General features: G+C 73.4%; 52 protein-coding genes (2 of these 52 running past the window's edge). 25 read left to right on the top strand and 27 right to left on the bottom strand.

The genetic code is table 11. The features are described 5' to 3' along the window. Together ITX44_RS22695 and ITX44_RS22690 are read left to right on the top strand one after the other, a co-directional pair. Positions 1-423, top strand: the 3' portion of a protein-coding gene (locus ITX44_RS22695) for an ABC transporter ATP-binding protein (RefSeq protein ID WP_205359157.1). It extends 483 nt beyond the left edge of the window; 423 of the gene's 906 nt are visible here — the last part of the coding sequence; its start codon lies off the left edge, out of view; its stop codon occupies positions 421-423. Beyond that, on the top strand, positions 420-2,003 hold the full coding sequence (locus ITX44_RS22690) for an efflux permease Rv1217c-related protein (protein ID WP_205359156.1): 1,584 nt from the start codon (positions 420-422) through the stop codon (positions 2,001-2,003). The genes ITX44_RS22695 and ITX44_RS22690 overlap by 4 nt, the downstream gene beginning before the upstream one ends. 141 nt (positions 2,004-2,144) lie before the next feature. Here ITX44_RS22690 and ITX44_RS22685 read toward each other — a convergent pair whose 3' ends face one another. Together ITX44_RS22685 and ITX44_RS22680 are read right to left on the bottom strand one after the other, a co-directional pair. Beyond that, on the bottom strand, positions 2,145-3,476 hold the full coding sequence (locus tag ITX44_RS22685; protein ID WP_205359155.1) for an acyl-CoA dehydrogenase family protein: 1,332 nt from the start codon (positions 3,474-3,476) through the stop codon (positions 2,145-2,147). Positions 3,477-3,495: 19 nt separating this feature from the next. Next, positions 3,496-4,731: an acyl-CoA dehydrogenase family protein gene (locus tag ITX44_RS22680; RefSeq protein WP_205359154.1), complete on the bottom strand. Its 1,236-nt coding sequence runs from the start codon at positions 4,729-4,731 to the stop codon at positions 3,496-3,498. 375 nt (positions 4,732-5,106) lie between these two features. Between ITX44_RS22680 and ITX44_RS22675 the strand changes: the two genes are divergently transcribed. The 10 genes from ITX44_RS22675 to ITX44_RS22630 all read left to right on the top strand — a co-directional run bounded on the left by ITX44_RS22675 (position 5,107) and on the right by ITX44_RS22630 (position 15,171). Then, on the top strand, positions 5,107-6,261 hold the full coding sequence (locus tag ITX44_RS22675) for a hydroxymethylglutaryl-CoA lyase-like TIM-barrel protein (protein ID WP_205359153.1): 1,155 nt from the start codon (positions 5,107-5,109) through the stop codon (positions 6,259-6,261). Positions 6,262-6,327: 66 nt separating this feature from the next. Continuing rightward, positions 6,328-6,513, top strand: coding sequence for a lysine biosynthesis protein LysW (locus tag ITX44_RS22670; protein ID WP_205359152.1), 186 nt, complete (start codon positions 6,328-6,330; stop codon positions 6,511-6,513). A gap of 1 nt (position 6,514) precedes the next feature. After that, positions 6,515-7,375 (top strand): ATP-grasp domain-containing protein, encoded by an 861-nt coding sequence (locus tag ITX44_RS22665; RefSeq protein ID WP_205359151.1) that lies wholly within the window; start codon positions 6,515-6,517, stop codon positions 7,373-7,375. Then, a complete protein-coding gene (argC, locus tag ITX44_RS22660) occupies positions 7,372-8,427 on the top strand; it encodes an N-acetyl-gamma-glutamyl-phosphate reductase (protein ID WP_205359150.1) in 1,056 nt (351 codons plus the stop codon). Before ITX44_RS22665 ends, argC begins: the two co-directional genes overlap by 4 nt. Then, entirely contained in the window at positions 8,424-9,266 is an 843-nt protein-coding gene (locus ITX44_RS22655) for an amino acid kinase family protein (RefSeq protein ID WP_205359149.1), read from the top strand. The genes argC and ITX44_RS22655 overlap by 4 nt, the downstream gene beginning before the upstream one ends. A 10-nt stretch (positions 9,267-9,276) precedes the next feature. Further along, positions 9,277-9,840: a type 1 glutamine amidotransferase gene (locus ITX44_RS22650; protein ID WP_205359148.1), complete on the top strand. Its 564-nt coding sequence runs from the start codon at positions 9,277-9,279 to the stop codon at positions 9,838-9,840. A gap of 48 nt (positions 9,841-9,888) precedes the next feature. Beyond that, positions 9,889-11,007 (top strand): Glu/Leu/Phe/Val dehydrogenase dimerization domain-containing protein, encoded by a 1,119-nt coding sequence (locus ITX44_RS22645; protein ID WP_205359147.1) that lies wholly within the window; start codon positions 9,889-9,891, stop codon positions 11,005-11,007. Further along, the gene (locus tag ITX44_RS22640; protein ID WP_205359146.1) at positions 11,004-12,689 is read left to right on the top strand and encodes an AMP-binding protein; all 1,686 of its coding nucleotides are present in this window, start codon (positions 11,004-11,006) and stop codon (positions 12,687-12,689) included. Before ITX44_RS22645 ends, ITX44_RS22640 begins: the two co-directional genes overlap by 4 nt. A 163-nt stretch (positions 12,690-12,852) precedes the next feature. Further along, positions 12,853-14,121, top strand: coding sequence for a pyridoxal phosphate-dependent aminotransferase (locus tag ITX44_RS22635; RefSeq protein WP_205359145.1), 1,269 nt, complete (start codon positions 12,853-12,855; stop codon positions 14,119-14,121). A gap of 123 nt (positions 14,122-14,244) precedes the next feature. Beyond that, complete coding sequence (locus tag ITX44_RS22630; protein ID WP_205359144.1) at positions 14,245-15,171, top strand: fumarylacetoacetate (FAA) hydrolase; 927 nt, start codon at positions 14,245-14,247, stop codon at positions 15,169-15,171. A gap of 84 nt (positions 15,172-15,255) precedes the next feature. On the opposite strand, the gene ITX44_RS22625 is transcribed toward ITX44_RS22630, so the two are convergent. Next, complete coding sequence (locus tag ITX44_RS22625) at positions 15,256-15,660, bottom strand: MerR family transcriptional regulator (RefSeq protein WP_205359143.1); 405 nt, start codon at positions 15,658-15,660, stop codon at positions 15,256-15,258. A 64-nt stretch (positions 15,661-15,724) separates the two neighbouring features. Between ITX44_RS22625 and ITX44_RS22620 the strand changes: the two genes are divergently transcribed. Then, entirely contained in the window at positions 15,725-16,933 is a 1,209-nt protein-coding gene (locus ITX44_RS22620; RefSeq protein ID WP_205359142.1) for an MFS transporter, read from the top strand. Positions 16,934-16,994: 61 nt separating this feature from the next. On the opposite strand, the gene ITX44_RS22615 is transcribed toward ITX44_RS22620, so the two are convergent. Together ITX44_RS22615 and ITX44_RS22610 are read right to left on the bottom strand one after the other, a co-directional pair. After that, entirely contained in the window at positions 16,995-17,690 is a 696-nt protein-coding gene (locus ITX44_RS22615) for a response regulator transcription factor (protein ID WP_236061304.1), read from the bottom strand. A 284-nt stretch (positions 17,691-17,974) separates the two neighbouring features. After that, positions 17,975-18,667 carry a ScbR family autoregulator-binding transcription factor gene (locus ITX44_RS22610; RefSeq protein WP_205359140.1) on the bottom strand — a complete coding sequence of 231 codons (693 nt, stop codon included), beginning with the start codon at positions 18,665-18,667 and terminating at the stop codon, positions 17,975-17,977. Between the two features lie 520 nt (positions 18,668-19,187). Between ITX44_RS22610 and ITX44_RS22605 the strand changes: the two genes are divergently transcribed. Continuing rightward, positions 19,188-20,195, top strand: coding sequence for a ScbA/BarX family gamma-butyrolactone biosynthesis protein (locus ITX44_RS22605; protein WP_205359139.1), 1,008 nt, complete (start codon positions 19,188-19,190; stop codon positions 20,193-20,195). A gap of 21 nt (positions 20,196-20,216) precedes the next feature. Here the strand turns inward: ITX44_RS22605 and ITX44_RS22600 are convergent, their stop codons facing one another. Beyond that, entirely contained in the window at positions 20,217-21,086 is an 870-nt protein-coding gene (locus ITX44_RS22600) for an NAD(P)H-binding protein (RefSeq protein WP_205359138.1), read from the bottom strand. A gap of 136 nt (positions 21,087-21,222) precedes the next feature. Here ITX44_RS22600 and ITX44_RS22595 point away from each other — a divergent pair, with 136 nt between their 5' ends. After that, the gene (locus tag ITX44_RS22595) at positions 21,223-21,897 is read left to right on the top strand and encodes a ScbR family autoregulator-binding transcription factor (protein ID WP_307795435.1); all 675 of its coding nucleotides are present in this window, start codon (positions 21,223-21,225) and stop codon (positions 21,895-21,897) included. Here the strand turns inward: ITX44_RS22595 and ITX44_RS22590 are convergent. From ITX44_RS22590 to ITX44_RS22575, 4 genes are all read right to left on the bottom strand, one after another. Then, the gene (locus tag ITX44_RS22590) at positions 21,875-23,512 is read right to left on the bottom strand and encodes an FAD-dependent monooxygenase (RefSeq protein WP_236061301.1); all 1,638 of its coding nucleotides are present in this window, start codon (positions 23,510-23,512) and stop codon (positions 21,875-21,877) included. The genes ITX44_RS22595 and ITX44_RS22590 overlap by 23 nt on opposite strands. Before the next feature lie 125 nt (positions 23,513-23,637). Then, positions 23,638-24,633 (bottom strand): NADPH:quinone oxidoreductase family protein, encoded by a 996-nt coding sequence (locus tag ITX44_RS22585; RefSeq protein WP_236061299.1) that lies wholly within the window; start codon positions 24,631-24,633, stop codon positions 23,638-23,640. A gap of 101 nt (positions 24,634-24,734) precedes the next feature. Then, the gene (locus tag ITX44_RS22580; RefSeq protein WP_205359136.1) at positions 24,735-26,063 is read right to left on the bottom strand and encodes a class I SAM-dependent RNA methyltransferase; all 1,329 of its coding nucleotides are present in this window, start codon (positions 26,061-26,063) and stop codon (positions 24,735-24,737) included. Between the two features lie 76 nt (positions 26,064-26,139). Next, entirely contained in the window at positions 26,140-28,290 is a 2,151-nt protein-coding gene (locus ITX44_RS22575; protein ID WP_205359135.1) for an APC family permease, read from the bottom strand. Between the two features lie 225 nt (positions 28,291-28,515). Between ITX44_RS22575 and ITX44_RS22570 the strand changes: the two genes are divergently transcribed. Both ITX44_RS22570 and ITX44_RS22565 read left to right on the top strand, forming a co-directional pair. After that, positions 28,516-29,184 carry a potassium channel family protein gene (locus ITX44_RS22570; protein WP_205359134.1) on the top strand — a complete coding sequence of 223 codons (669 nt, stop codon included), beginning with the start codon at positions 28,516-28,518 and terminating at the stop codon, positions 29,182-29,184. Further along, entirely contained in the window at positions 29,181-29,885 is a 705-nt protein-coding gene (locus ITX44_RS22565) for a potassium channel family protein (RefSeq protein ID WP_205359133.1), read from the top strand. The genes ITX44_RS22570 and ITX44_RS22565 overlap by 4 nt, the downstream gene beginning before the upstream one ends. A 65-nt stretch (positions 29,886-29,950) precedes the next feature. Here ITX44_RS22565 and ITX44_RS22560 read toward each other — a convergent pair whose 3' ends face one another. The 8 genes from ITX44_RS22560 to ITX44_RS22525 form a co-directional block, all read right to left on the bottom strand. Continuing rightward, positions 29,951-30,688 carry a DUF3159 domain-containing protein gene (locus tag ITX44_RS22560; protein ID WP_205359132.1) on the bottom strand — a complete coding sequence of 246 codons (738 nt, stop codon included), beginning with the start codon at positions 30,686-30,688 and terminating at the stop codon, positions 29,951-29,953. A gap of 3 nt (positions 30,689-30,691) precedes the next feature. Continuing rightward, on the bottom strand, positions 30,692-31,090 hold the full coding sequence (locus ITX44_RS22555) for an OB-fold nucleic acid binding domain-containing protein (protein WP_205359131.1): 399 nt from the start codon (positions 31,088-31,090) through the stop codon (positions 30,692-30,694). Positions 31,091-31,233: 143 nt separating this feature from the next. Continuing rightward, positions 31,234-31,917, bottom strand: a complete 684-nt coding sequence (locus ITX44_RS22550; protein WP_205359257.1) for a response regulator — start codon at positions 31,915-31,917, stop codon at positions 31,234-31,236. Positions 31,918-32,032: 115 nt separating this feature from the next. Next, the gene (locus ITX44_RS22545; RefSeq protein ID WP_205359130.1) at positions 32,033-34,570 is read right to left on the bottom strand and encodes a DUF4118 domain-containing protein; all 2,538 of its coding nucleotides are present in this window, start codon (positions 34,568-34,570) and stop codon (positions 32,033-32,035) included. A 56-nt stretch (positions 34,571-34,626) separates the two neighbouring features. Then, a complete protein-coding gene (locus ITX44_RS22540) occupies positions 34,627-35,400 on the bottom strand; it encodes an ABC transporter ATP-binding protein (RefSeq protein WP_205359256.1) in 774 nt (257 codons plus the stop codon). Between the two features lie 154 nt (positions 35,401-35,554). Beyond that, positions 35,555-36,319: a DUF3710 domain-containing protein gene (locus tag ITX44_RS22535; protein ID WP_205359129.1), complete on the bottom strand. Its 765-nt coding sequence runs from the start codon at positions 36,317-36,319 to the stop codon at positions 35,555-35,557. 1 nt (position 36,320) lies between these two features. After that, the gene (gene dut, locus ITX44_RS22530) at positions 36,321-36,851 is read right to left on the bottom strand and encodes a dUTP diphosphatase (RefSeq protein WP_205359128.1); all 531 of its coding nucleotides are present in this window, start codon (positions 36,849-36,851) and stop codon (positions 36,321-36,323) included. 22 nt (positions 36,852-36,873) lie between these two features. Next, complete coding sequence (locus ITX44_RS22525) at positions 36,874-37,464, bottom strand: PaaI family thioesterase (protein WP_205359255.1); 591 nt, start codon at positions 37,462-37,464, stop codon at positions 36,874-36,876. Between the two features lie 357 nt (positions 37,465-37,821). On the opposite strand from ITX44_RS22525, the gene ITX44_RS22520 reads away from it, so the two are divergent. After that, positions 37,822-38,328: a DUF3093 domain-containing protein gene (locus ITX44_RS22520; RefSeq protein ID WP_265934281.1), complete on the top strand. Its 507-nt coding sequence runs from the start codon at positions 37,822-37,824 to the stop codon at positions 38,326-38,328. Positions 38,329-38,377: 49 nt separating this feature from the next. Here the strand turns inward: ITX44_RS22520 and ITX44_RS22515 are convergent, their stop codons facing one another. From ITX44_RS22515 to ITX44_RS22500, 4 genes are all read right to left on the bottom strand, one after another. Next, positions 38,378-39,094 (bottom strand): hypothetical protein, encoded by a 717-nt coding sequence (locus ITX44_RS22515; RefSeq protein WP_307795434.1) that lies wholly within the window; start codon positions 39,092-39,094, stop codon positions 38,378-38,380. Positions 39,095-39,171: 77 nt separating this feature from the next. Beyond that, positions 39,172-39,471, bottom strand: coding sequence for a DUF4193 domain-containing protein (locus ITX44_RS22510; RefSeq protein ID WP_205359126.1), 300 nt, complete (start codon positions 39,469-39,471; stop codon positions 39,172-39,174). Positions 39,472-39,988: 517 nt separating this feature from the next. Then, on the bottom strand, positions 39,989-41,263 hold the full coding sequence (locus ITX44_RS22505) for a sensor histidine kinase (RefSeq protein WP_205359253.1): 1,275 nt from the start codon (positions 41,261-41,263) through the stop codon (positions 39,989-39,991). Between the two features lie 161 nt (positions 41,264-41,424). Next, complete coding sequence (locus ITX44_RS22500) at positions 41,425-42,078, bottom strand: response regulator transcription factor (protein WP_205359125.1); 654 nt, start codon at positions 42,076-42,078, stop codon at positions 41,425-41,427. Positions 42,079-42,437: 359 nt separating this feature from the next. Between ITX44_RS22500 and ITX44_RS22495 the strand changes: the two genes are divergently transcribed. Next, positions 42,438-42,611, top strand: coding sequence for a hypothetical protein (locus ITX44_RS22495; protein WP_205359124.1), 174 nt, complete (start codon positions 42,438-42,440; stop codon positions 42,609-42,611). A 215-nt stretch (positions 42,612-42,826) separates the two neighbouring features. On the opposite strand, the gene ITX44_RS22490 is transcribed toward ITX44_RS22495, so the two are convergent. Then, positions 42,827-43,660 carry an inositol monophosphatase family protein gene (locus tag ITX44_RS22490; protein WP_205359123.1) on the bottom strand — a complete coding sequence of 278 codons (834 nt, stop codon included), beginning with the start codon at positions 43,658-43,660 and terminating at the stop codon, positions 42,827-42,829. Between the two features lie 14 nt (positions 43,661-43,674). After that, the gene (locus ITX44_RS22485; protein ID WP_205359122.1) at positions 43,675-44,847 is read right to left on the bottom strand and encodes a ferrochelatase; all 1,173 of its coding nucleotides are present in this window, start codon (positions 44,845-44,847) and stop codon (positions 43,675-43,677) included. A gap of 163 nt (positions 44,848-45,010) precedes the next feature. Here ITX44_RS22485 and ITX44_RS22480 point away from each other — a divergent pair, with 163 nt between their 5' ends. The 3 genes from ITX44_RS22480 (at position 45,011) to sepH (ending at position 48,965) form a co-directional block, all read left to right on the top strand. After that, positions 45,011-46,264, top strand: a complete 1,254-nt coding sequence (locus tag ITX44_RS22480) for an MFS transporter (RefSeq protein WP_205359121.1) — start codon at positions 45,011-45,013, stop codon at positions 46,262-46,264. Then, positions 46,209-47,543 carry a D-arabinono-1,4-lactone oxidase gene (locus tag ITX44_RS22475; RefSeq protein WP_205359120.1) on the top strand — a complete coding sequence of 445 codons (1,335 nt, stop codon included), beginning with the start codon at positions 46,209-46,211 and terminating at the stop codon, positions 47,541-47,543. The genes ITX44_RS22480 and ITX44_RS22475 overlap by 56 nt, the downstream gene beginning before the upstream one ends. A gap of 351 nt (positions 47,544-47,894) precedes the next feature. After that, positions 47,895-48,965: a septation protein SepH gene (gene sepH / locus ITX44_RS22470; protein WP_205359119.1), complete on the top strand. Its 1,071-nt coding sequence runs from the start codon at positions 47,895-47,897 to the stop codon at positions 48,963-48,965. Positions 48,966-49,264: 299 nt separating this feature from the next. Here the strand turns inward: sepH and ITX44_RS22465 are convergent, their stop codons facing one another. Continuing rightward, complete coding sequence (locus ITX44_RS22465) at positions 49,265-50,080, bottom strand: sulfurtransferase (protein ID WP_205359118.1); 816 nt, start codon at positions 50,078-50,080, stop codon at positions 49,265-49,267. A gap of 248 nt (positions 50,081-50,328) precedes the next feature. Here ITX44_RS22465 and ITX44_RS22460 point away from each other — a divergent pair, with 248 nt between their 5' ends. Further along, positions 50,329-51,114, top strand: coding sequence for a VOC family protein (locus ITX44_RS22460; RefSeq protein WP_205359117.1), 786 nt, complete (start codon positions 50,329-50,331; stop codon positions 51,112-51,114). A 308-nt stretch (positions 51,115-51,422) separates the two neighbouring features. Here the strand turns inward: ITX44_RS22460 and ITX44_RS22455 are convergent, their stop codons facing one another. Further along, positions 51,423-52,610 (bottom strand): ROK family transcriptional regulator, encoded by a 1,188-nt coding sequence (locus ITX44_RS22455; protein ID WP_205359116.1) that lies wholly within the window; start codon positions 52,608-52,610, stop codon positions 51,423-51,425. Positions 52,611-52,831: 221 nt separating this feature from the next. On the opposite strand from ITX44_RS22455, the gene ITX44_RS22450 reads away from it, so the two are divergent. Then, complete coding sequence (locus ITX44_RS22450; protein WP_205359252.1) at positions 52,832-53,986, top strand: Gfo/Idh/MocA family protein; 1,155 nt, start codon at positions 52,832-52,834, stop codon at positions 53,984-53,986. An 80-nt stretch (positions 53,987-54,066) separates the two neighbouring features. Further along, positions 54,067-55,074, top strand: a complete 1,008-nt coding sequence (locus tag ITX44_RS22445; RefSeq protein WP_205359115.1) for a sugar phosphate isomerase/epimerase family protein — start codon at positions 54,067-54,069, stop codon at positions 55,072-55,074. A gap of 85 nt (positions 55,075-55,159) precedes the next feature. Here ITX44_RS22445 and ITX44_RS22440 read toward each other — a convergent pair whose 3' ends face one another. Continuing rightward, positions 55,160-56,567 carry the final stretch of a glycoside hydrolase family 2 protein gene (locus tag ITX44_RS22440; RefSeq protein ID WP_205359114.1) on the bottom strand. It continues 2,603 nt past the right edge of the window, so only the last 1,408 of its 4,011 coding nucleotides appear in the window; the start codon falls outside the window, past its right edge; it ends in the stop codon at positions 55,160-55,162.

Raw genomic sequence — 56,567 nt, 5'->3', positions numbered from 1 at the left:
CTCGACCCGCTGATGGAGGAGCTCTTCCAGAGCTGCGTGCGGGAAGCCGCCGCCGCGGGGCGCACCGTCCTGCTGTCGAGTCACATCCTCGCCGAGGTCGAGGAGTTGTGCGAGTCGGTGACCATCATCAAGGACGGCCGGCTCGTGGAGTCGGGGCGGCTGGCCGACATGCGGCACCTCGCCGCGTCCGCGGTCACCGCCAGGCTCTCGCAGGAGCAGGCCGCGGTCGTCGCGGACCGGCTGCGCCCGCTGGGCCTGGCCGGCCCCGGCCCGGTCGGCCCGGACCTGCGGCTGAGCGTGCCCCGCGAGCGGATCCCGGCCGTCCTGGGCCTGCTGGCCGAGGTGGACGCGCGGGACATCACGTGCACGCCGGCGAAGCTCGAGGACCTGTTTCTGCGCCACTACCAGGTCGCGGCCCGATGAACCTGACGCGCCTGCTCCTGCGCAGGTACCGCGTGCTCATCGGTGCCTGGACGGTGCTCGTGATCGCGCTGAGCGGCGCCACGGTCTCCGGCTATCAGACGACGTACCGGACGGCCGAGCAGCGCCGCACCGCCGTCGAACTGGCCCGGCACAATCCCGCGAGCACCTTCCTGTACGGCCGCCTGACCGGCCCGGGCACCCCTGCCTCGATGTTCACCTGGGAGATCGGCGCCATCGTCACGGTCCTGGCCGCCGTCGCCGCCGTCCTCGTCGCGATCGCCGTGACCCGCGCGGAGGAGGACGACGGCATGCTCGAACTCCTGCGGTCCTGCGGGCTCGGCGGCGCGGCGCCGCTGCGCGGCGCCCTCGCGGTGCTGGTGCTGACGGCGGCGCTCTGGACGCTCGGCTGCACGGCCGCCGTCGGTGTGTGGACCGGGCACACCGACGGCGTCACCTGGTCCGGGGCGGTGGCCTTCGGCGCCGTCGTCGGCCTGACCTTCCTGGTGGTCGCCGTGCTCGCCGTGGCCCTCGCGCAGGTGGCGCCCAGCGCGGCGGGCGCGCGGGTGCTGGGGTTCACCACGGTCGGGGTCGCGTTCGCGATCCGGGCCGTCGCCGACACCCGGGGGGCCGGGCGGCTGAACTGGCTGACGCCGCTGGGCCTGCGCGCGACGGTGCGGCCGTTCGCCGAGAACCGCTGGTGGGTCCTGGCGGTGTACGGCGCGGTGGCCCTGGCACTGGCCGGACTGGCCGTCGCGCTGTCGGGCCGGCGCGAGTACGGCGCCGGGCTGGTCCGCCGACGCGACCGGCGCGACACGCGTCTGATCATCAGATCGGGTTTCGGTCTGGCCGAACGGCTCGCCCGGCGCTCGGTGATCGTCTGGACCGTCGCCGTGGCCTGCGTCGGCACCATGTTCGCGGCCATGGGCTCGGCGGTCGTCCAGCAGAGCCGGGACGGTGACCTCGGCGGTTTCCTGGCGTCACAGCTCGGCACCGGCGATCCGACCGCGGCGTACTTCGCCACCTCCGGGACGGTCATCGGCCTCACCGTCTCGACCTTCGCCGTCCTGTGCGTCCTCAGGAACACACAGGAGGAGACCGCCGGCCTGACCGCTCAGGTGCTCGCCGCCGGAACGCGCCGCTGGGCGCCCCTGGCCTGGCAAGTGGTGGTGACCGCCCTCGGCAGCGCGGTCGTCCTCGTCGCGACCGGCGCCCTCACGGCCCTGGTCGCCCCCACGGCCATCGACGGACCGCACGTGGCCGTACGGGCCTTCGGCTACGCCGTCGGACAGTGGCCGGCCGCGACGGCACTCGCGGGCTGGACCGCCCTCCTCGCGGGGCTTCGGCCGCGGCTGACCTGGCTGGCCTGGATCCCCCTCATCGGCAGCGGGGTCCTGGCGCTGCTCGGCCCCCTGCTCGGCGTCCCGGCGCGCGTCCGCGACCTCGGCGTCTTCCAGCACGTCCCCGACGCCGCCGCGGCCCACCCGGACCTGTGGCCGCTCCTGGTCCTCCTGGCCCTCGCCGCTGCCGCCGCCGTGCTCGGCGTCGCGGCCACCACCCGGCGCGACCTCACCACCGGCTGAATCCGGGGGCGGCCCCGTGCCACCGCCACCGGAGAGGCCGGGACGCCGGGACGCCGGGGACGCCGCAAAGGGCCGTCCCCGGCGCGTCGGCCCGTCGGCCCCGACTGCGCGCCTGTTGAAGCTGCTTACGGGCGCCCCGGGTCAGTCGTGCACGGGCTCCACCGGGCGGGGGAAGCCGTCGAGGCCGGGTGGGAGAGCGGTCAGGCCGGCCGGGGCGAGCCAGTCGAAGGGGGCGTAGACGGGGGCGCCGGCGCCGAGGTTCTCCGCGACCTGTTCGCGCAGGCGGTTGGTGGTGAAGCTGCCGATGACGTTCATCTCCGCGTCCCGGTAGAGGCGTTCGACCTCATGGCCCGACGTCACCCCGTACGCGCCGTGGATCTGCACGGCCCGGGTCGCCACCTCCACGGCCATCTCGGTCGCGTACACCTTGAGCAGCGCGAGCAGGTCCCGTGCCGGACGCCCCGCCACCCGCTCCACGACGGCCCGGCGGGCCAGCAGCCGGGTGGCGTCGATCTGCGCCCGGGAATCGGCGAGTTGGGCCTGCACGCCCTCCATGTGCGCCAGCGGGCGGCCGAAGGACTCGCGCTGCTTGGCGTGCCGCACCGATGCCTGGAGCGCCGATTCGGCGATGGCGACAGCGGCGAAGGAGGTCTTGAGCCAGCCCCAGGACATGCCTTCGGCGAGCGCCTCGAACGGCACCGGTATGACGTCGGCCTCGGCGACGTGCGCGTCGTTGAAGATCATGCCGCCCCAGGGCATGCCGCGCAGCCCCATGTGGGGGATGTCGTAGCGGCTGACCCGGGGCTGGTGCAGGTCCACGAAGGCCAGGCACCAGTCCGGGCCGTCGTCGCCGGCGTCCTTCTCCCGGCGGGCCAGCACGATGGCCAGGTCGGCGGTCGGGGCGTTGGTGATACGGGACTTCTCGCCGCGGATCAGGAAGCCGCCGTTCGGCCCCGGGGCGCGGCGGACGGACGTACGGTACGTGCTCGCGTCGCTGCCGGCCGTCCGTTCCACGATCGAGAAGGCCGCCGAGATCTCCCCCGCCAGCAGGGGGTCCAGCAGCCGCCGGTGTTCCACCGGGTCGCCGTACATCCCGATGACCTTGCCGCACAGCAGGCCGGACACGCTCATCGACCAGTACGTGCTCGGGCAGGCCCGGGCCAGCGCCTCCAGGGCCGCGCTCTGCGTGTCCGCGTCGGCGCCCGTCCCGCCCAGCTCCGGCGGGTGGAACAGCCGCAGGTATCCGCTGTCGGCCACCTCCTTCCAGCTCTCGGCCGGGACCCGGCCGGTGCTGTCGGCCTCGGCCGCGCGGGCCGCCACCCCGGGGAAGGAGATCGCCGCGGGCGCAGCCCCGTTCCCGGGAAATGCGCGGGCGCCGTCGGTTCCACCGATTCCGTTGACGTCTTCGATTCCCGTGATTCCGGTGATTCCGTTGGTGCGATCGGTGCCGTTGATTGCGTCCATGGCGTCCATGCCGGTGGTGTCCTTTCCCTCAGCCGAGTTCCAGCAGTGACGCCGCGACGACCGGGCGCAGCACCTCGGCGCCGCCGCCGACCGCCGAGAAGAACAGGGCGTCGCGGTGCGCGCGTTCGATCAGGCGGTCGTCCCCCAGGTCGTCGACGCCGGCCAGCCGGGACGCGCCGTCGAGGACGGTCCGCAGCGCCTGCGCGGCGAACAGCCGTACGGCGGCCGCGTCGGCGAGCGAGGAGCGGCCCGCCAGGTCGAACCGGCTCGCGGCACCCCGTACCAGTCCGGAGCTGAGCTCGCTGCGGATCGCCAGGTCGGCGAGGGTCTGACGGGCGGACTGGGAGTGGGCCAGCGGCCGGCCGAACAGCTCGGTCCGGCGGATGTGCTCGGCGCAGTCCCGGGTCAGCGCGCGCATGACGCCCACCCAGGGGGCGGTGGTGAACACCCAGTCGAGGGCGGCGAGCAGCGGCCCGGTCTCGCGGCCGGCGGCGCCCGGGGTGCCGACCACCGCATTGTCGGGGACGGCGCAGGAGTCCAGCACCGCAGTGCCCCACGAGCTGGTGGGCATCGCGGCCGGTCCGCCCGGCACGATCCGCAGACCGGGGGTGCCGGCGTCGACGACGAAGGCCGAGACGCCGTGACCGTCCTCGTGCCGGGCGAGGATCAGCAGGTGGTGGGCGACCGGCGCCCCGGGGACCAGATCCACAGTGCCGTCGAGGGTCCAGCCGCCCGCGCCGGCCGGCGCGGCGGTGACGGTGAGGGGCCGTGCGCCGCCCTGGGTCTGGCGCAGCGAGACCGCGCCGGTCCAGGTGCCGTCGGCCATCGCCGGCAGGTAGTGCTCGCGCTGCCAGGGCGTGCCGAAGGCGCGCAACGGCACGGTGGCGAGCACCGCGTGGGCGCCGACGGCCAGCGCGAGGCCCGGGTCACGGGCGCCCTCGCCGAGGCCCTCCAGCACGGCGGCGGCCTGGGCCGCGCTCAGCCCGCCGCCGCCCAGGTCCCGCGGCACCAGCAGCCCGGCCAGGCCGGCGCCCGGCGCTCCCTCGCCGCCGGCCCCGGCCAGCGCGGCGAAGAGGGCGGGGTCCCAGCGGCCTGCGCGGTCGCGCCCGGCCACGGTCGGCCGTACCAGGCCGCTGCCGATCCGGTGGCCCCAGACCTCGGGCCCGGGTGCGGACGCGGACGCCGCGCCGGGCGTGACGTCCGTGGGTCCGTGGTCTTCGGTGAGTCCGTCGTCGCGAACGGCGCCGGAAAGGACGTGCGACATCAATGTTCACGCACCTCTCTGTCCATTGGTGCAGCGGTTCAGCGGTTTCAACGAGTCTTCCGCGAAGGAAATCCCTGAATCGGTCCGCGGACGGTGCATGCGTGCCGGACGTCAGGTTAAGCGGAGCTCCGGGCGCTTATCGACGGGCCCTGGAAATGTTTTCACAGCGGAACGGAAAGTTATCGATCCTTTCCTCTCCTCACACCGCCTCAAGTTCGCTGACATCTCTCTGACATGACCCCCGTTGTCTCTTCACACGCGATCGACCAGCATCGACTCCGGCGCTCGGACCCCGTCCGGGCCTTTCGGAGCCTGCCGGACCGACGCGCCGGGTCCCGGAAAATACGCCGGACGAACCCAGAGGGAGGAAAATCAATGGTGCAGAACGAGCACTCGGGCGACCTTCCCGTCAATCCGCCGAGGCTGTCCGACGCGACGCTGCGCGATTCCGCGCACATGGCCGGCGTCGAATTCGGCCCGGCCCACGCCCGGGTCATCGCCGATCTGCTGGTGAAGACCGGAATCGAGCTGGTCGAGGTCGGCATGATCTCCGGCCCGACGACGAAGGACGCGCCGCTCATCGAGGCCGTGCACGAGGAGGTCGGCCCCGAGCGCAGCATGTCGTTGCTCATCGTGCGGGACCGGCAGCAGGTGGCGGGCGCGCTGGACGCGGCCGAACGCCTGGGCGTGCGGCACATCATGTACTCGATCCCGACCTCCGAGCAGCACGCGGCGCTGAAGCTCGGCTCGCCGAGCGCCAAGCTGCTGCACACGGTGGCCCGCTCGGCGATCGCGCAGGCCAAGGAGCGCGGCTTCCACGTGACCTTCAGCGGGGAGGACGGGGCGCGCACGCCGCACGAGCGGCTCGTCCCGTACGTGGCCGCCGGTTTCGAGGCCGGCGCGGACCGGTTCCGGCTCGCCGAGACCGTCGCGTACCTCTCGCCGTGGCAGATGCAGGACCGGATCGCGCCGCTGGCCGAGATCGACGGATCCGAGATCGAGATCCACTCGCACAACATGCTGGGCATGGCCGTAGCCAACTCGCTCGCGGCCGTCCGCGCGGGCGCCAAGTGGATCTCGGCGACCGTGGGCGGCATCGGTGAGCGCGGCGGCAACGCGCCGCTGGCGGAGCTGCTGACCTCGCTGCGGGTCATCCACGACGACCGGCGGTTCGATCTGCGGCACCTGACGGAGCTGTCCGCCATCGCGCTCAAGGGATCCGGCCTCGGCGACGCCTTCCAGTCCGGGCCCACCTCGCCGCACGCCTTCGCCTACGAACTGTCCGGCCAGCTCCAGCACCCCGAGGCGTACGAGACGCTGCCCGCCGAGGTCGTCGGCAACCGCAGGGAACTGCGGGTGCGGACCCGGCTGACCACGTCGCTGGTCGGGTGGGCGCTGGCCGATTCCGGTATCACCGTGGACATCCCCGAGTTCACGGTGTGGCTGACGCGCCGTCAGGAACTGGATTCCGACGTGCTGCTCGACCGGGACGCGGTCCGCAAGGCCGCCGAGGAGTTCCAGAGCGCCTGACCGGCCCGGCCCCTTCCCGTACGCCGATTCCCCCATTCAGCTCTTTACGCATACGAACGGAGACCCATGTCCACCGCCGCTGTCACCGGCGTCTGCCCGGAGTGCGAGACCGACCTGACCGTGCCCCCGCTCGTCGAGGGGGAGACCCTGTCCTGCCCGGAATGCATGCTCACCCTCCGCGTGGAGGCCGTCCAGGACGGCAAGCTGACGCTGCAGATGGTCGAGGTGCAACTGCGCGACTGGGGCCAGTGACATGGCCGCCCGTATCGCCGTGGTCGCGGACCGGATCGCCTGGGAGGAACGCCGGCTGATCGAGGCCGCTCCCGAGCACGGTCTGCGGATGGAATGGGTCAACGACGAGTCGCTGACGCTCGGCGCACCCGAGGCGCCGTCGCTGGACGGCTACGACGCGGTGCTGGTGCGCAGCCGCAGCTATACCCGCGGCGGGCTGATCGCCGGCCTCGCCGAGGCCGGCGGGCTGCTCACCGTGAACTCCGCGCCGGCCATCCACGCCTGCGAGAACAAGGCCGCGCTGCGCAGCCTGCTGCGTGCGGCCGGCGTGCCGGTGCCGGACTTCCGCCTCGTGCTGTCCCGTAAGGACTTCGAGCGTGCGGTCGCCGAACTGGGCACCCCCACCGTGTTCAAGCCGGTCTTCGGCGGCATGGGCAAGCGGGTCACCCTGCTCCGCGACGCCGACACCGCCTCGTCGGTCTACGACTACGTCGAGGACCTCGGCCACGCCTTCGAGCAGGCCTGCCTGCTGGAACCCTACCTGGGCGGCGTCTCCGTACGCTGCATGGTCGTCGGCCGGGACCTGGTCGGCGCCGCGCAGTTCAGCAGCGGCGGCACCGATTGGCGCAACAACGCCGCGCTGGGCAACTCCACCCGCGCCGTGCACCAGGACCCCGGGGTGCAGAAGACCGTCCAGGCGGTCGTCGACGTCCTCGGCGAGGGCATCTACGGCGTCGACCTGTTCCCCGGTCCCGACGGCTATCTGGTCAACGAGGTCAACCACGCGCCCGGTTTCCGGGGCGTGGCCACCGCGACCGGCGCCGACGTGCCGGCCGCCGTCTGCCGCCACCTGACGGCACAGCTCAGCGGGAGGCGCGGATGATCCGCGCGGGCATCGTCGGCGCCTCCGGGCTGGCCGGCGGCGACCTCATCCGGCTGATCAGCCAGCACCCCGAGCTGGAACTGGCCTTCCTCGGCGGTTCCTCCTCCGTCGGGGCCCGTCCCTCCGAACTCCACCCGGGACTGCGGCTCTACCCGCACCTGACCGTGCAGCCGGTGACCCCGGAGACCACGCAGGGCCTGGACGTCCTGTTCCTGGCCACACCGCCGCCCGTTTCCGTGGCCGTCGCCGAACAGCTCGCGGACCGGGTGCCGTCGATCATCGACCTCAGCGGCGCGTTCCGGATCCGCACCCCGGAACTCCACGACCGCTGGTACCCCAAGGCGGCCCGGAACCCCGAACTGGCCGAGCGGTTCGTCTACGGGGTTCCGGAGCTGGTCGGCGACCAGTACAAGGACGCGCCGCTGATCTCGCTCCCCGGCTGCTACGCCACCGCCCTCACCCTGGGCCTGGCACCCCTGACCCTCGGGCTGGGGATGGATCTGCCCACCGTGGTGGTCGACGGCAAGAGCGGCTCCAGCGGCGGCGGGCTCCAGTTGCGCACCGCGGACCTGCACCCGTACCGCAGCGGCGCGATCGCCCCGTACGCCCCCACGGGTCACCGGCACGCCGCCGAGGTACGGGACTTCCTGGAGCGCAGCAAGCCGGGCTCGGTCGGTTCGCTGAGCATGTCCGCGTACGGGGTCTCCCAGGTGCGCGGGCTGATGGTGAGCGCGTACGTGCTCATCGACGAGCCGGTCGACACGGCCGATCTGCGGCGCGCGTACCTGCGCTTCTACAAGAAGAGCCCGTTCGTGCGGGTGCGGCGGCACACCGAGACCCTCATCCCGGTGCCGGACCCCCAGGCGGTGCTCGGCTCCAACTACTGCGACGTGATCGCCCTGCCGGACGAGGAGGGCGGCCGCATCGTGGTGCTGGCGGCGCTGGACAACCTCGTCAAGGGCGCGGCGGGACAGGCCGTGCAGGCGGCCAACCTGCGGTTCGGGCTGGACGAGGAGACGGGACTGGCCATGCAGCCCGTGGTGCCGGCGTGAGCACGACGCACTCCCAGGCGGCGCCACAGGAGGCGGGGGCCGCCGACACGGCCGCGGCCGTTCCGGTCGTGGTCAAGCTCGGCGGCAGCACCCTGGACGATCTCGACGGCGCCTGGTGGGACGACCTCGCCGAGGTCGGCCGGCGCCGGCCCCTGGTACTGGTGCACGGCTGGTCCAAGCCGCTGAAGCAGCTCAGCCCCCGCTACTCCGATCCGTCCGCGGTGCTCCGCGACCGGTACGGGAACCAGAGCCGCTGGACCACGCCCGAGGTGATCGAGGACATCAAGACGGTCAGCGCCCGCCTCGGCGCGCAGGTGACCGACCGGCTCAGCGGCCGCGGTGTCGCCGTCGAGCGGCTGCTCGGCAGCGACGGGATCCTCGCCGCGGGTCCGGCCGAGCGCTGGTGGTGGCACAACCGGCAACTGGTCGAACTGGACAACCTGGTCGGCCCGGTGACCGGGGTGGACCCCGGGCCGCTGGGCGACCTGGTCTCCGGCTCGGCCCGCCTGGTCACCCCGCTGGCCCGCGACGCCGACGGCCGGGAGGTCAACTCCGACGCCGACCGCGCCGCGGCCGCCCTGGCCGGTGCGACCGGCGCCGAGGACCTGGTGCTCGTCACCGACGTCGCGCACCTGCTGATCGACGGCGAGCCCGTACGCCGGATCGGTGCGGCGGACGCGGCCGCGTTCCGCGACCGCGGGGCGACCGGCGGCATGCGCAAGAAGCTGCGGGCCGCCGGCGAGGCGCTGGAGCACGGCGTGCAGCGGGTGTTCATCGGCAGTGCGCCCGTCACCGACCTGCTGGCCGGCCGTACGGGCACCGTCGTCACACGATCGTGAGGAGCAGGACGTGACGCCACCGCGCGTACTCGTGGTGAACAACGGAACGCTGTCGCTGCGGCAGCTGCAGACCCGGCTGGAGGAAGTGGGCTCGCTCAGCGACGCCGTCCACGTGGCGTCCCTGCCCGACCGGCTGGACGGCACGTACCAGGCGATGGTGCTGAGCGGCACCAAGGTGCGTGCCTACGACCAGGACTACTACAAGCGCCTGGTCGGCCTGGTGATGGGCAGCGACGTGCCGGTGCTCGGCATCTGCGGCGGCCTGCAGATCATCGCCGCCGCGGCGGGCGGCCACCTGGCCGAGGGGCCGCAGCGGGTCGGCGGCTACGAGGTGCAGGTGGACAAGCAGGAGCCGCTGTTCGCCTTCGTCAAGCCCACCGTGACGGTCTTCCACCGCCACACCCTCTACCTGCGCCAGGCCCCGCCCGGGTTCCGGACGATCGGGCAGTCGGCGCACGCCCCGGTGGAGTTCCTGCGCTCCGACGACGGGCGCGTCCTCGGCTCGCAGGCCCACCTGGAGTTCCGCAACGACGGCCGGGAGATCCTGCGGGGTTTCGCGCAGATGTACTCCTGAACCGCTCAAGGACCCTCAGACCGTATTGACCGTATTGGAGGAGATGGCATGACTTCTCAGGACCAGCAGGAGCCGGCGTTCGTCGTCCACCTGAACGGCAGTGGAGGGACCGTCAAGGGCTGGGTCGTCGCCGACACCCTTGTCGACGGCCTGGCGATGGGCGGCACCCGCATGACCACGTCGGTCACCGAGGACGAGGTGCGCGGGCTGGCCCGCGGCATGACCGAGAAGCTCACCCTGGTCGGTCTGCCGATCGGCGGCGCCAAGGCCGGCATCGTCTCGGACGGGACGAACCGCGAGGAGACGTTCCGTACCTTCGGCCGTACCGTCAAGCCGCTGCTGCACGGCGGCCTGCACCTGGGCATCGACCTCGGCGTCACCCCGGCCGACCGGGCGCTGTTCTTCGCCGAGGCCGGCTACGACCCGCGCCGCCGGGCCCACGCGGTGCCCATGCCCATCGACTGGCGGACCTACTACGAGCCGCTCATCGACTGCACCGGCCACGGGGTGGGCGTGTCCGCCGTGGCCGCCCTGGAGGCCCGCGGCCGGCAGGGCTCCGCCCGGGTCGTCGTGCAGGGCTTCGGCGCGGTCGGCCGGGCGGTCGCCACCTTCCTGGAGGACCGGGGCCACACCGTGGTCGCGGTCGCCGACATCGACGGCACGATCAGCGCGGACGAGCTGCCGGTACGCGATCTGATCGCCGTCACCGACGAGTTCGGCCGCATCGACCGCGGCCGGCTGCCGAGCGGCGTCACCGTGTCCGGCGAGAGCGACGCCTGGCTGGACGTGGACGCCGACCTGCTCGTGCTCGCCGCCCAGAAGGACGCGCTGAACACGGAGAACGCCCACCGGCTGCGCGCCCCGCTGGTCGTCGAGGGCGGCAACCTCACCTCCAGCGCCGACGCCAAGCAGAAGGTCGCGGCCGCCGGCGCGGTGCTCGTGCCGGACGTGGTGGCGAACGTCGGCGGCGCCGCCGCGGCGGGCCTGGCGATCGCCCGGCTGGTGCCCTTCGACCTGCCCGCGGACGCCCGCAAGCAGTGGGTGTTCGACTGGGTCGGCGAGCGGGTCCGTGCCAACACGCTGGCCCTGCTGGAGATCGCCGCGTCCAGCGCCGGCGACCCGCTGCCCGAGCTGCTCGCGGCCCGCCGCAAGGACCGGGAGCGGTGACCACCGACACCCCGGCCCGCACGGCCCGGGCCGGACACGATCCCGTGGTCTACCGGCGCCTGGGCTGGTGGCGCGAGGAGACCTTCACCGACGACCTGCGCCGGCGGGCGGCCGCCCGCCCGCACCGGCTGGCCCTGGCCGCCCGCCGGGCCGCCGAGTCCCGTACCGACACCCTCAGTTACCGGGAGCTCGACCGGCTGGCGGACCGGTTCGCCGGCGCGCTGGCCGGGCTGGGGGTGCGGGCCGGCGACGTGATGGCGGTGCAGCTGGCGAACCAGTGGGAGATCGTCCCGCTGATCTTCGCCTGCGCCCGGGCCGGCGCCGTGATCTGCCCGATCACCCCGGACTGCCCGCCCGAGGAACTGCGCCACCGGCTGGAGCTGACGCAGGCCCGGGTCGTCGTCGCGCAGACGTCCTGGCAGGGCGACCAGATCGCCGCGCGCGTCGCTGCACTGCGGGACGGACTACCCGATCTGGCGCAGGTGTTCGCGGTCGGCGGGACCGCGCCGGAGGGGACCCTGGACTTCCACGGCCACTTCGTGGAAACGCCCTGGGAGGAGGGCCCGGACGCCTTCGGCGACGGGCGCGCGCTGGGGGCCGACGACCCGTACGTGGTGCTGTTCACCTCCGGTACGACGGGTCCGTCCAAGGCGGTCGTGCACACCCAGAACTCCCTGCACGCGGCGCTGCTCGGGTACACCGGCGCCTTCGGCATGGACGACCGGCTGGTCGTGGCGACGTATTCCTCGCTGTGCCACTACTCGGGCTTCGCCCAGGGGATCCTCGCCGGGGTGATGCTGGGCGGCACGGTGGTCGTCCAGGACCGCGCCGACCCCGAGGGGCTGCTGGACCTCGTCGAGCGGCACGGCGCCACCTTGCTGTACGGGCCGCCGCCGGTCCTCGCCGCGGTGGTGGCCGCCCAGCGGTCCCGGCCGCGGGAGGTCGGCACGCTGCGGCACGCGGTGATCGGCACCGGTCCGGTGCTGCGCGGGCTGTCGGACGCGGTCCGCGACGTGCTCGGCGCGCGCGCCTTCTCGCTGTGGGGGATGTCGGAGTCCGGCCCGGTCACCATGACCAGGCCGGAGGATCCCGACGGCTGGGCCGTGCACAGCAACGGCCGCCCGATCGAGGCCATGGATGTGCGGATCGACCCCGTGGACGGCCTGGACCCGGCGGGCGCCCCGGCCGGCGGTACGGCCGACGGGGTCCGGGCGGTGGGCCGGCTGCGGATGCGCGGTGCCGGGCTGTGCCTGGGCTACCACCGGCGGGAGGACCTGTTCCGCGGGGAGTTCGACGCGGACGGCTGGTTCGACACCGGCGACCTGGCGCGCGAGGACGGCCGGGGCGGCATCCGGGTGCTGGGCCGGGCCTCGGACGCGATCGTCCGGGGCGGCCGGGTCGCGCCGGTGCCCGAGCTGGAGGCGCTGGCCGCGGACTGTCCCGGCGTCGCGGAGGCCGCGGTGGTGGCGATACCCGGCGCCGCGGGCGAGGAGATCTGCGTGGTCGTCGTACCGGACGGCGGCGCGTCCCCCTCGCTCCCCGGCGTCCTCGCGCGGCTGCGCGAGGAGGGAGTCGCCGAGGAGTTCCTGCCCGGGCGGCTGGCGGTCACCGAGGCCCTGCCGCGCACCCCCACCGGAAAGGTCCGCAAGGCAGTGCTCCGGGAGCAGTACGCCGTCCGCTGACGGCGTTCCGCGGCGGGGCCGCCCCCTCGCCGCGGACGCCGCCCGACCGGGAGTGCGGCGCCGACCCGCGCCGCGCCCCGGCCGGGCGCCGACCACCGGACCACCACCCGCACACCGCCGGCCCACCACCCGGCCCACCACCGGCCGACCACTGGGAGACACCATGCCCGAACCCCCCGCGGTCACCATGTCCGCGACACTGGCCGCCGACGAGGCGCTGGCCCGCAGGCGGCGGGCCGGGGAGCACGTCGTGTCCCTGGCCTCCGGCGAGATCGGACTGCCCGTCCTGCCCGGGTTGCGCGAACGCCTGGGCGCGGCGGCGGACCGCAACGCGTACGGGCCGGTCGCCGGAAGCGCCGGCCTGCGTACCGCCGCCGCCGGCTACTGGGGGCGGCGCTCACTGCCGACCGATCCCGACCAGGTGGTGTGCGGCCCGGGCAGCAAACCGCTGCTGTTCGCCCTGCTGCTCGCCGTCGGGGGCGACGTGGTGATCCCGGCGCCCAGTTGGGTCTCCTACGCCGCGCAGGCCCGGCTGACCGGGGCGGAGCCGCTCGCGGTGCCGACCCCGCCGGGCGAGGGCGGGGTGCCCGACCCGGACGCGCTGCGTGCGGCGGTGGCGAAGGCGCGGGCCGCCGGACGCGATCCGCGCTGCGTGGTGGTCACCGTGCCCGACAACCCGACCGGCACGATCCCCTCCCGCGGTACGGTGCGCCGACTGGCCGAGGCGGCCCGCGATCTGGACCTGGTCGTCGTCTCCGACGAGATCTACACCGACCTGGTCTTCGATCCGGCCGACCGGGCGCACTCCCCCGCGCTGGAGGCCCCCGAGCGGACGGTCGTCACCACCGGGCTGTCCAAGAACCTGGCTCTGGGCGGCTGGCGGATCGGCGTGGCGCGGCTGCCCGACGGGCCGCTGGGCCGCAAGCTCGGCACCCGGCTGACCGGCATCGCCAGCCAGATCTGGTCCAGCACGCCGGCGCCCGTCCAGGAGGCCGCCGCCTGGGCCTTCGCCGAGCCGCCGGAGGTGGTCGGGTACGCCGCGGCCGGCCGCCGCCTGCACCAGGCGGTGGCCCGCGCTGTCGCCCGGCGGTTCACGGACACCGGAGCCCTGCTCGCCCCGGTGCGCGCGACCTGCTACCTCTACCCCGATTTCGAGCCGCTGCGCGAACCCCTCGCCGACAAGTGGGGCGTACGCGACGGCGACGCGCTCACCGAACTGCTCGCCGACCGGTACGGGATCGGCCTGCTGCCCGGCTCGGCGTTCGGCGACGACCCGAACGCCCTGCGGGTACGGGCCGCGACCGGCCGGCTGTACGGCGAGACCCGCACCGAGCGGCAGGCCGCCCTCGACGCCCCCGAACCGCTGCGGCTGCCGTGGATCCGCGCGGCACTGGAACGGATCGACGCGGCACTGGGCGATCTGGCGCGGTGACCGCGCCGGTTCCCCGTCCGCCGGGCCACGTCGTGACGGTCTCGACCGCCGTCCCGTACACCGACCGCTGATTCCCCGCGTCCCGGGCCCCGGGCGCGCTCCCACCCAGGAGGTTTCCCCGCCATGTCCGCCAAGTCCTCAGTCCCGACGTGCGTCTTCGAGTGCGAGTACCGCGGTGTGCGGCACGCCGGGACCGGCCTGCCCGCCGACGGTGCCGAGCTGACCCTGTATCCGGTGGCCGCGGGACAGCTGCGGGAGGCCCTGCTCGCCGGCGGCGGCCCGCAGTCGCTGGCCGCGGCCGTCACCGCCGGGGGCGCCCCGGTCACCGTCGCCGCCGACGACCCGGACCTGCGCTTCCTGCCGCCGCTGCTGCCGACGGACACCAACAACTCCCTGCTGACCGGCTTCATGGGCACGCACCGCTCCAAGTTCGACAGGGCGCCGGCCCCCGACGAGCCGTTCCGTGCCCCCAACTGGCTCATCAAGGGCTTCGGTTCGTGGACCCGGATGCCCGGCGAGACCCTGACCGTGCCCGCCTCCTCGGTGGCCCTGCTGGAGGAGCCGGAGGTCGCGCTGGTCTTCGCCAACGACGCCGAGGGCCTGCCGCACTACGCCGGGTACACCTTCGCCAACGACCTCAACGACATCGGCCTGCACCAGCAGAACCCCTGGGGCTGGACGCCGTACGCCAAGCTCTGCGACACCTCCATGACGCCCTGGCTGTTCCTGGACGAGCCCCCGGCGGACGCGAGCGGCCGGATCGTCATCGAGCGCGGCGGGCAGATCGCCTGGGAGGGGCCGTTCACGGCGGGTTCGGACGGCATCTACCACCGGGTGCCGGACATGGTCGAGAACCTGCTGTCCTACCCCGCGCTGCACAAGCCGGGCCTGGTGAGCTACCTGCTGCTCGGCTCCGACAAGGCGAGCTGGCACGCCGGGTTCCGCATCGCCGACGAGGACCGGATCACGCTGGAGTTCACCAGCCACGGCGTGGTGCTCTCCAACCCGGTCCGCTGGGCCAAGCCGGTCACCCCGGCCTACTCCGGCTGACCGAACGGCACTTGGCGGGGTCCCGGTTCCGGGCGGCATCGGCTGCCCGGAACCGCGACGCGTGGTCCTGTCCGGCGGCCGGCCCTATTCGGCGGCCGCTCCGACGCTGTCGGACCCGATGTCCTCGGACCGCGTGCTGCGTACGGCGTCGAGGTACGCGGCGATGGCGTTCCGGTTGCGGACCAGGAACTGGATGCGCTCGGTCATCCGGTCCCGCTCCTGCTCCAGCGTGGCGATCGTCTCCGGCGTGGCGTCGGAGACGTAGATCGCCCCGGGCTGGCTGATGCACGGCAGGATCTGCTTGATCACCCGGGTAGGCAGCCCGGACTCCAGCAACCCCCTGATCTGTCGCACCCGTTCGACGTAGCGCTCGTCGTAGTCGCGATACCCGTTGCCGGACCGCTCGGCCACGAGCAGTCCCTGCTCCTCGTAGTAGCGCAGCAACCGTGGCGAGGTGCCGGTGCGTTGCGCCAGCTGCCCGATGCGCATGTGATCAACACCACCCCTGATCCCTTGACCTTCACATAAATGGAAGGGTTTGAGCATACAAGCCATGACGAGTTCAGACACCCAGATACTGACCGGTTCCGCCGCGGAACCGAAGCAGGACCGCTTACCGTGGAACGCGCTGCTCGCCCTTGCCACGGCCGCGTTCATCGGCATCCTCACCGAGGCACTGCCCGCCGGGATGCTGCCCGACATGGGCCATGACCTGTCGGTCAGCGAGTCCGCGATGGGGCAGGCCCTGACGGTCTACGCCATCGCCTCCTCCGTCACCGCCATTCCGCTGCAGTCCCTGACCGCCCGCTGGCGCCGCAAGCCGCTGCTGCTCGGCGCGGTGGCCGTCATCGCCATCGGCAACCTGGTCACCGCGCTGTCCGGCAGCTACGCGCTGATCATGGTGTTCCGCTTCATCGCCGGCGTCGCCGCCGGCTTCATCTGGGCCCTGCTGGTCGAGTACGCCCTGCGGCTGGCGCCCGCCCATCTGCAGGGCCGGGCCATCGCGGTCACCATGACCGGCGTCCCGCTCGCGCTGTCCCTGGGCATCCCGCTGGGCACCTTCCTCAGCAACGTGGCCGACTGGCGGCTGACCTTCCTGCTGGTGACCGGGCTCGGGGTGCTGCTGGTGGGCTGGATCACCGCGGTCGTGCCCGACCTGCCGGGCAGCAAGCAGGAGAAGCGCGAGCCGATCCTTGGGGCATTGAAGCTGCCGGGCGTGGTCGCCGTGCTGTTCGTCGTGGCGGCCTACGTCCTGGCCCACAACATCCTCTACACCTACATCGCGACGTTCCTCGACGAGTACCACATGAAGGGCTCCACCGACCGGGTACTTCTCGTGTTCGGCGTCGCCTCGCTGGTCAGCATCTGGATCGTCGGCGCGCACGTCGACCGCAGGCTGCGCATGCTGACGCTGACCAGCACGGCGCTGTTCGCGGCGGGGGCCCTGCTGCTCGGCCTGCTGGCCGGCAACGACGCCGTCGTCTACGTCGCGATGGTGCTGTGGGGCCTGGGCTGGGGCGGCGTCACCACCCTGCTGCAGACCGCGGTCACCGACGCCGGCGGCGCGTCCGGCCAGGCGCTGCTGGTCACCGTCTGGAACGGGTTCATGTCGGCAGGCGGCGCCGTCGGCGGCATCCTGCTGGACAGCATGGGTCCGAAGTCCTTCCCCTGGAGCGTGCTGGTGCTCCTGGGCCCGGTTCTCTTCGTCGTCTTCGCCTCGCGGCAGCACGGGTTCCCCGCCGACCGTGCCCGGACGGCCTGACGACGCCGCACTCCCCGCCCGGGTCCGGGGCGGCGCCGTCAGGGCCCGGCTCCGGGCACCCTCACGGCGCCGCCCCCACAGCGCTCGAGGACGTCCCGGCGTGCCCCAGCCGGTAGCCGACGCCCCGGACCGTCAGGATCCAGGCGGGCGAACCGAGTTTGGCCCGCAGACTGCTGACGTGGGTGTCGATGGTTCTGGTGCTCTGCGCCCAGTTGTCCCGCCACACCGTGGCCATCAGTTCCTTTCTGGACACCACCGTCTCGGCGTTGACGGCGAGCGCGTAGAGGAGTTCGAACTCCTTCGACGTGACGACGACGAGGCGCTCCCCGACCCGGACCTCCCGGGTCCGGCCGTCGATGCGCAGCGGTCCCGACGAGACCACCTGGGGCGGCTGCTCGTGCAGCCGGCCGGTGCGGCGCATCACCGCCTCGATCCGGGCGATGATCTCCCGCTCGGCGCAGGAGTCGACCACGCAGTCGTCGGCACCGGACTTCAGGGCCAGCACCCGGTCCAGCGCGCTGTCCTGATTGCTGACGCAGATGATCGGGGTGTGCCCGGCGGCGCGGATGGTCCGGCACACCTCCAGGCCGTCGATGTCCGTGAGGGCGAGGTTCAGCAGAACGAGGTCGGCGCGCGGGTACTTCTCCAGCGCCTCCTGGCCTCTGCTCGCCGTCTGGACACCGTAGCCCTGGCGCCGGGCGACACCTGCGAGTCGCTCGGCCGTGGCGGCGCAGGGCTCGACGACGAGTACCTGCATGATGTTTCCCCTTTGACTCCGTGGCGGCTGAGGAATGAGCCGACGCGGCCCCGCGAGGCGACCGCTGCCGGTCCTTGCAGCAGGTCTGTTTCCGGCCGGGTCGGACAGCATGCCGGAAGCAGCGAGCGCCGAACGGACAGGCGGCACACGCCCGGAACGGCAAACGCGTGCGCCTGCGGTGGCCTGACGCCAGCCGCTGTCCCTGACCGGTAGCGCACGCATATGCGAATGTCAGACCCGAGCCCTAGGAAAAAACAGAACGCGCGGTTTGTCAACCCGATCAGTCACTCGTCGGTCACGGACCGTCGTTCATCGGCCAAGGTCGCGGCGACCCCGCCGCGCGGCCTCGGACGGCCCCGGTAGGGCCGGGGCGGCCAACAGCGCACCCTGGTCAGCACCCTTGCGTCGACCAGCGCGGGCAGTTGCATCTGCCAGAAGCGGGTCACCCACGGCTCCGACAGCCACCACGTATTGGTGCCGCCGAGTGCCTGGAAACCGGCCGTCGCGGCGACCACGGCGGCGGTCGCGTCGTACACGCAGACCCCGTAGGCCAGCTCACCGCCGTCTTTTGCAGACCGTAAGGTCTGTTCCACCCAGCTCCACCACTCCCGCCACAGCGCCCCCTCGGTGCCGCTGCCGTCCGTGCAGTGCAGGCGGAAGCCGGCCTGTATCACGAAGTCGCTGGTCAGCCCGTCGGCAAGCGCGTGCAGGGAATCGACCAGTTTCTGCATCGGCGACCCGGGGCCGGAGCCGACCCGGCCGGTGATCCGGTGCAGCGCGCGCAGCGCCGCCTCCTCGACGGCCTGGGCCAGCGCCCATTTGCTGGGGAAATGGAAGTGCAGGGCGCCGGTGCTCACGCCCGCCGCCTCACTGACCGTGCTCAGCGAGGCGGCGGTGTAGCCCTCCTCCGCGAAGACCTGGGCGGCGGCGAGGATGAGCGATTGCCGGGTCCGCACGGCGCGTTGCTGTTTGACCATGGTGTTTCTCCTCCCCGCGGAACCGTGTTCGCCCCGTTCCGCCACCCGACCCCGTCCACCGCACCGGACCCGCTCATCCCCGCGCACCAGCCGTCCGGCTCCCCCGGTCCCCCCTGACGCTGCACTGTTGCGACCGTACCCGCGGCCGTCACGAAGTGCTACCAAAAAATACCGCATGGGTAGTATGTTGTTCACCGCCGCGCCCGGTACCGGGCAGTCCGGACGCCGCCACGGCTGCTTCCCGCCGTTCACCGTGCACTCCCGGCCACCCACTGACCTGCGCAATCGCCCCCATGCGGGCGGTAGTTCACATGACTGCAACGGTACTGCCTGCCGGACCAGCGGGTCTTCGCCGTACGGGATCGCGTCCAGATGTTTCCTGATTTCGCCTAGCGCTCCCCTTGACCGCCTGTGAAATATAAACCGCCCAGTTCGTTTTGAAACTCGGTCCGGGCGGGAGCGCGCGGGCCGTACCCAAGGACCTCGACGACGCCGACAACCGTCGAAGAAAGGGGCACGCATGCCCGTGAACGAACTGCACGACACCCCCACCCGCCGGGCCGACGCCTTCGCCCGCCCCGGGGAGTTACGGGGCACCACCGCGCTCAGCGGGTCGCCAGCGGCCAAAGGTGTCACCGCGGTGCTGGAGAAAACCCTCACCCGGACCGTCCCCCGGGAGTACGTGCACCGGTCCGCGGTGGCCGAGGTGCTGCTGACCGGCTGGCGGACGCAGGACGAGGGGCACTTCGTCCTCCAGGCGCAGTGGCCGCGCTGCCACACCTTCTACGACGCCGACTCGGTCGGCGGCCACGACCCCCTGCTGATCGCCGAAACGATCCGCCAGAGCGGTCTCCTCGTCGCCCACGCCGAACTCGGCGTCCCCATGGGCCATCAGTTCCTCATGCACGACCTGTCGTTCACCGCGCGTCCCGACCGGATGCTGGTGGGCGGCGCCCCGACCGACCTCACCGTGGAGTTCCGCTGCGCGGAGGTCAAAAGACGGCGGACCGCCCTGTCCTGGATGCGCTACGAGACGGTGCTGCGGCGCAACGGGGAGACGATCGCGACCGGCGGCGCCTCGTTCACCTGCGTCACCGCGCAGGTGTACCGGCGCATGCGCGGCGACCGGATGAACGCGCGGGCGCTGCCGCTGCCGCGCCCGGTCGAGCCGGCCGGCGTCGGCCGGCAGAGCGCGCTGGACGTGGTGCTCTCGCCCGCCGGCGCGTACGGCCGCTGGCAGTTACGGGTCGACGTGCGGCACCCCGTGCTGTTCGACCACCCCATCGACCACATCCCGGGGATGGTCCTCATGGAGGCCGCTCGCCAGGCCACCGTCGCCGTGCTGGACCGGCCGGCGCCGGTGGTGCTCGCGATCGCCGGCACGTACGACCGCTTCGCCGAACTGGACCTCCCCTGTGTGATCGAGGCGTATCCGCCGCCCGGCACGAGCGGGCGCGCCGGCGGAACCGTACGGGTCACGGGCAGTCAGGACGGGCGCCCGGTCTTCAGTGCCCAGGTCACGGTCTGACGGGTGCCCCATCCCGCGGCGTCACCGGCCGGCCGTCGTCCCCCCTGCCGGGGCGAAGGCCGACCGGTGGTCGCCGGCCCAGGTGGCGAAGGCCCGGGCGGGCCGGCCGGTCACCCGCGCCACGGTGTCGGTGACGCGGGCCTTCGCGCCGTCCCGCTGCCGCCCGGCGCTGTGCAGCAGCGCGTCGGCGAGCCACCGCGGATGCCGGGCGTACAGCGCGGCCCGGGCGGCGTCGGCCGTCAGTTCCTCGAAGCGCAGCCCGACTCCGAGCACCCGGGAGAGTTCCTCGGTCTGCTGGACGGCGGTGACCGGTTCGGGTCCGGTGAGGACGTGCGTACGGCCCTCGTGCCCCGGCTCGACGAGCGCCGCGACGGCGACGGCCGCGACGTCCCGGGGGTCCACGCAGGCGTTCGGCGCCCGGCCGTACAGCGCGCGCACCACGCCCTCGGCGCGCACCGATCCGGCCCAGGACAGCGTGTTGGACATGAACGCGCGCGGGCGCAGGAACGTCCAGGCCAGGCCCGAGTCGCGCAGCAGCGCCTCGCTCTCGCGCTGCCAGCCGGTGATCGCGTCGGTCGCCCCCGGGTCCTCGACGGCTGCGGCCGACAGCTTGACCACGTGCCGGACCCCGGCCTCCCGGGCCGCCGCCACGAAAGCGGCGTCGTGGTCGCCGCCGACCCGGGCCGTGACCAGGAACGCGGTGCGCACTCCGCGCAGGGCCGCGGCCAGCGAGGCCGGGTCGCCGTAGTCGCCGGCCACCGCCTCCACCTGCGCGGACGAACTCGGGACCCGGGCGGGATCGCGGGCCAGGACGCGGACCGGCACCCCCGGCGGCATACCGCGCAGCACCTGTGCGCCGATCGTCCCGGTGACACCCGTGAGCAGGATCATTCACCCCTCCGTCACCTGGCCGGATCGGACAAGCCTTGTCGGCGCGACCTCGCGATAATATACGGGTCGGTCGGTTTCTCGGGCCGGTATCGCTTCTCGTGCGGATGACGGGTGCGGATGGAAGGGGAGACGCGCGGTGCAGGAACGGGCGATCGAGACACGGAGGAACATCCTCGCGGCGGCGGCCAAGGTCTTCGAGGAACACGGCTACAAGGCGGCGACCATCGCCGACGTCCTGGCCGAGGCCGATGTGACCAAGGGCGCCCTCTACTTCCACTTCCCGTCCAAGGAGTCGCTGGCCGACGGTGTGCTGCGGGAGCAGGACGAGCAGTTTCCGACCCCTGAACGGGCCGGCAAGCTCCAGCAGTTGGTGGACACCGTGATGGTTCAGGCCTACCGCCTGCAGACCGACTGCATGGCGCGCGCCGGTGTGCGGCTGACGCTGGACCAGCGGGCCGGCAGCATAGACCGCAAAGGTCCGTTCGCCCGGTGGGCCGACACCTGCCGCCAACTGCTGGAGACGGCACAGCGCCAGGGCGAGGTGTTCCCCCACGTCGTGGCCCTGGAGACCGCGGAGGCCCTGGTCGGCTCCTTCGCCGGCATCCAGGCCATGTCCCAGGCGTACAGCAACTACGCGGACCTGACGGCCCGGGTCGGCATCCTGATGCGGCATCTGCTGCCCGGCGTCGCGCACGCGCCGGTCCTGGCGTCGCTCGACCTGTCCGAGGACCGCGGCGAGCGGGTCTTCGCCGAGGTCCTGGCTCTGCACAGCGACGAGCCGGACCGCTTCAGGCGGGTTCCGGTGAACTGACCCCGCGCCGGGCCGCCGGGGCCGGTGCGGCGCCGGCCGGACAGGGCGGCCCGAAGTACGCGGTCAATGCCTCGGCGAGGCCGCCGGCGCCGGGGGTCCAGGCGATGTAGCCGTCCGGGCGCAGCAGTACGGCTGGGACCGGCTCGCCCGGCGGCGGGGCCGCCGCGGGCGACGCCTGGTCCGGGGTCCGGGGCGCCGCGGAGGCGGTCCGCACGACGCGCAGCAGCCGGGCCCACGGCGCGGCTTCCTCGCGGAGATCTCCGTAGCCGTCACCTTCGCCGTCATCGTCTCCGAAGAGCAGCAGCAGCGGCCGGCCCTCCCCCAGCAGGGATACGACGTCCGTGGGCCCGCCCGGCGAGCCGCTCGCGTCGTCGGCCGCCGGGTCCGCCACCGGCAGCAGTGACATGTTCGCCAGGAAGCGGCCCTCCCACGGCGACGGGCGGTCGGTGAGCGGCGGCGCGACGGTGTCCTGGCCGCTGACCTTCGCGGCCAAGTGCCGCCGCACGGCGTCCAGTTCCAGCAGCTCGGCCATCAGCCGGCGACCGCTGCCGAGTTCCCCCTCGGGTTCCGGCCGCATCAGGTCGAGTTGGGCCCGGGTGTCGGCGATGATCCGCTGTGCGACGGGGCGGCGCTCGTGGGCGTACGCGTCGAGCAGGCCCGTACCGGCCGCGCCCCGGGCAACGAGGGCCAGGCGCCAGCCCAGGGCCATGGCGTCCAGCACACCGGTGGTCAGGCCCTGACCGCCGATCGGGAAGTGGACGTGCGCGGCGTCCCCCGCGAGCACGACCCGGTCCCGGCGGTAGTGATGGGCCAGCCGGGAGAAGTCGCTGAACCGCGCCACGGCGGTCACACGGCCGAGCGGGACCTCGCGTCCGGCGATCCGCGCCACCTCGGCGCGGAACTCCTCCGCCGTCGGCGGCCGGCCCCGGTCGTGGTGCGGCCCGGTCGCGTCGAGGGTCCGTACGTGGGCGCCGCCGGCGGGAGTTTTCGTGACCACGATCCAGCCACGGGGCGTGTGATGCCATCCCGGGGCCAGGGCGGCCGGGTCGTCGGGCGGGTCCACCACCGCCGACATCGCCGACACGGTCGCCGGCCAGGCGTCGGAGGTGAATCCGGCCAGTTCCCGTACGGTGCTCCTGGCCCCGTCCGCCGCCACCACCCAGTCGGCCTCCCAGACCGCCTCACCGTGCTCTGCCCGCGCGGTCAGCCGGCTCCCGGCCGGCCCCTGGCTCATCGCGACGACCCGGTGGCCGCGGAACACCCGTGCGCCCAGAGCGCGGGCCCGGGCCTCGAAGCTCCGCTCCAGGTCGGCCTGACGGGTTTTCAGCAGCGGAACGGGCTCCGTGGCCGGAGCGGTGACGGACAGCGCGGGAATGCCGGCGAAGTGGAACCGGCTCACCTGGTCCGGGCCGTCGCCGGTGGCCGCCTGCCACGGCAGGTGGCCGCGCCGGGTCAGGCACTGCACGGCCCGGGCGTGCAGCGTCGTCGCCTTGGGGCGCTCGGAGACCGCGGGCAGCGTCTCGAGGACCGCGGTGTCCACGCCACGGGCGCTCAGTTCCGCCGCCACCAGGAGACCCACCGGTCCGCCCCCGACCACGACGACATCGGCGCGCATCCCCGACCTCCGGCCCTCCGCACGGCCCTGCCCGACAGCGCCATCGTGCTGCATGCCGGCCGGGCGGCGCCAGACGGCAGGGCGGTGCGGCACCGGGGCAGGGCCGGGGGGCTGCTGAGGGGCTGTCAGGGCCGGAGCGCGAGCTTGCCCACGGTGGTGCCCTCGTCGAGCGCCATGAGCGCCTTGGGGCCTTCGGCCAGGTCGAAGACCGTGGGGCGGCCCGGCGGGTAGACGCCGGCCTTGATCAGGGCGTGCAGTTCCTCCAGGAGCTCGCCCATCAGCCGGGGCGCCTTCTGCGCCAGCACACCGATGTGCAGTCCGATCAACTGCACCGGACGGAAGTTCAGGTCGCGGTTGGTGACCGCCGATTCGCCGGCGGTCATGCCGTAGACGACGACGCGCCCGGTGACCGGGCGGGCCGCGGCGACACTGGTCCGGAAGACCTCGCCGCCCACGGATTCCAGCACGACGTCGGCGCCTCGGCCGTCGGTCAGCCGCATGACCTCCGCCGCGACGTCGGCCGTGCGGTAGTCGATGACGTGGTCGGCGCCCAGCGCCCGTACGGTGTCGTGCTTCTCCGGCGAGGCGCAGGCGAGCACCGTGGCGCCGTAGTGCTTGGCCAGCCGGACCGCGGCCTGACCGACGGCCCCGGCCGCGGCGTAGACCAGCACGGTCTCCTCGGCGGCCAGCCGGCTCAGGCGCAGCGCCGCCAGGGCGGTGGCCCAGTTGATCACCATCCCCAGCGCCTGCTCCTCGCTCCATCCCTCCGGAAGCGGCAGGGCGCCCGCGGCCGGCAGCACCATGTACTCGGCGAAGGCGCCGTAACCGGCCCCGACCACCCGGTCGCCCAGCGCCAGATGCTCCACCTGCGGCCCCAGGGCGACGACGGTGCCGGCCCCCTCGAAGCCGGCCAGGTACGGGGCCTGCGGTCCGCCCTCGTACGTGCCGTGGGTCTGCATCACGTCGGCGAGATTGACGCCGGCGGCGGCCACGCGGATCAGCACCTCACCGGGACCGGGTTCCGGTACCGGCACGTCGGTGGCGAGGGCCAGAAGATGTGGGCCGCCCAGCGAGGGCTGGCGTAAGGCGCGCATGGCGCCGGGCACGATGCTGTCGCTCATTGGTCGATCGTCCCAGTCCGTTCAGTGTGTTCGTCGGGCTTGCCCAGGATAGTGACGATCACCGTCTCCCCCGCCGTCCGGCGCGGCCGGGGAGGGCCGAATCAGGCGCCGTTCCGCACCGGCTCCAGGATGGCCACGCATTCCATGTGGTGGGTGAAGGGGAACAGGTCGAAGGCGCGCAGGCGGGTGGGGTGGTAGCCCTCGGGGGCGAAGTAGGAGAGGTCGCGGGCGAGGGCGGCCGGGTCGCAGGCGACGTAGGCGATGCGGCGGGGGGCGAGGGCGGCGATCCGGCGGACGGCGGCGAGGCCGGCGCCGGAGCGGGGCGGGTCGAGGACGACGAGGTCGGCCTCGGTGATGCCGGTGCGGGGCAGGACGTGTTCGACCTTGCCCTGCTCGACGCGGACCCGGGGCAGATCGCGCAGGTTGTGGCGGGCGTCCTCCACCGCGCGGCGGGCGGATTCGATGCCGAGGACGGCCCCGCGCTCCCCCACCCGCTCGCCCAGGGCGCCGGCGAACAGGCCGACCCCGCAGTAGAGGTCCAGCGCCATGTCGCCCTGGCGCGGCATCAGCCCCTGCATCACCGCTTCGACCAGCAGATCCGCCGCCTTGGGGTGCACCTGCCAGAAGCCGCCGTCGCCCACCCGCCAGGTGCGGCCCGCGGCCACCTCGCGGACGAAGGGGCGGCCGTGCACCCGGTGCACCGCGTGGTCCCGCTCGCCGATCCGCTGCACCGACACCGGCCGGTCCAGCGCCACGATGGGCAGCCGCCCGCCGGGACGCGGCGTGAGCACCACCTGCCGGTCGCTGGAGCCGGTGGCCGCGATCGCCTCCACCGAGGCCATCTGCGGCCAGGTCCGGGCCTCGATGCCGAGTTCGGTCACCCCGGGCGCGGCGATCATGCAGTGGTCGATCACCTCGACCTCGTGCGACCGGTGCCGGCGCAACCCCGCCCGGCCCTCGTGGTCCACGGCGTACTGCACCCGGGTCCGCCAGGCCGGCACCTGGCCCCGGGCCACCTTGTCGCCGGGTGCGGGCTCGACCGTGCCGTCCCAGCCGGCCTCCTCGGGGGTCAGGCCGGCCAGCCGCGCCAGCTGCTCGGCCAGCACCACCGCCTTGAGCCTGCGCTGCGCCCCGGGGGCGGCGTGCTGCCAGTCGCAGCCGCCGCACCTGCCGGGCCCGGAGAACGGGCAGGGCGCCTCGACCCGGTCCCTGGACGGCTCCAGGATCCGTACCGCGTCGGCCCGCAGGAAGCGCGCGCCCTCCTCGCCCTCGGTGACCCGGGCGATCACCCGCTCACCGGGCAGCGCGTGCCGGACGAACAGCACCTGGCCGGCTTCGGTACGGGCGACGCAGTGGCCGCCGTGCGCCACCTGGCCGACCTCGACCTCGTACTCCTGGCCGACGAGGGAAGGGACGGGTTCGGTCTGCATGGCGGGGCTGCTCCTGGGCGGCACGTGGAAGAGGGGGCGCGACCGGTCGGGCCGCACCGTGCACTGTCGCAGCGGACTATTTTACGTCGCCGCGCGAGGACGCACTGTCCGCCCGGGACGGCGGCGGTCCGCCGGCGCCCTGCCGGGAGCCTGCCGGACCGGTCACGCCGGCCCCCGTCCCGGCACCGTCCCCGGCCTCCGCCCTGCGCGGCGCGCCCACCGGGCCGCGCCGGACCGAGCCGGGCGCGTTCCAGTCCGCGCGCCGCCTGGCCCGGGCCCGGGCCAGCTCGGAGGACTCGAGCTGCCACGGCACCGAGGTGACCATCACACCGGTGGTGAACAGCAGCCGGCCCTTGAGCCGCAGCGCGCTCTGGTTGTGCAGCAGGTGCTCGTACCAGTGGCCGACCACGTACTCCGGGATGTAGATGCTGACCACGTCGCGGGGGCTGTCGCGGCGCAGGCCCTTGACGTAGTCCACGATCGGCCGGGTGATCTCGCGGTAGGGCGAGTCGAGGACCTTCAGCGGCACGTCTATGCCGCGCCGCTGCCACTCCGCCTGCAGCGCCCGGGTGTCGTCCGGGTCGACGTTGACGCTCAGTGCCTCCAGGGAGTCCGAGCGCATCAGCTTGGCGTAGGACAGCGCCCGCAGGGTGGGCTTGTGGACCTTGGAGACCAGCACGATCGAGTGCACCCGGGAGGGCAGCACGTAGTCGTCGCCGGGCTCGTCGCCGGCCGAGAGCTCGTCGGCGACCCGGGTGTAGTGGCGGCGGATCGCGGTCATGGTGGCGTAGAAGACCACCATGCCGACGACCGCGACCCAGGCGCCGTGGGTGAACTTGGTGAGCAGCACGATCACCAGCACCAGGCCGGTGAAGAAGGCGCCGAAGGCGTTGATCGCCCGGGAGCGGACCATGCGGCGGCGGGCGGCCTGGTCGGTCTCGGTGCGCAGGTGCCGGTTCCAGTGCCGGACCATGCCGGTCTGACTGAGGGTGAAGGAGACGAAGACGCCGACGATGTAGAGCTGGATCAGCCGGGTGGAGTCGGCGCCGTAGATCCACACCAGGACGGCGGCGAAGCCGGCCAGCAGCACGATGCCGTTGGAGAAGGCCAGCCGGTCGCCGCGGGTGTGGAGCTGGCGGGGCAGGTAGCGGTCCTGGGCGAGGATCGAGCCGAGCACCGGGAAGCCGTTGTAGGCGGTGTTGGCGGCCAGGAACAGCACCAGGGCGGTCACCGCGGCCAGGAAGACGAACGGCAGCGAGCCGTGGCCGAAGACCGCTTCGGCGACCTGCGCGATCACCGGGTCCTGGGTGAAGCCGGAGCCGACCGGCCGGCCGTGGTTCAGCAGGTCGGTGGCCGGATTCTCGGCCATCCGTACGCCGGTGTTCATGGCCAGCGCGATGATCCCGCAGAACATGGTGACGGCCAGCAGGCCCATCATGGCCAGCGTGTTGGCCGCGTTGCGGGACTTGGGCTTGCGGAAGGCGGGCACGCCGTTGCTGATCGCCTCCACGCCGGTGAGTGCCGCGCAGCCGGAGGAGAACGCCCGTAGCAGCAGGAAGACCAGTGCGAAGCCGCCGATCCCGGAGGATTCGGCGTGGACGGTCAGCCCGGCGGTCGGGGCGTGCATGTCGTGGCCGGTGGCGATCCGGAAGATGCCCCAGGCGATCATGCAGAACACGCCGAAGACGAAGGCGTAGGTCGGGATGGCGAAGATCGTGCCGGATTCGCGCACCCCGCGCAGGTTCATCAGCATGAGGATCACGATCATGCCGACGGCGCCGAGCACCTTGTGGGTGACGAAGAACGGGACGGCCGAACCCAGGTTCTCGATGCCGGAGGCGACCGACACGGCCACCGTGAGCACGTAGTCCACCAGCAGCGCGCTGGCGACGGTCAGCCCGGCCCGCGGGCCCAGGTTGGTGGTGGCCACCTCGTAGTCGCCGCCGCCGGATGGGTATGCGTGCACGTTCTGCCGGTAGGAGGCGACCACGGTGAACATCAGCACCACGACCGCGACCGCGATCCACGGGCTGAAGTGGTACGCCGACGCGCCCGCGATCGACAGCACGAGCAGGACCTCGCCCGGCGCGTACGCGACCGAGGACAGCGGGTCGGACGCGAAAACGGGCAGGGCCAGCCGCTTGGGCAGGAGAGTTTCGCCCAGTTTGTCGCTGCGCAGCGCCCGGCCGATGAGGATCCGTTTCGGCACGTCGGTCAGTTTGGACACCCCGCGATGTTAAGGGATCGTCAAGATGTCCGGAGGCCCCCCTGCACGGACCGGACCCCGGGGCACTGTGGCAACCTTCTGCGCCGCGCCGCGCGTGTGTAGCTTTGGCCGCGGTCTGAGACGCTGAGTGCGCCGAAAGGTGCCGAAAGGTCGGTCTCGGGCAGCTCTCGTCGCACACCCCGCGGCGGGCGGTGGCACTGAGGAATCACAGCCGGAAGGACGGTCGTGCACGTCGTGATTATGGGGTGCGGTCGAGTGGGGTCCACTCTTGCGCACTCCCTCGAACAGCAAGGGCATACGGTCGCGGTGATCGACCAGGACCCGACGGCGTTCCGCCGCCTGGGGGCCGGGTTCGGGGGACGCCGGGTGACCGGAGTCGGGTTCGACCAGGACACATTGCGCGAGGCCGGAATCGAGGAGGCGGGCGCCTTCGCCGCCGTCAGCAGCGGGGACAACTCCAACATCATCGCCGCCCGGGTGGCCCGGGAGATGTTCGGCATCGAGAACGTGGCGGCCCGGATCTACGACCCGCGGCGCGCCGAGGTCTACCAGCGGCTGGGCATCCCCACGGTGGCCACGGTGCGCTGGACCGCCGACCAGATGCTGCGGCGGCTGCTGCCGTCGGGCGCGGAGCCGCTGTGGCGCGACCCCAGCGGCGGGGTGCAGCTCGCCGAGGTGCACACCTCGCCCGCCTGGATCGGGCACAAGGTCAGCCGGCTGCAGGAGGAGACCGGAGTGCGGGTGGCATTTCTCACCCGGCTCGGCGAGGCGATGCTGCCGACGTCGCAGACCGTGCTCCAGGAAGGTGACCTGGTGCATGTGATGATGCGCACGGACGGGGTGTCCGACGTCGAGGCGGCGTTCGCCAAGGGTCCCGAGGAGGCGCGCTCATGAGGGTCGCCATTGCCGGGGCGGGCGCGGTCGGCCGGTCGATCGCGGCCGAGCTGCTGGAGAACGGCCACGAGGTGCTGCTGGTCGACAAGAACCCGACCTCCATCTCGGTGGAGCGGGTGCCGCAGGCCGAGTGGCTGCTCGCGGACGCCTGCGAGATCACCTCGCTGGACGAGGCGGCGCTGCAGCGCTGCAACGTGGTGATCGCCGCCACCGGGGACGACAAGGTCAACCTGGTGGTGTCGCTGCTGGCCAAGACCGAGTACGGGGTGCCGCGCGTGGTGGCCCGGGTGAACAACCCCAAGAACGAGTGGCTGTTCAACGAGTCCTGGGGCGTGGACGTGGCCGTGTCCACCCCGCGGCTGATGTCGGCGCTGGTCGAGGAGGCGGTGAGCGTCGGCGACCTGGTGCGGCTGCTGCGCTTCAGCCAGGGCGACGCGAACCTGGTGGAGCTGACCCTGCCGCAGGAGGCGGCACTGGTCGGCACCCGGGTGGGTGATGTGAGCTGGCCCACCGACACGTCGCTGGTGACGATCATCCGCGGCAACCGGGTGCTGACGCCGTCCAAGGACGACGCGCTGGAGGCCGGGGACGAGCTGCTGTTCGTGGCGGCCCCGCACCGCGAGGAGCAGCTGGAGGACCTGCTGTCGCTCCAGGACGGAAAGGACGCAGCGGAGCCGACCACCGAGGCCGAGGAGAGCTGAGCCCAGGAAAGAGGCCGGGGCCGAGGCCGGGGCGAGCCGCCGAACTCAGCTCGGGAAGTCGCCGGTCAGGAGGCGGAGGAGGCGCGGGCCTTCTCCGCCTTCTCCGCTTCCTCCATCTCCGCGATCACGTCGATCGGCGGCGGCGCCTTCACCAGGAAGATCCAGGTGAGGTAGACCGACAGCAGGAAGGGCGGGATGCCGAGCGCGACCTTGACCCAGCCGAGCTGGGTGGCGTTCCCCCACCAGTAGAGCGGGAAGAGGATGGCCGACTTGGCCAGCAGGATCAGGCCCCAGGCCCAGCTCGCCTTGGTGTACGCCTTCAGCCGGCCCGGGTTGCGCTTGCGCCAGGACAGGTTCTCCCGGAACACCGGGCCCAGGATCAGGCCGAGCAGCGGGAAGCCGGCGGCGGCCGAGACGATGTAGGCCACGGCCAGGCCGAGGGTGTAGAGCATGCCGGGCAGGTAGAAGTTCTTGGCGTTGCCCGACATCATCGCGAAGACCGCGCCGAAGGCGACGCCGAAGATCCCGCTGAAGGCGTGCTTGAGGGTGTCGCGCTGCGCCAGCCGCGCCGCGCCCATCACGACCGACAGCGCGAGAGCGGCCAGCGCGGAGATCTTGATGTCGTGGTCGGCGGTGTAGATCGCCACGAAGATCAGGCCCGGGACGGTGGTCTCCACCATGCCGCGGACCCCGCCGAACGCCTCGAAGAGCGCTGCCTCGGTGACGGCCCTGGCCGTCGCGTCCGGCTGCTCCGGATCGTGCTGACCGTCCTGTACGGGGGTCTGCTTGGGGGTCGACGCCACCTGTCACTCCTGTCCGACCGGACGCAGTTCGTACTTGGGGTTGAACAGCACCGGACGGCCCCGGTTCATCGAGATCCGGCCGGTGGCGAAGATGCGGCGGCCGGGCTCTATGCCCGTGATGCTCCGGCGGCCCAGCCACACCACGTCGAGCGCGGCGGACCCGTCGAACATTTCGGCTTCCAGCGCGGGCACGCCCGCCCGGGGACGGAGGGTGACCGTACGCAGCGTACCCGTAACGGTCACGACATCACGATCGGTGCAGTCGCTGATCCGGGTGCACCCGGTGGCCAGCGCCTCCTGCCGCAGCTCCTCGGAGTGCAGCTCCTCGGGCGAGGAGGACAGCCGGTCGAGCATGCGGCGGAAACGGCCCGCGGGCCGGTCGGGGCGTACGGCACCACTCATGTCTGCAAGGGTACCGGCCGGACCCCGGACGGCGGTGGTCCCGGGGCGCGGCCTGTGGACGAACGGATTCGGTCCGCCGCCCGCGGGCGGCCGCGGCCCCGCAACCGGCCCGGGCACCGCGGCGGCCCCGGGCACCGCGCCCGCTACGGCTCGAAGCGGTAGCCCATCCCCGGCTCGGTGATGAAGTGCCGCGGGCGGGCCGGGTCGGCCTCCAGCTTGCGCCGCAGCTGGGCCATGTAGACGCGCAGGTAGTTGCTCTCGGTGCCGTAGGCCGGGCCCCACACCTCCTGGAGCAGCTGCCGCTGGCCGACCAGCCGGCCGGGGTTGCGCACCAGAACCTCCAGCAGGTGCCACTCGGTGGGGGTCAGCCGGACGTCGGCGCCGCCGCGGTTGACCTTCTTGGCGGCGAGGTCCACGGTGAACGTCTCGGTGTCCACCGTGGCCACGTCGTCCTCGGGGCCGGAGGGGGTGGCCCGGCGGACCGCGGCGCGCAGCCGGGCCAGCAGCTCGTCCATGCCGAACGGCTTGGTGACGTAGTCGTCGGCGCCGGCGTCCAGCGCCTCGACCTTCTCCCCGGACGCCTGGCGGGCGGACAGCACGATGATCGGCACCCGGGTCCAGCCGCGCAGCCCGCGGATCACCTCGACGCCGTCCATGTCGGGCAGGCCCAGGTCGAGGACGACCACGTCGGGATGGCGGGCGGCGGCGATGCGCAGGGCGGTGGCGCCGTCGTGCGCGGCGTCCACCTCGTAGGAGCGAGCGCGCAGGTTGATGGCCAGGGCCCGGACGAGCTGCGGCTCGTCGTCGACCACCAGCACCCGGTGCATGGGCGTCCTCTTCTCGGTCGTCATGGTGTCCTCACGCCGCCTGCCGTGCCGCGGCCGTACCCGGCGCAGGGCCGCGCGCGCCGGCCCGCGCCCCGGCCGGCCATGTCACGGCCGGTCATGTCACGGCCGTGGCCGGCAGGCCGGGTCGGGCGGCGGCGCCGGTCGCGGCGCGCAGGGTGAAGACCATGGTCAGGCCGCCGCCGGGGGTGTCCTCCGCGGTCAGCGTGCCGCCCATGGCCTCGGCGAAGCCGCGGGCCACCGCCAGGCCCAGCCCGACGCCGGTCCCGCGCGGTGCGTCGCCGTAGCGCTGGAACGGCTCGAAGATGTGTTCCTTGGCGCTCTCCGGGACGCCCGGGCCGCGGTCGACCACCCGGACCTCCACCCGGTCGCCGAGCGCGCTCGCGGCCACCAGCACCTTGTCGCCGTCGGGGCTGTACTTGACGGCGTTCTCCACCACGTTGGCCACCCCGCGCTCCAGCAGGCCGGGGTCGACGGCGACCATGGGCAGGTCCTCGGGGATGTCGAGGGTGACGCTGTGCTCGGGCACCCCGCCCAGCGCCATGGGCACCACTTCCTCGAGCCCGGCCTCGCGGATGATCGGGGTGACGGTGCCGGTCTGCAGCCGGGACATGTCGAGCAGGTTGCCGACCAGGTGGTCCAGCCGGTCGGCGCCGTCCTCGATGCCGGCCAGCAGTTCGGCCTCGTCCTCGGCGGACCAGGCCACGTCGTCCGAGCGGAGCGAGGTCACCGACGCCTTGATGCCGGCCAGCGGGGTGCGCAGGTCGTGCGAGACGGCGGCGAGCAGGGCGGTACGGATCCGGTTGCCCTCGGCCAGTTCGCGGGCCTGCTCGGCGGCGTCGGCCAGGCGCTGCCGGTCCAGCACCACCGCGGCCTGCGCGGCGAACGCGGACAGCACCCGGCGGTCGGTGGCGGGCAGCACCCGGCCGGTGAGCGCCAGCGACAGCCGCTCGCTGACCGGCACGTCCACGTCGGCCTCCTCCGGCCGCAGGCACGGGGTGCCGCCGACGAAGGCCGCGCAGTGCCAGGGGCCGTGCTCGCCGGAACGTTCCAGCAGCACCACCGAGTCCATGCCGAAGGTCTCCCGGACCCGTTCCAGCAGCGCCTCCAGCGAGCGGTCGCCGCGCAGCACGCTGCCGGCGAGGTAGGACAGGATCTCCCCCTCCGAGCCGAGCCGGGCCGCCTGCTGGGTGCGCCGGGCGGCCAGGTCCACCACGGAGGCGACGGCGACGCCGACCACGATGAAGATCACGATGGCGATGATGTTCTCGGGCTGGGCGATGGTGAAGGAGTGGGTGGGCGGGGTGAAGAAGTAGTTCAGCAGCAGCGAACCGCCCGCCGCGCAGACCAGGGCCGGCCACAGCCCGCCGATCAGGGCGGCGGCCACCGTCAGGGTCAGGAACAGCAGCATGTCGGTGGCCTGGGCGATGCCCGGGTGCCAGTGGGTGAGCAGCAGGGTCAGCAGCACCGGCCCGGCGACCCCGGTCAGCCAGCCCGCGATCACCCGGGAGCGGCCGAGTCTGGCGCCGCGGGCGGCGGGCAGGCCGCGGCCCTTGGCGGCGTGCTCGTGGGTGACGATGTGGACGTCGATGTCGCCGGACTCGCGGGCGACGGTGCTCCCGACCCCGGGCCCCAGGGCGTACTGCCAGGTCTTGCGGCGGCTGGTGCCCAGCACGATCTGGGTGGCGTTGACGCCGCGGGCGAAGGCCAGCAGGGCGTCGGGCACGTCGTCGCCGATCACCTGGTGGAAGGTGCCGCCCAGGTCCTCCACCAGGGTGCGCTGGTCGGCCAGCTCGCGGCTGTGGCCGACGGCCAGGCCGTCGCTGCGCACGATGTGCACGGCCAGGATCTCGCCGCCCGAGCCCTTGGTGGCCATCCGGGCGGCCCGGCGGATCAGGGTCCGGCCCTCGGGTCCGCCGGTCAGGCCCACCACGATCCGTTCGCGGGCCTGCCAGACGCCGGATATGCGGTGGTCGGCGCGGTACTGCTGGAGGTATTCGTCGACCCGGTCGGCGGTCCACAGCAGGGCCAGCTCGCGCAGCGCGGTGAGGTTGCCGGGCCGGAAGTAGTTGGACAGGGCCGCGTCGATCTTGTCGGAGGCGTAGATGTTGCCGTGCGCCATGCGGCGGCGCAGCGCCTGGGGCGACATGTCGACCAGCTCGATCTGGTCGGCGCGGCGCACCACCTCGTCCGGCAGGGTCTCGCGCTGCCGCACCCCGGTGATGGCCTCCACCACGTCGCCGAGCGACTCCAGGTGCTGGATGTTGAGGTTGGACACCACGTCGATGCCCGCCTCCAGCAGTTCCTCGACGTCCTGCCAGCGCTTGGGATTGCGGGAGCCGGGCACATTGGTGTGGGCGAGCTCGTCGACCACGACGACCTCGGGCCGGCGCCGGAGTATCGCGTCCACGTCCATCTCGGTGAGCGCGGTGCCGCGGTACTCGGTCTCCCGGCGGCGTACCTCCTCGAGGCCGCGCATCATGACCTCGGTGCGCGGCCTGCGATGGTGCTCGACGTATCCCACCACGACGTCCGTCCCGCGCTCGGCGCGCCGGTGCGCCTCGGAGAGCATGGCGTAGGTCTTGCCCACGCCCGGGGCGGCCCCGAGGTATATGCGCAGCGTGCCGCGTGCCATGCCTTGACCTTAGAACGACCGAACCGAACAAATCGGACAGCCTACTCCGGCCGGGCTCACCTTGACGGCGTCTTGACGCCTCCCGGGCCCCCGGAGCCGTCCGGCGCGGCGGGTGCCGTGCCCCGGGCGTCGTCGGAGGTCACGACGCCGTCGCGCAGTTCCAGGACACGGTCGGCGAGGGTGAGGAGCTGGGGATCGTGGGTGGCGACCAGGGCGGTGACGTGTTCGGAGCGGACCACGGCGCGCAGGAGTTCCATCACGGCCAGGCCGGTGTCGGCGTCGAGCTGGCCCGTGGGTTCGTCGGCGATCAGCAGCAGCGGGCGGTTGGCCAGGGCGCGGGCGATGGCGACCCGCTGCTGCTGGCCGCCGGACAGCTCGGTGGGGCGCTGGGCCGCGTGACCGGCCAGGCCGACCAGGGAGAGCAGCAGCTCGACCCGGGCCTCCCGCTCACGCGCCGGGACCTTGCGCAGCCGCATCGGCACGCCCACGTTCTCGGCGGCGGTCAGGATCGGGATCAGGCCGAAGGACTGGAAGACGAAGCCGATCCGGTCCCGGCGCAGCGCCAGCCGCTCCTCCTCGCCGAGCGCCGCCGGATCGGTGCCGTCGATGCGCACGGTGCCCGCGTCGGGCGCGTCCAGGCCGCCGACCAGGTTCAGCAGGGTGGTCTTGCCCGAGCCGGACCGGCCCTTGAGGGCGACCAGCTCCCCGCGCCGTACGGTGAAGGACACCCCGCGCAGCGCGTGCACGGCCGTCTGCCCGCTGCCGTAGGTACGGTGCAGGCCGTCGGCGACCACCATGTCCTCGGCCACCGCGCCCTCACCCACCCGCATGTCCTCGCTCACCGCTCCCCCCTTCCCGCCCCTGCCGGCGAAGGACCACCCGGTCGAAACGACCGAAAAGATCACCCGGCCACCGAAACGTATCGGCGACCGGGTGGCCGGTGCAATGGTCGACGAGGCGACGCGAGCGGCGCCGCGGTCCGGCTCAGTGCAGCTCGGTGATCTCCGGGCCGCGCCGCATCGGGTCGATGCCGTCCCCGAACTTCGAGGACCGGCCCTGGTCGGGCGCGGTGCCGTCCGGCACCATCTGGGCGTCGTTGGGCAGCTTGAGCACGACCGGGTCGCGCGGCGCCATCGGGGCCTCGCCGCGGACGACCACGGTGTCGCGGAAGACGGCCTCGAGCACCCCCGCGGCACCCGGCTGCACCGCGCCCTGCCCGGAGATCACTCCGCGCAGGAACCAGCGCGGGCCGTCGGAGCCGACGAACCGGACGAGCTGGACGCCATTGGTGCCGTCGGGCAGCTGCACGGGCACCTGCGCCCGCAGCTCCCAGCCGAGCGGTCCCTCGACCTGGTCGACGATGCCGCCCTGCTCGGTGATGCCGGCGGCGATCTCCTCGCGCACCTCACCCCAGATGCCCTCGGACTTCGGGGCGGCGAACGCCTGCAGCTGGATGGCGCTGTCCCGCAGCACCACGGTCGCGGCGACGATGGACTCACCGGCCACCTCGACCCGCAGCTCCATGCCGTCGACCCCGGGGACGAACAGGCCGCCGAGGTCCACCCGGCCGTTGCCTGCGTCGTTGACCTCGCTGACGTCCCACGGCCCGTCGGGGCGCGGGGCGGCCGGAAGGTTGTACCGCGACGGGGCGGAGTCGTCCTGCTCCGCGCTCTCCTCGGCCGCCTCCTCCGGGCCCTCGGCCTCGTCGAATTCGTCGGCGGCTGCGCGCTCCTTGCGACGACGGAACACGTTACTGTCCTTCCCGGTCGCTGAGGACCGATGCGTATTCATTGGTGGACGTGTCCGTCCGCGGCGTCTCCACCGCGGCGTGACCCCCCGTGGAGCCGAAGCCCCCCGCGGCCCGGGCGGAGCCGGGCAGCTCCGCCACTTCGTGGAACCTGACCCGCTCGACCTGCTGGACGACCAATTGGGCGATCCGGTCGCCCCGCTCGAACCTGACATTCTCGCGCGGGTCGAGATTGACCACGATCACCTTGATCTCTCCACGGTACCCGGCATCGACCGTTCCCGGGGCATTCACCATGGCCACTCCGCACCGGGCGGCCAGACCCGAGCGGGGATGCACGAAGGCCGCGTACCCGTCGGGCAGCGCGAGGGCGATGCCGGTGGGCAGCACGGCGCGCTCGCCGGGCGCCAGGTCGGCGGCCTCGGTGGTCACCAGGTCCACGCCGGCGTCGCCGGGGTGCGCGTACGAGGGCACGGGCACGGCCGGGTCCAGGCGCCGCAGCAGGACGTCCACCGGGGGACGGACGGCGCTCACCGGGACTCCTCGCGCCCGCGGCTCACGGGTTCACCTCGAAGGCGCGGGTGACCTTGTCCTGGTCGGGGTCGGCCATCGCGGCCCGGATCTCGTCCGGCCGCCCGTGGGTGGTGAAGTGGTCGACCTTGACCTCGACGAACAGCGCGTCGGCGCGCACCGCCAGCGGCCCGTCGGGACCGCCTATCCGGCCCTCGGCGGTGCTGAAGATCTTGCGCCCGGCCACCGCGTGGCAGCGGGCGGCCAGGTGCAGGGTGGCGCCGACCGGCACCGGGCGGACGTAATCCGTCTCCAGGCGGCCGGTGACCGCGATGGTGCGCAGCAGCCAGTTCAGCGAGCCGAGCGTCTCGTCCAGGGCGGAGGCGAGCACGCCGCCGTGCGCGAGGCCCGGGGCGCCCTGGTGGGCGGGGCGGACGGTGAACTCGGCAGTGACGCTCACGCCTTCGCCGGCCGTGGTCACCAGGTGCAGTCCATGGGCCTGGTCCTCGCCGCAGCCGAAGCACTGGTCGTAGTGCGACCCGAGCAGCTCGCCGGGGGCGGGTGCGTCGCGGTGGCGTACGGGCGCCGCGGCATCGGGCGGCGGAGTCAGTCCGGGCCGCTCGGGGCCCGGGGGCATGGTGGCTGCACTCACGCCGCAGACCCTACCCTCCTGGGCGATCCTTTCCCGTCCCGCGGCCTCACAGGTTCGGCGGCCGGTTCCGGGGCAGGTTTCACGGCCTGTGCGGGGGCGTGCCGGGGGTCGGTCGGCGGCCCGGTCGCGGGGGCGGCTCCGGACGTACCACGGGCCGGCTCCGGGCCGGGAAACGGCCGGTTCCGGGGGCCCGCCCGGTGCCCCGACGGGTCCCTTCGGGGCCCGCACAGGGGGGCATGGCAGTCTGGTGCCATGTCTGGTGCCCTTCCCGGTGTCTCCCCCGGTTCCCCCGCCGCTCCCCGGCCCGCCACGACCGGCCTCGCGCGGCCGTACGACGAGCGGCTGACCGCGCCGCGCTCGTGGTGGGCGATGGCGATCGGCCTGGGGGTGGCGATGGCGATCGTCGTCTATCCCTTCGGGCCGCTGGCGATGCTGGCCGGGCTCGCGGGCGGCGCGGCGCTGGCGATGGCCGCGGTCAGCTCCTACGGGTCCGCGCGGATCCGGGTGGTGGCCGGCTCACTGGTGGCGGGCAAGGCGCGGGTGCCGCTGTCGGCGCTGGGCGAGCCGGTCGTGCTGGACCGCGACGAGGCGCTGGCCTGGCGGTCGCACAAGGCCGACCCGCGCGCCTTCATGCTGCTGCGCTCCTACGTGCCGACCGCGCTCAAGGTGACGGTGACCGACCCGGCGGACCCCACGCCCTACCTGTACCTGTCCACCCGGGCGCCGCAGCGGCTGGCGGACGCCCTGGTGGCGGCACGGGCGGCGAGTGGCCGTACGGGCGGCACAGGCGCCGCGGGAAGCGGTACGGGCACCGGTGACGGCGTTACGGATCAGGGCGCCGCGGGCTGAGGCCGTACGGGCCCCCGGGCGGCGGCGCCGATCGCCCTCGGCCAGGCCCTCAGTCGAGCGGCGGGGCCTCGTCCACCGGGCCCTGACCGGAGGGGCCGGTGGGGGCGCCGGGAAGTTGGGGCAGCTCGTCCCAGGGGCGCTGGGCGGCGCGCAGGTCGCGTCGTACGTGCTCGGCGAGCCGGCGGGTGTCGCGCCGGTTGAGCAGGGCGCCGACGCTGGCGCCGATCAGGAAGGGCGTGAGCGCGGGGCTGTGCTTCAGGGTCCGGCGCACCAGCCGCTGCCGCATCTCCTTCTTCATGGAGGTGCTCAGGGCGACGCTGACCGTGGACAGCCTCGGGGCGTCGATACCGCGCTGCTCGGTCCAGGACCAGAGGTAGGCGGACGCGCGCTCCCGTGCGTTGCCGGGCGCGCGCAGTCCGTAGACCTCGTGCAGCTCGGCGATGAGCTTGAACTCTATGGCGGCCACACCGAGGGTCTCGGCGGCCACTTCGGCCGGCATGGCCGGCGGTGCGGGCAGCATCGCGGCGGCGCCCACCCCGGCGCCGACCGTCATCGTGCCCTTGACCGCGGCGGCGATCAGCCGGTCCGCGATCTCCTCGGGGCCGAGCCCCGGGAAGTGCCTGCGCAGCGTCGTGAGGTCGCGCACCGGAATACGGGGCGCGGTCTCGACCAGCCGCTCGGCGAGTGCTCCGATGCCGACCCGGGCCTTGCGGCCGCCCCTGCGGGCGGAGCCGCGTACGCCGCGGGTGAGCCCGCGAGCGGTCACGGCCGCGAGCGAGGCCGCACGGCCTCGCTCGGCGTCCTCGGGGCCTTCCGGTGAGCCGGACACGGCGCTCGGAGGAATCAGGCCGCGCAGTCGCGGCAGATCGGGTTCCCGTTCTTCTCCGCCGCGAGCTGGCTCCGGTGGTGCACCAGGAAGCAGCTCATGCAGGTGAACTCGTCCGCCTGGCGGGGCAGCACGCGGACCGACAGCTCCTCGTTGGAGAGGTCGGCGCCCGGCAGCTCCAGGGCTTCGGCCTGGTCGAACTCGTCGACGTCGACCGCGGAGGTCGTCTTCTCGTTCCGCCGGGCCTTCAGTTCCTCGATGCTGTCCTCGTTGACGTCGTCATCGGTCTTGCGTGGGGTGTCGTAATCCGTTGCCATGTCGCTCTCCCCCTGTGGGTGTCTGCGGTGTCTCCAGCGCACGTAACGCGCGGGAGGCCGGACTTGTGCCCGACCCGAGGCGGAGATTTTGCCTCACATCAAGGCCCGTTACTCAATCGACACCCGTCACGGCCCCCGAAGAGGTGATCGCGCGGGTGGCCGATCATGGTCCGTGGCGGTCCGAAAGTGGCCCGCCCCGGGTGCCTTCACGTGTACTTCCCGTGATCATGACCTGCGGAAACATGGATTTTTCCGGTCGTTTCCCTGGCCAGGCGCTCACCGAGCGTACCCGAGGACGCCAGCCACTGTGCGATTGCTCACAACCCGTTCCGGCCCGGCACAGACCCCGAAATTACTCCCAAAGCGAACAGGGACCGGCCGTGCCGAACGGGACGGGTGTGACCGGGACCACGCACGGGCCGGGTGAGACGGCCCACAGCGGCCCGGGCCCGGTACGGGCGGGCCGTGGCCGGCCCGTACAAGGCCCTCACCGGGTCCTGCGCAGCTCGGACCGGGCTCACACCGGTATGGCCACCCGCATGACGAGCCCGCCGCCCTCGCGCGGTTCCGCGGTGATCAGTCCGCCGTGCGCCCGCGCCACCGAGCGCGCGATGGACAGCCCCAGGCCCACGCCCTTGTCGCTGCCGGTGCGCTCGGTGCGCAGCCGGCGGAACGGCTCGAAGAGGTTGTCCACTTCGTAGGCGGGGACCACGGGACCGGTGTTGGCCACCACGAGGAGCGCTTGCCCGCCTTCCACGGCCGTACGCACCCGTACCCAGCCGTCCTGGGCGACGTTGTAGCGCACGGCGTTCTGCACCAGGTTCAGGGCGATCCGCTCCAGCAGCACGCCGTTGCCCTGGACCACCGCGGCGTCCAGGTCGGACTGGAGTTCCACGCCCTTGGCCTGGGCCTCGGAGCGGGTCTGGTCCAGCGCCTGGGAGGCCGCCTCGGCCAGGTCGACCGGCTTGCGGTCCACGATCTCGTTCTCGCTGCGGGCGAGCAGCAGCAGGCCCTCCACCAGTTGCTCGCTGCGTTCGTTGGTGGCCAGCAGGGTGCGGCCGAGCTGTTGCAGGTCGGGCGAGGCGCCCGGGTCCGCGAGCTGCACCTCCAGCAGGGTGCGGTTGATCGCCAGCGGGGTGCGCAACTCGTGCGAGGCGTTGGCCACGAACCGGCGCTGGGCGTCGAAGGAGCGCTCGAGTCTGTCCAGCATCTCGTCGAAGGTGTCGGCGAGCTCCTTCAGTTCGTCGTCCGGGCCGTCCAGCTCGATCCGCCGCTTGAGGTCCGAGCCGACCACGCCGCGGGCGGTGCGCGTGATCCGGCCGAGCGGCGCCAGCACCCGGCCGGCCATCACGTAGCCGAAGGCGAAGGCGACCACGGCCAGGCCGATCAGGGCGATCAGCGACCGCTTGAGCAGCGTGTTGAGCGCCTGCGCCCGCTGGACGTCCATGCAGTGCGCGAGCGCCTGGTTGAACGCCGCGGTGCTGGTCTCGCCCTGCAGGCCCGGACAGGTGTCGCTGTTGATCTGGACCTGGCCGGAGGTGAGCGTGAAGAGCTGGCCGTTGCCGTGATGCAGCGCCTGGGCCGCCAGCAGGTAGATGATCCACAGCAGCAGCACCCCGGCGATCAGGAACATGCCGCCGTAGAGCACGGTCAGCCGTATCCGGATGGTCGGGCGCAGCCAGGGCAGCGGGCCCTCGGCCGGGTGCGGGTCCCACAGCGGACGCGGCGGGAGCGACGGCGGCCGGTCCGGCTGCGGCGGCTGTGCGGGCCGGGCACCGTGCGGGACCCGGATCTGCGCGGCGGGCCGGCCCTGGCGGCCGGCGGAGGGCCCCTGCGGGGCGGCGGGTCCGGGACGGCCGGCCGGCTCGCCCTTGCGGGCGGCACCGGACAGCTGCCCGGGCCGCCGCTGGGGCTCGGAGTTCGGTACGTAGGGGGACGACGGCGACACGGCGTTCAGATCCGGTAACCCGAGCCCGGCACGGTGACGATCACCGGGGGCTCGCCGAGTTTGCGGCGCAGGGTCATGACGGTGACCCGCACCACGTTGGTGAAGGGGTCGGTGTTCTCGTCCCAGGCCTTCTCGAGCAACTGCTCGGCGGAGACCACCGAGCCCTCGCTGCGCATGAGCACCTCCAGGACGGCGAATTCCTTGGGGGCCAGGTGCACCTCGCCGCCGTCGCGGAACACCTCGCGGCGGTTGGGGTCCAGCCGGATGCCGGCGCGCTCGAGCACCGGGGGGAGCGCGGCGGTGGTACGGCGGCCCAGGGCGCGCACCCGGGCGGTCAGCTCGGTGAAGGCGAACGGCTTTGGCAGGTAGTCGTCGGCGCCCAGTTCCAGGCCCTCCACCCGGTCGCTGACGTCGCCGGCCGCGGTGAGCATCAGCACCCGGGTGGGCAGGCCGAGCTCGACCATCCGCCGGCACACCTCGTCACCGTGCACCACCGGAAGGTCACGGTCGAGGACGACCACGTCGTAGTCGTTGACGCCGATGCGCTCCAGGGCGGCGCCGCCGTCGTAGACCACGTCGACGGCCATGGCCTCGCGGCGCAGCCCGGTGGCAACCGCATCGGCGAGCAGTTGCTCGTCCTCGACGACCAGTACGCGCAAGGCGCTGTTCCTTCCATGAGCTGTGAAAACGGCAGGGGGATCCCCGGTCCATCGTGCACCGAACGGCCGTAAATCGGCGGTAAGGGTCGTCCGGTCGAACGCCGGCAACGGGGGCGGCAGCGGCGGGGGGCGCGGGCGCCGCCCAAAGTCGGCGAACGGCGGCGAAGGGAGGCGAAGGACGGCGAGGGCGGCCAAGGGCGCGAAGGCGCGGAATTTCCCCGGGGTCGCGGAGGTTTCCGCTCCGGGCTCGGTGGGGAGGACGGCTGTACACCCAACCACCACGCCTTGCCAGGCGTATCCGCGTTTGGCATCTGGCTTTGACACATCCCCGTGTCAACGGAGACGACGAGGGGGCGCACATGGACGCGTTCACGACGGGAATCCTGCAGCGCATACACGCCACGGAGTCCGATCTGCGCCGGGCCCGGGAAGCCGGGGACGACTACCTCGCCGAGGTCGAACAGGGCGAGCTGGACGACCTGCGCCGCATCGCGGCCGAGCACGGCGTGGACGTACGGCAAAAGGTCGCCTGAACCAGGCCCGCACCACGGCAGCCGACCCCGAAGCCGCACGCCCCGGTCACCGCATCACGGTGCCGGGGCGTTCGCATGCCCGGGGCGAGGCCCCGGACGGCGGGCGTACGGCCTGCCGAGGCGCGTGCGCCGGCGCATGGGGCTCGGGCGCCGGTCGGGTCCGCCGGGCCCCCGCTCGGGCCCGGACGGCCTCTTCCCCGTCCCTCGATCGGGTATCAGTCGTGCCAGGCGCCCAGGTCCTCCAGGAGGCCCTGGAGCGGCTCGAAGAGGCCGGGCGGGGCCGCGATGGTGAGCTCGCCCGAGGCGGGGGCGCCGGGCCGGCCGCCGGTCAGGGCGCCGGCCTCGCGGGCGAAGAGCTCGCCGGCGGCCAGGTCCCACGGGTTGAGGCCGCGCTCGAAGTAGCCGTCCAGCCGGCCGCAGCCCACGTCGCACAGGTCGATGGCGGCCGAGCCGGCCCGCCGGATGTCGCGGACCCGCGGCACCAGGGTGCGGACCACCTCGGCCTGGGCGGCGCGGCGCTCGGCGAGGTAGCCGAAGCCGGTGCCGATCAGGGCGTGGGAGAAGCCGGGGGCGGGCCGGCAGTGCGCGGGCCTGCCGTTGACCAGCGCGCCGCCGCCCAGGACGGCCTGGTACGTCTCGCCGCGCATCGGCGCCTCCACCACGCCCACCAGGGTCCGCCCGTCGCGCTCGGCGGCGATGCTGACCGCCCAGGACGGCAGGCCGTAGAGGTAGTTCACCGTGCCGTCCAGCGGGTCGATCACCCAGCGCACCCCGCTGGTGCCGGCGCTGCTGGCGCCCTCCTCGCCGAGGACGCCGTCGTCGGAGCGGTGCCGGGCGATCACGGAGGTGATCAGCTTCTCGGCGGCGATGTCCATCTCGGTGACGACGTCGATGGGGCTGGTCTTGGTGGCGGCGACCTCCAGGTCGGCGGGCCGCCCGTCACGCAGCAGGGTGCCGGCCTCGCGGGCCGCCTCCAGGGCGACGGCGAGAAGCTGTGCGATCTCCTCGGGGTCCTGCGCGCTTCCGGCGGTGCCGGGGTGTGTGCTCATGCCGGTGATGCTCCTCAATCCGTGCCGGCCGCGGCGGGCAGCGGGGTCCGGGCCGGGCAGCAGCCGGCCGGGCAGATGTCGTGGCTGGGGCCCAGGGCGCCGAGGGCACAGCGGGCGGGGGCCAGGCCGCGCTCGGTGGCGGCGCGTTCCTGCACCAGGTCGCGAATGGCGGCGGCGAACCGTGGGTCGGCACCGACGGTGGCGGCGCGGCTGACCGGCAGGCCGAGTTCGGCGGCCTTGGCCGCGGCCTCGGTGTCCAGGTCGTACTTCACCTCCATGTGGTCGGAGACGAAGCCGATCGGCACCATGACCACGGCGGGTGCGCCGGCCTCGTGCGCCTCCTCCAGGTGGTCGCAGATGTCCGGTTCCAGCCAGGGGATGTGCGGGGCGCCGCTGCGCGACTGGTAGACCAGCTCCCAGGGGCGCTCGATCCCGGTGGCCTCGCGGACCCGGTCGGCCACCAGCCGGGCGACGGCCACGTGCTGGGCGACGTAGGCGCCGCCATTGCCGTGGCCCTCGACCGGGCCGGAGGTGTCGGCGGCGGTGAGCGGAATCGAGTGGGTGGTGAAGGCCAGCCTGGCGCTGTCGCGGACCTCCGCCGGGAGGGCGTCGAGCGCCGCCAGGGTGGCGTCGACCATGGGGTCGACGAAGCCGGGGTGGTTGAAGTAGTGGCGCAGCTTGTCCACCCGCGGCACCGGGCGGCCCTCCTCGGCCAGCACCGCGAGGGAGGCGGCCAGGTTCTCCCGGTACTGGCGGCAGCCGGAGTAGGAGGCGTACGCGCTGGTGGCCAGCACCAGGACGCGGCGGTGCCCGGCGTCGCTCATCTCGCGCAGGGTGTCGGTCAGGTAGGGCGCCCAGTTGCGGTTGCCCCAGTACACCGGCAGGTCGACGCCGTGCGCGGCGAACTCCTTGCGGATCGCGTCGAGCAGCTCCCGGTTCTGCGCGTTGATCGGGCTGACCCCGCCGAACAGGAAGTAGTGCTTGCCGACCTCCTTGAGCCGCTCGCGGGGGATGCCGCGACCATGGGTGACGTTCTCCAGGAACGGCACCACGTCGTCGGGTCCCTCGGGGCCGCCGAAGGACAGCAGCAGCAGGGCGTCGTAGGGGTGGACGTCCGGAGTTCCGGACGGGCTCGCGGGCGACGCCGCGGGGTCGGCTGCGGGCGCCGGTGCTTCGGGTTCGCGCATGGTCACGATCCTGCCATCCCGTTCCGGAAAACCGGTTGCCCGGCTCCGTAAGCTGTCTGCACCGGTCATGTTCCTTACGGCGTCCGTACGGCGGGACCGGCGGGGACCGTGCGCGCCGCCGCGGCCCCCGACGCACCCGTCACGCGACACCCGGAGGAGGGCGATGGCCGGCCCGTACCAGGCGATCTTCGCGCCGCCCGGCACCAGGGGCTTCTCCGCGGCCGGCCTGGTCGGCCGGATGCCGCTGTCGATGCTGGGCGTCGGGATCGTGACCATGGTCTCCCAGGTGACCGGGCGGTACGGGCTGGCGGGCGCGCTGTCGGCGACGCTGGCGCTGGCCGCCGCGGTGTGCGGGCCGCAGGTGTCGCGGCTGGTGGACCGGTACGGGCAGCGACGGGTGCTGCGGCCGGTGTGCGTGGTCACGGTGACGGCGATCACCGCGCTGGTGATCGCGGTACGCACCGGCGCGCCGGAGTGGGTGGACTTCGCCTGCGTGCTGTGCGGCGGGCTCACCCCGAGCATGGGCGCGATGGTGCGGGCCCGGTGGGCGGCGGTACACCGGGGCGCGCCCGAACTGCTGCACACCGCCTACTCCTTCGAGTCCGTGATGGACGAGATCGTCTTCATCCTCGGGCCGATCCTGTCGATCGGGCTGTGCACGGTGTGGTTCGCCGAGGCGGGGCCGCTGCTGGCGGTGGTGTTCCTGGGCGTCGGGGTGCTGCTGCTGACCGCTCAGCGGGGCACCGAGCCGCGTCCGCACCCCGGCGGCGGACCGGCCGAGCGCTCGGCGCTGCGAGCGCCGGGGCTGTGGGTGCTGGCGGCGTCGTTCGTCGGTACCGGCGCGGTGTTCGGGTCGGTGGACGTCGTCACGGTGGCGTTCGCCGACGAGCGCGGGCACAAGGCGCTGGCGAGCCTGGTACTCGCCTCCTATGCGCTCGGTTCGTGCCTGGCTGGGCTGGTGTTCGGGCTGGTCGTGCCGCGCGGCACCCATACCGGCCGGTTCCTGGTGGGTATGTGCGCCATGGCGGTGAGTATGATCCCGCCACTACTGGTCGGAAACCTGTGGTTCCTGGCCATGGCGCTGTTCGTCTCGGGCACGACCATCGCCCCCACCATGGTGACCGCGATGGGCCTGGTCGAACGGCTGGTACCGCGGACGAGGCTGACCGAGGGCATCACGTGGACCACCACGGGGCTCGCGGTGGGCATCGCCGTCGGGGCCTCGCTCGCCGGTCGGGTGATCGACGCGCGCGGCGCCTCCGCGGCGTTCGTGGTGCCGGCCGCCGCGGCGGTCCTCGCCGTGGCGGTGGCGTTCTCGGGGAGCCGCCGGCTGCGTCCGGCGCCGGAGCGGGAGGGCGAGGATGGCGGGTACGGCGACGAGTACGGCGCGGACGCCGCGGACCGGCACGTGGCATAACTGGGCGGGCAACGTCACGGCCCGCCCGGCCCGCACCGAGGCGCCGGCCTCGGTGGACGAACTGGCCGCCGTGGTGCGCCGGGCGGCCGCCGACGGGCTGCCGGTCAAGGCGGTGGGCAGCGGGCACTCCTTCACCACCGCGGCCGCCACCGACGGGGTGCTGATCCGCCCGGAGCGGCTGACGGCGATTCGGTCCCTGGACCGCGCGGCCGGCACCGTCACGGTCGAGGCGGGGGTACAGCTCAAACACCTGAACGCAATGCTCGCCGCCGAGGGTCTGTCGCTCACCAATATGGGCGACATCATGGAGCAGACCGTCGCCGGGGCGACCAGCACCGGCACGCACGGCACCGGGCGGGACTCCGGCGCCATTGCCGCGCAGATCACCGCCCTCGAACTGGTGACGGCGGACGGCTCGGTGCTGACGTGTTCGGCGCGGGAGAACCCCGAGGTCTTCACGGCGGTCCGGGTCGGGCTCGGGGCGCTCGGCGTGGTCAGCGCCCTCACCTTCGCGGTGGAACCGCTGTTCCTGCTGACCGCCCGTGAGGAACCGATGTCCTTCTCCCGGGTGATGGACGAATTCGACCGACTCGTCGCGGAGAACGAGCACTTCGAGTTCTACTGGTTCCCCCACACCGAGGGATGCAACGTCAAGCGGAACAACCGCAGTCAGGGCCCGGCCGCGCCGCTGCCCGCGGTGCGCGGCTGGATCGACGACGAACTGCTCTCCAACGGCGTCTTCCAGGCCGCCTGCGCCCTGGGCCGGGCCGCGCCGGCCGCGATCCCGGGCCTGGCCCGGGTGGCCAGCCGCGCGCTGTCGGCCCGTACGTACACCGACATTCCGTACAAGGTGTTCACCAGCCCGCGCCGGGTGCGGTTCGTGGAGATGGAGTACGCGGTGCCGCGCGCGGCGGCGGTGGACGCGCTGCGGGCGCTGAAGCGGACGGTCGAACGGTCGGGTCTGAGGATCAGCTTCCCGGTGGAGGTACGGGTGGCGCCGGCCGACGACATCACGCTGTCCACCGCGTCCGGCCGGGACAGCGCGTACATAGCGGTGCACATGTACCGGGGCAGCCGGTACCAGGAGTACTTCACCGCGGTGGAGCAGATCATGACGGAGCGGGAGGGACGGCCGCACTGGGGCAAACTGCACACCCGGGACGCCGGGTACCTGGCGGACGTCTATCCACGATTCGGGGAATTCACCCGATTGCGGGAACGGCTGGATCCGGACCGCCGGTTCGGCAACGATTACCTGCGCAGGGTGCTGGGTTCGTAGCCGTACGTCCGGATTTGCCCGGAGCGCGGGGGGCGCGCGTGTGAGTCGCGTCACTCAACTCCCGCCCCTCGGGAGGAGATTCGGTGGCGCGGCAACCCCCTTTCGGTGGCCCGAATGGAGTACCGTGACGAGTCCCGGCGCTCGGTACCCGTCCGGACGAGGGGACCGCTGGGGAAAGGAGCTGACGACCCCGGTCCCGGGGTGCCATGATGAGTCACGCACGGTGGCCAACCGACCACCGTCCCATGACGGCGTGTCACCACGGACCTGCGACACGCCGAGCAACTCTGCAAGGTTGTGGCACGCTGCACCCGGGCAGGCCACACTCGTCCATCGGGAGCAGCGACGCACGTGACGTCGGCAGGCACCACCCGGGAGGTAACCGTGCCCGAACTGCGGGTCGTGGCCGTCAGCAACGACGGCACACGACTGGTGCTCAAGGCTGCCGACAGCACGGAGTACACGCTGCCCATCGACGAGCGGCTGCGTGCTGCCGTGCGCAACGACCGGGCGCGGCTGGGCCAGATCGAGATCGAGGTCGAGAGCCATCTGCGCCCGCGGGACATCCAGGCGCGGATACGGGCCGGCGCGTCGGCCGAGGAGGTCGCGCAGCTCGCCGGGATCCCGGTGGAGCGGGTGCGCCGCTTCGAGGGGCCGGTGCTGGCCGAGCGGGCGTTCATGGCCGAGCGGGCCCGGAAGACCCCCGTGCGCCGGCAGGGCGAGAGCAGCGGTCCGCAACTCGGCGAGGCGGTGGCCGAACGGCTGCTGCTGCGCGGCGCGGACAAGGACACCGTGCTGTGGGACTCCTGGCGCCGGGACGACGGCACCTGGGAGGTGCTGCTGGTCTACCGGGTGGCCGGTGAGACGCACTCGGCGAGCTGGACGTACGACCCGCCGCGCCGGCTGGTGCAGGCGGTGGACGACGAGGCCAGGTCGCTGATCGGCGAGACCACCCCGAGCCAGGCGCAGGAGCCGAGCTTCCCGTTCGTGCCGCGCATCGCCCGGCTGCCCCGCGACCGTCCGGTGGACCGGTCCGCGGAACGGGACCGGCAGTCCGACCGCGCCGCCGAGGCACGCGCCGAGACGGACCGGCCCGAGCCGGAGGAGCGGGACTCGCTGACCAGCCTGCTCGAAGCGGTGCCGAGTTTCCGGGGCGACATGGTGGTCCCGGCGCCCCCTGCGCCGGACCCGGCTCCGGCGGCAGAGGCGCCCGAGGAGGCCGCGAGCGAAACCGCTCCGGCGGCCAGTGCGGGGTCCGCTTACGCGGACGTCCTCATGCCGCGGGCCGTGGCCGGCCACCGCGACCGGCTGGTCGGCACGACTGATCGGCAGGCCGAGGCGGACGGGGTACGACCGGGGCGGCGGGCGACCGTGCCCAGTTGGGATGAGATTGTGTTCGGGAGCCGTCGCAAAAAGGAGTGAGCCTTCTTCGGGCTTGGGCTTCTTGCGACGGCAACCCGTCGTTGCACCTGCGGTGCGTTGCCGCGTACAGCGAACTTGTGGTTGCGCGCGCCCACGCGGCGCCAGCCGCAGATCAGGCACAGCCCCGCGCCCCTGTTTCGGTGCCCTACTGCGTTGCGCGGCAACTCGCCGTTGCACCTGCGGTGCGTTGCCGACGCACGGTCGTCTTTGGTTGCGCGCGCCCCCACGCGGCGCCAGCCGCAGATCAGGCACAGCCCCGCGCCCCTTAGGTCCTTGTGGCGTGCCCTACTCCCGTTAGGTCAGCCCTTGGCCACGGGGCGGGAGGGGTTGGTGGTCCATTCGCTCCAGGAGCCGGGGTAGAGGGTGGCGGGGATGCCGGCGAGGGTGAGGGCGAGGAGTTCGTGGGCGGCGGAGACGCCGGAGCCGCAGTAGACGCCGACGTGGGGGGCGGTGGTGGCGCCGAGGGCGGCGAAGCGGCGGGTGAGGTCGGCGGCGGGGAGGAAGTGGCCGTCGGGGGTGACGTTTTCGGTGGTGGGGGCGTTGACGGCGCCGGGGATGTGGCCGGCGACCGGGTCGATGGGCTCGATGTCGCCGCGGTAGCGCTCGGGGGCGCGGGCGTCGAGGAGCAGGCCGGTACGGGCGAGGTCGGCGGCGGCGTCGGCGTCCAGGACCGGGAGGGAGCCGGGGCGGGGGACGAAGTCGCCCTTGCCGGGGGCCGGTTCGTCGGTGGTCAGGGGGAGGCCGGCCGCGCGCCAGGCGGCGAGCCCGCCGTCGAGGACCCGTACCCGCTCGTGGCCGGCCCAGCGCAGCAGCCACCAGGCGCGGGCCGGACCCCAGCCGTTCCAGTCGTCGTAGACCACCACGTCGGAGTCGGCGCTCACGCCCGCGCGGCGCATGGCGGCGCCGAACTGCTCGGGGTCGGGCAGCGGGTGGCGGCCGCCGGCACCGGGCGGCCCGGCCAGTTCCGCGTCCAGGTCGACGTAACGCGCGCCGGGGATGTGGCCCTTGGCGTACTCGGGGTGTCCGGGCGGGCCGCCGAGCCGGTAGCGGACGTCGAGCAGGACGGTGCGGCCGGTGGTTTCGGCGAGTTCCGCGGCGGAGATGATCGGTTGCATGGGTCCATTGTGGGCGCCTGCGCGGCGTGCCGTGGGACCGGGGCACGCCGCACAGTGATGCCGTAACGGCGCACGGTGATGACGTCAATGCGAACATGACATAGCATTTCGGCCGCGCCCCGGCGTCACGGTGATGAAAGCGGCGCGGCCGGGGCGTTTCCGGCGCCAGGTGGTGCGAGCATCATGGGGCCACCTTGCCCGCACACGACGCACGCGCCGCCGTACGCCTCAGAGGAGCTACGTTTCGCATGACCGAGGCAACGGGCCGCCGCCTGCCCGGCACGCCCTGCTGGGCGGGGCTGATGACGCACCGGGCGCAGGAAGCGCGCGACTTCTACGGAGCGCTGTTCGGCTGGGAGTTCGAGCCGGGTCCGGGGGGCCTGGGCGGGTACGCGTTCGCGGTGCTGGACGGGCGGCGGGTGGCGGGCATCGGCCAGGCGCCGGCCGACCCGTACCGGCCGGTGTCGTGGACCACGGTGCTCGCCGCGGACGACGTGGACCAGGCGGCCGAGGCGGTGCGGGCCTGCGGCGGCACCGTCGGCGTCGGGCCGCTGAGCACCGGCGACGAGGGCCGGCTGGCGATGGCGGCGGACCCCGCGGGCGCGGTGTTCGGCATCTGGCAGAGCGAACTGCTGGCCGGCGCGGACCTGGCCGGCGTGCCCGGCGCGGTGGCCTGGAGCGAACTGTGGACGGCGGAGACCGCGCTCGTCGCCAAGTTCTACGAGGTCGTCTTCGGCCTGGACGCCGGACGGTCGCGCGGCGGTGAGCCCGACCGCGTGGTCCTGACGGCCGGGCGGCGCCCGGTGGCGGGCGTCCGCGGCATGGGCACGCGCCTCCCCCGGGACCGCGGCGCCCACTGGCTCACCTACTTCGCGACCGACGACCCGGACCGCACGGTGACCCGCGCGACCACCCTGGGCGCGCGCGTGGTGGCCCCACCCCACGACTCCCGCTACGGCCGCATGGCGACCCTGCTCGACCCGGAGGGCGCCGCCTTCGCCCTCATCGCCCCCGCCCAGGCGTCGTCCGGCTGAGGCCCCGGCCCGACCGAGCCCGGGCGGCGCGTGCCACACCAAGGACATGCCAGGCGCGTACGGCCTCCTCGGCCGGCGGCCGGGCCGTCGGCGACTCGGGCTCCGGCCCCACCGAGCCGGCCGCCGTACCGACGCGTCAGGCCGGAGCGGCCACCACGCGGCCACCGCCGCAGCGCTGAAGCCCCGGGGTGGCCTCAGCCGGCCATCGTGCGGACGAGGCGTCAGCCGGAGCGGCCGCCACCCAGCATCACCGCCGACAGCACCTGACGCCTCGGCCCGACCCGGCCGGCCACCGTACGGACAGGCTGTCAGGCCGGTGCCGACTCCTCGGCCGGCATCGCGGCAAGCAGGAGGGGGGCGTCGGCGAGGACCAGGCCGGCCGCGCCGCGGACTTCGGCGCCGTCGCCGAGGCCGCCGGTGACGATCTCGACGCCTACGGCGGCGGACGGGAGGGTGTGGCGGCGGACCCCGGCGCGCATCGGCTCCAGGATGTCCTCACCGGCTCCGGCGAGGTCGCCGCCGACCACGATCAGGCGGGGGTTGAGGAGGGTGACCAGGGTGGACAGGGCGCGGCCCACCGCGTCGCCGGCGTCCCGGACGGCCCGCAGCGCGCCGGTGTTGCGCTGCTCGATCAGGGTGGGCAGGTCGCGGGCGGCCACCTGGTGGCCCCAGCTGTCGGAGAGCAGGCGGGCGATGGCGACGGGGCTGGCGACCGTCTCCAGGCAGCCGCGGTTGCCGCAGCGGCAGATCAGGCCGTCGGCGATCAGCGGGAGGTGGCCGATCTCGCCGGCCAGGCCGCGGGCGCCCAGCAGCAGGCGGCCGCTGCTGACGATGCCGGCTCCTATACCGGCGGACAGGCGTACGTAGACCATGTCGCCGACCTGCCGCCCGGCGCCGTACATCCGCTCGGCCAGGGCGCCGGCGTTCGCGTCGTTGGTGACCCGGACCGGCAGGGCGGTGCGCCGGCGCAGTTCCTCGGTCAGGTGCAGGCCGACCCAGCCGGGCATGATGCCCTCGGCGCCGAGCGCGCCGCTGCCCTTCTCGACCGGCGAGGCGATGCCGGCGCCGATGCCGAGCACGCGCGAGCGGGCCACGCCGGCCTCCTGGAGGGCGCGGCCGACCAGGACGGCCACCAGGTCCAGGGTCTCGTCGGGGGCCCGGTCGACGTCCTTGGCCACCCAGTGCTCCCAGAGCACCGCGCCGAACAGGTCGCACAGGATGACGCGGACGTGCTGGTGGCCGATGTCGGCGCCGATCGCGTACCCGGCGGTCGGCACGAGCGAGAGCGACTGCGCGGGGCGGCCGGTGCGGCGCGGCTCGGCATCGTCGCCGCTCTCGTCCTCGGTGACCAGGCCGATGGCGATCAGGTCGGCGATCAGCGAGGAGACGGTGGCCCGGGACAGGCCGGTGACGCGGACCAGTTCGGGCCGGCTGCTGCGCGGGGCGGCGTGCAGGGCTTCCAGCACCCGCAGCCGGCCCACCTCGCGCAGGTTCACTGGTGTGTCGATCGTGACCCCCGGTATATAGGTGTACGTGGTGTCTCTTGCCGTTCTTCCCGTCAAGAGTGTTGACTTATGCAGGACTTCAGGCAGAAACTCGCTATCCGTTCTAGCCGGTGAGACGAGTTTCAGTCGATTCCGGATGAATAACGATTCACTGCTCTCCCGCCAGGAGGACGCACGTGACGACGACCCCACCGCCGGCCCTGCGGATCGGCATGGTGGGCCACGCCTTCATGGGCGCGGCCCACTCCCACGCCTGGCGTACCGCGCCGCGCTTCTTCCCGCTGCCGCTGACCCCGGAGTTGACCGCGGTGTGCGGGCGGGACGAGGAGCGGGTGAGCCGGGCCGCGCGGACCTACGGCTGGAGTTCGTACGAGACCGACTGGCGGGCGCTGGTCGAGCGGGACGACATCGACGTGGTGGACATCTGCACCCCCGGTGACAGTCACGCCGAGATCGCGCTGGCCGCGCTGGCCGCGGGCAAGCACGTGCTGTGCGAGAAGCCGCTGGCCAACTCGGTGGTCCAGGCGGAGGCGATGACGGAGGCGGCCGAGCGGGCCCGGGCGGCCGGCGTGCGGTCCATGGTGGCCTTCAACTACCGCCGGGTGCCGGCGCTCGCGCTGGCCCGCGCGCTGATCGAGGAGGGCCGGCTCGGCCGGATCCACCAGGTGCGCGCGCAGTACCTCCAGGACTGGCTGGTGGACCCGCAGTTCCCGCTGGCCTGGCGGCTGCGCAAGGACAAGGCGGGCTCGGGGGCGCTCGGCGACCTGGGCGCGCACAGCATCGACGCGGCCCAGTACCTGACCGGGCAGCGGGTGACCTCGGTGGGCGCGCTGCTGGAGACCTTCGTCACCGAGCGGCCGCTGCCGGCCAGTGCGAGCGGGCTGTCCGGCACGGCCTCGGCGGAGACCGGCCCGGTCACGGTGGACGACGCGGCGCTGTTCACCGCGCGCTTCGACGGCGGCGCGATCGGCGTCTTCGAGGCCACCCGGTTCGCCACCGGGCACAAGAACGCCATGCGGATCGAGATCAGCGGCTCGGCCGGCAGCCTCGCCTTCGACGCCGAGTCAATGAACGAACTCGCCTTCCACGACCGCTCGGAGGACCCGGCCACGGCCGGCTTCCGCCGGATCCTGGTCACCGAGTCCACCCACCCCTACCTGGACGCCTGGTGGCCGCCGGGCCACCTGATCGGCTACGAGCACACCTTCACCCACCAGGTGCGGGACTTCGTCACCGCGGTCGCCGAGGGCGCCGACCCGCAGCCGTCCTTCGCCGACGGCCTGCGGGTGCAGCGGGTGCTGGCGGCCGTCGAGTCCAGCGCCGCGGCGGGCGGCACCCACGTGCCGGTGGACCCGCGGCAGCCCTGACCCGCCGCGGCCGTCCCCGGCGCCGCGCGCCCGCAAAGCCGTGCCCGCCCACGTACCCCCTCGACCCCAGGAGGACGCACATGGCCCGCCCCGTCACGCTGTTCACCGGTCAGTTCGCGGATCTGCCGTTCACCGAGGTGTGCCGGCTGGCCGCGGAATGGGGCTACGACGGCCTGGAGATCGCCTGCTGGGGCGACCACTTCGACGTCGAGGCCGCGCTGTCCGACGACGCCTATCTGCCCCGGCTGCGCGACACGCTGGAGAAGCACGGACTGAAGTGCTGGACGATCTCCTGCCATCTGACCGGCCAGGCGGTCTGCGACCACCCGATCGACGAGCGGCACCGGGGCATCCTGCCGGCCAGGATCTGGGGCGACGGCGAGCCGGAGGGGGTGCGGCAGCGGGCCGCGGAGGAGATCGAGAACACCGCCAGGGCCGCGGCGGCCTTCGGCGTGTCCACCGTGGTCGGCTTCACCGGCTCCTCCATCTGGCACACCGTGGCGATGTTCCCGCCGGTGCCGGACACCATGATCGACCGCGGCTTCGCCGACTTCGCCGACCGCTGGAACCCGATCCTCGACGTCTTCGACGAGGTGGGGGTGCGGTTCGCGCACGAGGTGCACCCGGGCGAGATCGCGTACGACTACTGGACGACGGTACGCACGCTGGAGGCGGTCGGCCGCCGCCCGGCGTTCGGGCTGAACTTCGACCCGAGCCACTTCGTGTGGCAGGACCTGGACCCGGTGGGCTTCCTCTACGACTTCCGGGACCGGATCTACCACGTGGACTGCAAGGAGTCGGTCAAGCAGCTCAACGGACGCAACGGGCGGCTCGGTTCGCACCTGCCGTGGGGCGACCCGCGGCGCGGCTGGGACTTCGTGTCCACCGGGCACGGCGACGTGCCGTGGGAGCCGGTGTTCCGGATGCTCAACAGCATCGGCTACGAGGGCCCGATCTCGGTGGAGTGGGAGGACGCCGGGATGGACCGGCTGCTGGGCGCGCCCCAGGCGCTGGCGCACGTACGGGCGCTGGCCGCGATCGAGCCGCCGGCCGCGTCCTTCGACTCGGCGTTCAGCTCGCAGTCCTGACGTTCCCGGCAGCGCGTGCCGGCGCGGGGTGCCGCCCGCCCCCGTCGAGGGGCGGGCGGCACCGTTCTGCGCGGGCAAAGGCGGGTCAGCTCGCCGGCTGGTAGACGTAGATCTCGTGCAGCGACAGATAGTTGCCGGGGGCGGATCCGGTGTCGACGAACTTCAGATAGCGGGCGTCCACCGGGTCGAAGGTGAGCACGAGGACGCCGCCGGCGACGTACGAGCCAGTGTCGGGGATGCTGAGGACCGTGGTCCAGGTGGAGTTGTCGGTGGACACCTGGACGTCGACGCCGCGCGGGTAGTCGCTGCTGGAGCCCGAGGTGTCCCACACGACGCGGGTCACCCGGCGCACCGCGCCGAGGTCGAGGCCGTAGTACATCCCCGGCTTCTGGAGCGCGTCGCTGCTCCAGCGGGTGCTGGGGTTGCGGTCGAAGGCGTTGGCGGGGTCGGAGGAGGCCGGGTTGGTGAAGCCCTTCCAGCCGTCGGTGGGCAGTTCGCCCGAGCCGGAGCCGGCGCTGAAGGCGGCGCCGGTGTTCGCGGCGAGCAGGGCGGCCAGGCCCACCTGGACCGGCAGGGCGGCGGCGCTCGGCCACTTGAGCTGGTCGACCAGCACCGTGCCGGAGCCCGAGGCGCCCTGCCACAGGACCGCGCCGGGGGTGAAGCCGAGGGTGCTGTCCAGGGCGCGGCCGTACTTGGTCTGCTCGTTGCCTGCGCTGAAGGAACTCCAGGCGACCGCCCGGGTGGTGGCCGCCGCGGTGCCGCCGTTCGCCGTCACCGTGTAGCCGGCCAGGGCCGAGCCCGAGCCCGGCCAGTCCAGGTCGGCGTTGTTGATGCCGCTGGTGAGCGGGCTGTCGCCGGTGACCACCGCGCCGTGCTGGTGGGTGGCGTCCACCGGTGACAGGGCGGCGGCCGGCGGCAGGAAGCCGGCCACCGACGGCCAGGTGGCGGGGGTGGCGCCGTTGATCCACAGGGTGCCGCCCTTGGCCACCCAGGCGGAGACGTCGGAGGCGTGGTCCTTCAGGGACGCCAGTGCCGTCTCGTTGCCGGGCGCGGCGTCCACCACGAGGACCCCGAGGCCGCTCAGGCTCGCCACGTCGATCGAGGTCAGCGTGCTCACCGCGACGGAGGCGGCTTTCAGGGTGGGGACGACCGGGCTGTTCGCGGCGCCCAGCACCGCGGTGGTACGGGTGGCCGCGGGCCGGTCGGCCAGCGCCCGCAGCAGGTTGCCCAGCAGCTTGGCGGCGATCGGCTCGGCGGCCTGCGCGGCCACCACCGGGTACTGGCACAGCAGGTAGCGGCCGTTGCCGTAGCGGGCCTCGGCCAGCGCGGAGGCGGCGAGCGCGGGGCCGGCGTCGGCGAGCGAGAGCAGGCTGCCGAACCGCGGCTTGAGCAGCAGGGTGCTCACGGCCAGTTCGTTCGGGGTCTGCCACCAGCGCAGGTCGTCGGCGTCCAGGCCGGCCAGCACCGGGTGGTGCGGGGCGACCGGGTGGGTG

This window comes from Actinacidiphila acididurans (assembly GCF_016918855.1).
GTDB classification, from domain to species: Bacteria; Actinomycetota; Actinomycetes; order Streptomycetales; family Streptomycetaceae; genus Actinacidiphila; species Actinacidiphila acididurans.
The sequence above is the reverse complement of the archived record's forward strand: the minus strand, read 5'-3'. Positions and strand labels throughout refer to the sequence as shown.

Excerpts from the sequence above, each read along its gene's own strand:
- ITX44_RS22690 (WP_205359156.1), top strand. The coding sequence starts at position 420 with ATGAACCTGACGCGCCTGCTCCTGCGCAGGTACCGCGTGCTCATCGGT.
- ITX44_RS22685 (WP_205359155.1), bottom strand. The coding sequence starts at position 3,476 with ATGGACGCCATGGACGCAATCAACGGCACCGATCGCACCAACGGAATC.
- ITX44_RS22680 (WP_205359154.1), bottom strand. The coding sequence starts at position 4,731 with ATGTCGCACGTCCTTTCCGGCGCCGTTCGCGACGACGGACTCACCGAA.
- ITX44_RS22675 (WP_205359153.1), top strand. The coding sequence starts at position 5,107 with ATGGTGCAGAACGAGCACTCGGGCGACCTTCCCGTCAATCCGCCGAGG.
- ITX44_RS22670 (WP_205359152.1), top strand. The coding sequence starts at position 6,328 with ATGTCCACCGCCGCTGTCACCGGCGTCTGCCCGGAGTGCGAGACCGAC.
- ITX44_RS22665 (WP_205359151.1), top strand. The coding sequence starts at position 6,515 with ATGGCCGCCCGTATCGCCGTGGTCGCGGACCGGATCGCCTGGGAGGAA.
- argC (WP_205359150.1), top strand. The coding sequence starts at position 7,372 with ATGATCCGCGCGGGCATCGTCGGCGCCTCCGGGCTGGCCGGCGGCGAC.
- ITX44_RS22645 (WP_205359147.1), top strand. The coding sequence starts at position 9,889 with ATGACTTCTCAGGACCAGCAGGAGCCGGCGTTCGTCGTCCACCTGAAC.
- ITX44_RS22635 (WP_205359145.1), top strand. The coding sequence starts at position 12,853 with ATGCCCGAACCCCCCGCGGTCACCATGTCCGCGACACTGGCCGCCGAC.
- ITX44_RS22630 (WP_205359144.1), top strand. The coding sequence starts at position 14,245 with ATGTCCGCCAAGTCCTCAGTCCCGACGTGCGTCTTCGAGTGCGAGTAC.
- ITX44_RS22625 (WP_205359143.1), bottom strand. The coding sequence starts at position 15,660 with ATGCGCATCGGGCAGCTGGCGCAACGCACCGGCACCTCGCCACGGTTG.
- ITX44_RS22620 (WP_205359142.1), top strand. The coding sequence starts at position 15,725 with ATGACGAGTTCAGACACCCAGATACTGACCGGTTCCGCCGCGGAACCG.
- ITX44_RS22615 (WP_236061304.1), bottom strand. The coding sequence starts at position 17,690 with ATGCAGGTACTCGTCGTCGAGCCCTGCGCCGCCACGGCCGAGCGACTC.
- ITX44_RS22610 (WP_205359140.1), bottom strand. The coding sequence starts at position 18,667 with ATGGTCAAACAGCAACGCGCCGTGCGGACCCGGCAATCGCTCATCCTC.
- ITX44_RS22605 (WP_205359139.1), top strand. The coding sequence starts at position 19,188 with ATGCCCGTGAACGAACTGCACGACACCCCCACCCGCCGGGCCGACGCC.
- ITX44_RS22600 (WP_205359138.1), bottom strand. The coding sequence starts at position 21,086 with ATGATCCTGCTCACGGGTGTCACCGGGACGATCGGCGCACAGGTGCTG.
- ITX44_RS22590 (WP_236061301.1), bottom strand. The coding sequence starts at position 23,512 with ATGCGCGCCGATGTCGTCGTGGTCGGGGGCGGACCGGTGGGTCTCCTG.
- ITX44_RS22585 (WP_236061299.1), bottom strand. The coding sequence starts at position 24,633 with ATGAGCGACAGCATCGTGCCCGGCGCCATGCGCGCCTTACGCCAGCCC.
- ITX44_RS22580 (WP_205359136.1), bottom strand. The coding sequence starts at position 26,063 with ATGCAGACCGAACCCGTCCCTTCCCTCGTCGGCCAGGAGTACGAGGTC.
- ITX44_RS22565 (WP_205359133.1), top strand. The coding sequence starts at position 29,181 with ATGAGGGTCGCCATTGCCGGGGCGGGCGCGGTCGGCCGGTCGATCGCG.
- ITX44_RS22555 (WP_205359131.1), bottom strand. The coding sequence starts at position 31,090 with ATGAGTGGTGCCGTACGCCCCGACCGGCCCGCGGGCCGTTTCCGCCGC.
- ITX44_RS22550 (WP_205359257.1), bottom strand. The coding sequence starts at position 31,917 with ATGCACCGGGTGCTGGTGGTCGACGACGAGCCGCAGCTCGTCCGGGCC.
- ITX44_RS22545 (WP_205359130.1), bottom strand. The coding sequence starts at position 34,570 with ATGGCACGCGGCACGCTGCGCATATACCTCGGGGCCGCCCCGGGCGTG.
- ITX44_RS22540 (WP_205359256.1), bottom strand. The coding sequence starts at position 35,400 with ATGCGGGTGGGTGAGGGCGCGGTGGCCGAGGACATGGTGGTCGCCGAC.
- ITX44_RS22525 (WP_205359255.1), bottom strand. The coding sequence starts at position 37,464 with ATGCCCCCGGGCCCCGAGCGGCCCGGACTGACTCCGCCGCCCGATGCC.
- ITX44_RS22510 (WP_205359126.1), bottom strand. The coding sequence starts at position 39,471 with ATGGCAACGGATTACGACACCCCACGCAAGACCGATGACGACGTCAAC.
- ITX44_RS22495 (WP_205359124.1), top strand. The coding sequence starts at position 42,438 with ATGGACGCGTTCACGACGGGAATCCTGCAGCGCATACACGCCACGGAG.
- ITX44_RS22490 (WP_205359123.1), bottom strand. The coding sequence starts at position 43,660 with ATGAGCACACACCCCGGCACCGCCGGAAGCGCGCAGGACCCCGAGGAG.
- ITX44_RS22485 (WP_205359122.1), bottom strand. The coding sequence starts at position 44,847 with ATGCGCGAACCCGAAGCACCGGCGCCCGCAGCCGACCCCGCGGCGTCG.
- ITX44_RS22480 (WP_205359121.1), top strand. The coding sequence starts at position 45,011 with ATGGCCGGCCCGTACCAGGCGATCTTCGCGCCGCCCGGCACCAGGGGC.
- ITX44_RS22475 (WP_205359120.1), top strand. The coding sequence starts at position 46,209 with ATGGCGGGTACGGCGACGAGTACGGCGCGGACGCCGCGGACCGGCACG.
- ITX44_RS22465 (WP_205359118.1), bottom strand. The coding sequence starts at position 50,080 with ATGCAACCGATCATCTCCGCCGCGGAACTCGCCGAAACCACCGGCCGC.
- ITX44_RS22460 (WP_205359117.1), top strand. The coding sequence starts at position 50,329 with ATGACCGAGGCAACGGGCCGCCGCCTGCCCGGCACGCCCTGCTGGGCG.
- ITX44_RS22450 (WP_205359252.1), top strand. The coding sequence starts at position 52,832 with ATGGTGGGCCACGCCTTCATGGGCGCGGCCCACTCCCACGCCTGGCGT.
- ITX44_RS22445 (WP_205359115.1), top strand. The coding sequence starts at position 54,067 with ATGGCCCGCCCCGTCACGCTGTTCACCGGTCAGTTCGCGGATCTGCCG.